Genomic DNA, 53996 nt, shown 5'->3' with positions numbered 1-53996 from the left:
CCTGATCGCGGTGCTGACCAAACGCGCGGTGAAGGCCGCCGCCTGAGCCGCCTCACGCCCGTGTGACATGACCCCCGGTCCGACAAGGGCCGGGGGTCTTTGCATCTTCAAGTCCCGGGGTTCATGCCTATATGCGGGAGGACGACGCTACAGAAAGGCCCGCTATGATCCCCGCATCCGTTCTCGATCTCTCCACGGTACCCGAAGGCGGCACCGTGCGCGACGCGCTGAACAACACGCTCGATCTGGCGCGCCATGTGGAGCGTCTGGGCTATCACCGCTTCTGGCTGGCCGAGCACCACAACATGGTGGGCATCGCCTCGGCCGCGACCTCGGTGGTGATCGGTCAGGTGGCCGCCGCCACCAGCAAGATCCGCGTCGGCGCCGGCGGCGTCATGCTGCCCAACCACTCGCCGCTCGTCATCGCCGAGCAGTTCGGCACGCTGGCGACGCTGTTCCCGGATCGCATCGATCTCGGGCTCGGGCGGGCGCCGGGCTCGGACCAGATCACCGCCATGGCGCTGCGCCGCAACCACGCCTCGTCGGACCGCTTCCCCGAGGACGTGGTCGAGCTCATCGGCCTGTTCCAGGAAGCCCGCGAAGGCCAGCCGGTGCGCGCGGTGCCGGGCGAGGGCACGCATGTGCCGGTGTGGATCCTCGGCTCGTCGCTCTATGGCGCGCAGCTCGCGGCGCATCTTGGGCTGCCCTATGCCTTCGCCTCGCATTTCGCCCCCGACGCGCTGGAGCAGGCGGTGGAGATCTATCGCGACCGCTTTCAGCCCGGCATCACCGACGAACCGCGCTTCATGCTGGCGGCGAATGTCTGGGCGGCCGAGACCGAGACCGAGGCCTTGCGGCTCAAGACCTCGCAGCAGCAGGCCTTCATCAACCTGCGCATCGGTCACCCCGGCAAGCTGCCCCGCCCGGTGGACGACATTCACGAGGTGGCCGACGCGCGCCATGTCGCGATGGTCGAACAGGCGCTGAGCGTGAGCGCGACCGGCGACCCGGCGCAGGTGTCGGCGGGTCTGTCGCGGCTGATCGAGCGCTACCGCCCGGACGAGCTGATCCTGTCGAGCGCGATGCACGACCCCAAGGCACGGCAGAAGAGCTACGCCATCGCGATGGATGCGCTTCGGGGGCTGGACGCGCGCGCAGCGTAAAACTGCGCGCCTGTTCAGTCTCTGGAAAGGTCTTTCGATGTATCCGCTTCTTCAGGAACCGCCTGAAGGAGCGTTTGCATGTGGTTTTTCCGCAAGTCGAAGACAGACAGCCAGCACGAAGTGACCGGCGATGAGGCGATCTTGCAGATCGTCGAACGCACGCAGGCGGTGATCCATTTCGCGCCCGACGGCACCATCCTGCGCGCCAACGAGAATTTCCTTTCGGCACTCGGGTACACCGAGGAAAGCGAGGTCGTCGGCCAGCATCACAGCATCTTCGTGCAGAAACGCTACCGCGAGACCGAGGCCTACCAGACGTTCTGGGAGGATCTTCGCGCCGGCAAGTTTTTCTCGGATGAATTTCCGCGCATCACCAAAGATGACAAGGTGATCTGGATCTCCGCCACCTATGCGCCGGTCTACGACGAGGCCGGGCAGGTCGTGCGCATCACCAAGATCGCGACCGAGATCACCGGCCAGCGTCAGGCGATCCGCGCCCTCGCCGAGGGGCTCGAGGCGCTGAGCGCCGGCGATCTGTCGCATCGCGTGAGGCTCTCGGCACAGGATCGTCTTAGTGAGCTGGCCGATGCCTTCAACGCCGCTTCCGATCATATCGCCGGCTTGATCCGCCAGGTGCAAAGCGTCTCGGGCGAGATCGACAGCGTCGCCTCCGAGATCGGCGACAATTCCGACGAGCTGTCGCAGCGCACCGAGACTCAGGCCGCGACGCTGGAAGAGACCGCCGCCGCGGTCGAAGAACTCAACGCCAACGCCAAATCCGCCGCCGAATACGCGTCCGAGGTCGGGCGCGAAGCGGAAGAGACCAAGACCGCCGCCGAAGGCAGCAGCCGGGTGGTCGAGGATGTCACAGATGCGATGAAGCGCATCGAGACCTCGTCGGATTCGATCTCGCAGATCATCTCGGTGATCGACGACATCGCCTTTCAGACCAACCTTCTCGCGCTCAATGCCGGGGTCGAGGCGGCGCGCGCCGGCGAGGCCGGGCGCGGCTTTGCGGTGGTGGCCTCCGAGGTCCGCACGCTGGCGCAGCGCTCGGCGGAATCGGCGCAGGAGATCAAGGCGCTGATCAGCGAAAGCGGCACCCACGTGAAGGCCGGGGTCGAACTCGTGGGCCGCGCCAGCGGCGAGCTCGGCAGCATCTTCTCCGGCGTCGACCGGATCTCGGACCGTATCCGCGAGGTGGTGCACGGGCTGAAAGAGCAAACCATGACGCTGGGCGAAATCAACACCGCCATCTCGCAGCTCGATACGGTGACCCAGCAGAACGCCGCGATGGTCAACGAAACCGCCAGCGCCATCCGCAGCCTGAGCCACAACAGCCGAACCCTCTCGGACGGCGTGCGGGTGTTCCGTATCGCCGACGAAGCGCCTGAGCCGGCCCCTCAGCAAGAGCCCGAACCGCGCGTCGCCAACGCCGGATGGTAGTGCCGATTGGCGGCACGAGGGCGGGGTCTTTCGGCGCGGCGAGAGCGGCGCTCCGGGGAGGCGAACGGCAGGCTCGACAGGGCAGGCGGATGGCGCAAGAGGCGGAACCAACGGTGCAGGCGCCGGTCGCGAGTGGCGGGTCCAACAGCCTAGGGACAGGACGTGCCCGGGGCGGGGCCAACAGGCCAGAGTTGGAGCCGGAAAGTTGTGACCGACGGTGCAGGTTCGAAGCGCGCGTCGCCGACTATTGGGGCGGGGTCGGGACGTGAAAAATGGGAGGAGCAGGTCACGGGCGGCGCGCCAAGGGATGGGCCGACGGAACAGGGTCGGCGAGCGAGAGGCGGGGCCGACAAATCAAGGACTGGGCGTGAAAGAAGACGCCAACAGGGCTGGGCCGCGGTGCGAGAAGCGGAGTGCCGTTATTCTGAGAAGCACCGCTCTGTGTTAACATTTTTGGTAGGCCCGGAGGGACTTGCATAGCGCTAAAACGATGTTGATTTTGAACGATAAATCGGGATGAGCTGCGTTCTGGATTTCGCGTGGTCCACATCACCATTCCATACCGGCCAATTTCGACACGGCCATCTCTCCGAGGCGCATACGCTCCACCGTCTCCGTGTAGACCTGCGAGGTGGCGGCATTGGCATGACCGTGAACTGCCATGATTTCGTACTGGGTCGCGCCGTGAAGGGCTAGGAGGTGCCCGGCTGCCTTCCGAATTCCATGGGAAGAGCGGTCTGCCGGAAGGCCGGCCTCGATGACCCACTTCTTCATTCGGTTCCGCAGTGCCTCAGGGCTGGCGAAAGGCTTTCCGTGAGCGGTCAGCAGGTAGGACGGGCCGACGACCTTTTGGGCCTTGATGGCTCGCTCGAGAGGTTTGAGAACCGGAAGGCGCACAAACCGAGACCCCTTCTTAGTCGGCTGCCAAGCGAGCCACATCGCGCCGCCATGTCGCTCTTCTTGGTCCCTCCCGATCCATACCGCATCGCCGATCCTGCACGCTGTGAACATGAACAGCGTGAGGGCGAGGTGCGCGGCTGAGCCGGGCTCGTGCTTCTCGCGAAACCGCTCGAGATCGTTGATCGTCCAGGCTGTCGCTCCGCCCTGGCTTCTATAGACTGGCTTTGCCACCGCGCGGGCCGGGTTGAGAGAGCAATACCTCCTCGCCGGAGACATCCCGAAATCGTATGCGGCGGTCAGGAGCTTCCAGACATTGCGGGCTTTTCCTGGCGTCTTGGCCATGCGGTCCTTGAATGCCTCGAGCTCGGCCGCCGGAATGGTCAGGGGTAGGCTGCGATATTCTCGGCCTCGAGAGTTTCTCTGCTCGCTTTCTTGACCGAGGATGAAGGCGGCGAGGTTCCTGCGTTCCTTCAGTGTCAGTGGCGAGGCCTGTCCTGCTGCCACCTGCTTTTCGAGGTGGTCTAGGTAGGCCTGCATCAGCCATCCCATAGTTCCGCGCTCGGGGGACAGGTCCTCGGGTGACGCCAGCTTCACGCCAGCGCGCGCCGATCGGTAGTGCGCGTGGAAATCAGGGTTCTCCGGGCCAAACGGGAGAGTGATCTTCCGGTTTACATCGCCCTCGACTCGGACACGCCACGCGACGATCTTGCCGTTCTTCCGCCTTGGGATCAGGCCCGGATACTTCAGTTTCAAGTCACCAGCCGCCATTGTCAGGTTCAACCTCCCCCTCTGTAACGAGGCCGTCGGCATAGCTGTCAAGGTCGAAGCGATCATAGACGCGCTTTCCGTCCAAGATCTTGCGTGGGATCGGAAGGCAGCGGAGCTTTGACGGGCTGACGCCGATGTAGTGCGCGGCCTGCGTTACTGGCATCAGGCGCGGTGCGAAGTCGAGAGTGGTCGGCATGTGCTATCCAACGGCGGTCTGGTGTACATCGCAACGCCCCATCACTGGGGCGCTGACATGGGCATCAGAGGTCAGGCGCGCGCTACTCCATCCCGAGGGCGGCTTTGTACATCTCGAGCACCGCCTCTTCCTCGGCGATGTCGTCCTTGTCGCGCTTGCGTAGCGCGATCACCTTGCGCAGCACCTTGATGTCGTAGCCGCGGCCTTTGGCCTCGGCCATGACCTCCTTCTGCTGGTCTGCGATCTCTTTCTTCTCGGCCTCGAGGCGCTCAAAGCGCTTGACGAAGCTTCTAAGCTCGCCGGCAGCCACGCCGTAGACGTTGCTCCGGACCTCCTTGTCGGCCTCGGTCTCCTTCATCGGAGGTTTGTCCGACGTGAGAAGGCGCGCGTCTTCTGCGATCCGGAGCGCGGCGGGGATCTCCGTCGCGACAACGTCCCGCTGGCCGACATGATCGGCGGCCGTGACGATTCCCAGGCTTTCAAGGGCCTCCATGATCCGGGCGGCGCGGTTGTAGCCGATCACAAGGTTTCGTTGCAGGAGGCTGGTCGAGGCCTTCTTGGTCTCGATCACGAGCTCGGCCGCGCGGTGGGTGTGCTCGTCAGCAGCAACAGCCAAGGCCGCTGTGAGAGCCTCCGGTGAGGGCGGCGCCTGCTCTGCGAAGGGTAGAACGTTCGTCTTCTCGGAAGTGCGTGGCATGAGGCCCTCCGTCTGATGAGTGGCCCCCTGCCGCGCGCACCGGCCAAGATATGTGCGGCAGGGGGATGCGGGCGGAATGCCCGGCATTCGGTTATCGGTGGGTCGCGATCCGGCCTGTCCAGGCGTCGAACTCGGTGGTCAGGACGCTGAAGCGGGCGCGGGCTTTCTCGTCGGTGTCGAGAGCGCGGCGGCTCTCGATCCGGCAGAAGGTGCGCAGGAACTCGGCGGCGGCGCTGGAGCTGAACTGGCCATCCTCTAAGCCCGAGCGGGCCGCGGCGAAGCGCTGGAATTGCGCATCGTTGCAAAGGATGCCGGCGCGCTGCGCAAGCGGGGTGTCAGAAGCTGTCATGCTCACCTCCGGCTCCGGCCATCTCTCCTATCAGGACGGCGGCCAGCTTGCGCGCCGAGACGATCTCGTCGGGCGCGTGCGACAGCGCGATCACGGTGCTGCAGGCCTCGAGCATCACGTCGCCCGGGATCTCGCCAAGCTGCCAGCCGGGTAGGGCCCGAAGCTGCCGGGCATACCACAGGTGGTCGCCCGGCCGCGGGACAGGCGCGGGTCCGTGAGTGATGGCGGGCTTTGTGATTCGAGAACCCTGCGGCGACGCGCGGCGTCGACGAGCCCTTTTGTCTTTAATAGGTTGATGCGGACGCTGCTCTAAAGGTCCCAGGGTTGTGGGTGTGCTAGCGCGATTTACGCCACAGCATGACGCCGAGTAAACTATTGGTGAGTTGGCAGGGGGGCGCCGACGATTTTCAAGTTGCCTGCCTTGATGCGAGCGCTCAGGCTTGTCACAAGTGCGCTGCATTCCAGCCAGCGGTGCGGATGTAGCGGGTTCGATTTTAGTTTGTTTGTTAGCGTTGCTTTTGTTTAACTGCGTTGGCTGGAATGCGCCGCCCCTCTCACCAGATTTCTCGTGTCGTGGTCGACCGTAGGAGTGCAGCGTAGCGCTTTGCCCGGCCGGCAAAGCCGGCCCTCGGCCGGGGGCGATGGCACCTCCGGTAAATTCGTCTCCGAATAGAGGAACATTTCCGCTCTCGGACTGCAGTCCGACATCAATTGGCTGTGCGGCTTGTCCCATAATGCTGAAGCCGAGCGCTTCTCTTCGAAGGAGCTGCGTTGTCTCGGCGAGGCGCTGCCGAGCGCAGGGATACTTCGCGCTCGGCAGCATGAGGGAAGTGATTCTGTGAGTGGTGATCCGTGCCCTCAAGTATATGATAGCAATCATAATTTTCTGCGCAATGTTCAATCTGGGATATAGCCTCGTCGTGATGGCGGCCCGGAGATCGATTTTTTTGGTCATTGTTCGCTCAATCATGTCTGTTTCGCCCACTTGAGGCTCCGCGTCAGAAAGGGGGAATTCTACGCGCCGCGAGATGCGCGTACGGTGGGCGATGTGGCTTGAGACAGCTGCCGGGCATACCACAGGTGGTCGCCCGGCAGAGGGACAGGGGCGGGTCCGTTAGTGATGGCGGGCGCTGTCATTCGAATAGTCCGGGGGCGCGGTGCACGACCTGGTGGATCTCGAAAATGATCCATACCCAGACGAGGATCGCCGCGAACACGATGAGTAGCGGCGGGCGCCAAACAAGAGCGTCTTCGGTATGGTGCTCGAAGGTTTCGCATTGGCGGGCGAGATGCGAACGATCCATCATGCCGCGTCTCCGCCGCGTGCGAGCTTTGCCACCGCCGCGCGGATCGCCGGCATGGCGCGGCGCAGACCGATCTCAGGCGCGCTAGGTGCCGGAGCGGGGATGTCGTCGAGGTCGTCGAAGTCGATTACCTCGACGAACGGCGCCTCGGGGATCGCGGCGTGTCCGGGGTAGTGGCTCGGCATGGCCTCGAGCCGGGCCATCTGCGCGGCGCTCAGCGGCTGACCGCGTGCTTCCTTGGCGGCGAGCCACGCATCCTGCGCGGCGGCGGGCGCCAAGTGAACGACGCCGGGCGAGCAGAGCGTGCGCGATACGGCGGTGAAAGTCCCTGTCTTGAACATGCGTCCCTCCCATCTGAGGTGTCAAAACCCGCGATCGGCCTGAGGCGTCTTCGGCGAGGATGGTTGGGACAATATGTGCCAATTGGCACTAGGTCAACGGATAAGTGCCATTTGGCACATATAATGGTCGCCCATTGCGGTACGAATGGTGAACGAGTATGCCATTAGGCATTAGTACGGGGATTTCAGGGCGTGAGTTCAGACGTGACAAGCGGGATGGCCGAGGCGTGTCAGCGGCTAGAGTGTGCGGAAAAAGAGCAGGTGCTCAGTTTTGCGGAGGCTGCGATCTGCTTTGGTGTTCGGCGATCAGGCCGCGAATCTGTGCTTCCACAAGTCGCCGCTCTTCTGGCTGAAGCAGAGAGAAGAGCGCGTTGAGTCTCGAAGTAGTTGTCGCTTCCTGTCTCGTAATGAACTCATTCAGAGTTTTGCCGAAGTAGGCGGCTATCAGCATCCCGTTTTCAACGGTGGTCGATGAGTTCTCGCGGGCCTTCAGCTTATTGATGACATCGCGGGACACGCCCGTCGCTGATGCTAGGTCGGAAATGGTCGTTTCGTAAGTGTCCATGTGCCACAAGAGGGCGCTGCGAAAATCATCAGCCATGGGCCCGCTTAGAATGCCGTTCGGCATTCCTCGCAACGTGTCATTTGGCACTTGACTAATAATGTGCCAATTGGCACTTTTGTCCGCATGGCTGAGCATCATGAAATCCTCCGTGAGCTGAAAGAGTTCGAAGCGCGTACCAGCGTCTCGGCTTCCACCGTTTGTCGTCGGGCAACCGGCAATCCGAGAATGTACGAGCGTCTCGTGCGTCGGCTTGAGCAGACGCAGGAACAGGTTGCCGCGATCCGCGCCGAAATGAACAAGCTCGAGAGCGAGCGTGGGGCTGCATGATGACGCTCGGCGCCTGATCTTAGTTCGTCTTCCATGCTCCTTGCATGGCGCAACTCCCTGTCAACCCGAAGGAAAAGGCCTTTCAGATGCAGCCCAAAGTCGCCGCGCAGATGTTCAAGAACCTCGTGACCGAGGCGGGTGGCAAGGAAGCTGCCGCTGCGGTCATCACCTCGGCGGTCGGTCATTCGATCAGCATCGGCACGCTGAGCCGGATCGAGCACGGCAACGCCGAGGTGCCGCTGCTCTGGGCGTGGGCTCTGCAGGACGCCACCAAGAACGCCTGTTTCGACAGCTACCGGGCGCAGACCCATGACGCGCCGGTCAATGCCTGCCCCTATGACCTGATCGGCGAGATTTCCAAGGAACATGGAGAGGCCGTTGAGGCGGGTCTCAAGGCGGCGCGGTCGTCCAGCGAAGAAGACTGGAGCCGCGCCGTCGTCGAGCACCGCGAAGCTGCCGAGAAGCACCTCGCTATGGCGGATCTCTGCGAGGCGCGCGCCAAGGGGGCCGTGCCGATGCGGGCGGCGTCGAAATGAGCTTCGAGACCGACCTCCTCGGCCGCCCGCCGGTGATGCGCCCGTTCGAGCGCGGCCCGCGCGAGGACCGCAAGCCGCTGGCCCGTGAGACCCGCGACGGGCTGACGATCGCGTATGTGCCGCGCGTGGGGATCAGCAGCGCTTTAGGAGTTACCGCGCCGGTCACCATGCCGTCGGCGCCGTGGGAGGTGTCGACGTGACACCCCCTCTTCAGAATTCGAATGCCCGACCTGTTCGGGCCTGCCTGGCGAGGATCCAACCTCGCCAACTGGTGCGCGGGGCTGTCCCCGAGCTGGTTGTCTCCTCCCCAGTTGCCAGCATGTCCTGCGCACCCTTTTTTATCCCGAGCGCCGCGGGGCCCCGACGCAGCTCCCTGTTGAACCCTGCCCCGGTGTCGCTTGCGGCGCCGGGGTCTTTCATGGGGGCAGCATGAGCGGGCAGGGCGCACATCGGGTGCCGATCGTCCACTCGGTCACGGCGCCATTCGGGCACCTTGATCTGCGCATGCACCAGCTTGAGTGCGGCACGCGCGGCTGGGCATTGCCGCCGCGTGGTTTCGAGTCGGCGGAGATACTGCCGGTCGTGAACGGCACGCTCGACGGGCGCGCCGCCGTGGCCTTTCTGGCCGACCTCGAGGTCGCCGCAGCACTCCTTCGGGGCTTCATCGAAGATGTCGGGGGTGCGCAATGAGAAACGATCCGGGTCCGCGCGCGCGGCTTGTGACGATCGCGACGGCTGTCGCCCTGTTTCGGGGTGGCATGGATCTGTGCCCGGACCTGTTGGTGCGCCTCGACGCCGTTCTGCGGTCGATTGGCGGCGGGCCGGATGATGATCTGCGCGAGATCGCGGGCGCCGGGCGCGCGCTCTGCGATGCGCGTCTCGAGGGGGACGTGGCGGTTTTCGACGATGCCAAGATGCGCCTGTGGCGTGAGCTGGCGCGGTACTGGGCCGGGCGCGCGATCCGGTCCAATGAAGTGGGGAAGACATGACGACGGCGACGATCACGCTCGCGCGGGACAACACCGACCTGCCGGACTACCCGCTGCCCTCCGGGACGCGCCTCGAGGCGCACTCCTACTTCAAGTTCCACTATGACCGCTGGCTGAACAGCGATTTCTACACCCGCGCAACGCAGCGCAACGAATGGGCTGTCCTTGCGATCGCGCAGGCGCTCTGGTGCAAGTCGCGATACCAGAACCCGATCGGAACTTTGCCGAACGACGACGCGCTTCTGGCGGGTCTGCTCGGCATGTCGGTCGAGACGTGGCAGGGCTGGTCTAGGCGCGACATCTCCCCGCTCTACGGTTGGCATCTGTGCCGCATCCCCGGGACCGGCGAGGTCAGGCTGATGCACGACGTCGTCGTCGAGGTCGTGCTCGACGCGATCGACGCTCGGGACAAGAGCGCGGACCGAGCCGCCGCCGAGCGCGAGCGAACGGCGCTCTCGCGCCTTCGCAAAAGCGTGGCCGATCTCGGCGACGAGCGCCTTTCCGGCAACCCGCGCTTCATCGTCCAGTTGCACCACTGGCTCTGCGACACATACCCAACAGGCAACCGCACAGTCGCGCGGATCATGGAAGGAATGGAAGCGCTCGGCGTGACTGCCTGGCGCAACTGAACTCCTGTCCGGTTCTGTCCAGTTCTGTCCGCGTGACAGTTTCGGACGGAATGCGGACAGAACCGCCGACATTCTGTCGGCTGCATGAGAGGAAAGGAGAAAGAAATGAAAAAGAAAAAGACAGGAGAAAACCGTCGCACTTCGATCCGACCGTGCAGGCTGTGGATAAGTCCGTCGCGCAGCTTTGCTGAGAAGGGGGCCGGTCATGACGGATGAGCAGACCACCAAGGCCGAGACCAAGCGTGACCGCGTGCGCCGCATCCTGATCCATCCACTGAGCGAGTGGGGCTTCCGCAAGCCGGGCAACGTGACCGAGGAGAAGCATGGCAAGTTCCTCGTCGATCTCGCCGATGGGCTCGCCTACCTCAGCGACGAGCAGCTCGAGCGGCTCCGCGAGTTCCTCAAGACCAAGGGCGAGGGCAAGGACCGCCGGGGCTGGCCGCGCATGGCGACGATCACGCCACTGGCCGAGGCCGTCGCTCCGCGCCCGCTCGAAGAGATCCCGGTGATCGCAAGCTGGTTCGGTTCGGCCCGCGGGCCGCAGGCGCTGGAAGAGGGCACGCTGGTCGCGGAGTTCCAGTTCCTGACCGCGCTCAAGCGTCCGCCGTTGCACGATGGTGACTGGCGCCGGATTCGGGAACGCGCCGCCGAGCACGAAAGCGACAAGCGGGTGCGCGAGGATCGGGTGCGCCGGGGCGTGGCTGACCAGGACGATCGGCAGTGGCTGGCTTGGTACGCCAAGCTCGAGGCGCGGGCGATGGGGCTGCTGCCTGAGCAAGGGCAGGGCGCGGCATGAGCGTGATGGGTGCGCAATTCCGAGTTCCTCGCGTGCGTCCGGGTAGGGCCGGCAAGACGCCGGTCGCGATCTGGGATCTGCTGGTCTGGGCGTTCCAGTCGGAGCGTGTGTCGCTGGACTTCGACGAGCTGGCCAGTGCTGCGGGCGAGCGGCCTGGCGTGTCGATGGAATGGGTGATGATGCAGCGGGCGAACCTCGGCTGCTCGATCGATGGCGGCGGGCGCTCTGAGCCGCATCCGGATGCGGACCTCGTGGCCTCGGCGGTTTCGAGTTTGCCCGAGGGCTGCGGCGGGCGGCGCATGGCGGTCTGGATCGCCGAGTTGGCGCGGCAAGGTCGCGTCCCGGATTGGGGGCAGGGCGTCGTCTCTCGTTGCGAGCCCGTCGCGTGGAAATGCCATTGGCGGGGCCGGTTCGCAGAGAAGTCGATCTGGGACGGGCTCGGTCGTTGGCCTTCTCATCAGCTTGGCCGTGACGATGGGTATTGCTGCCGTGTCGTCTTCACCGGCACCGCGGCTGAGCAGGCGCGGATGCGGAGAGGGTGGCTGCAGTGGTGGTCTGCACTCCTGGAGCTGCAGTCCACCTTCCTCTTGGGCTGCGATTTGACGGGCTTCGACGTGACGGATCAGATGCCCCCGTCCGCGCCTTGGCGGAAATCCTCTTGACCAAATGTAGGATCGTTGACATCTTGCCAGCGAACCGAACCGCGCCCGGAGCAGAGACCCTGCTGCCGGGCGCTTTTGTGTCCAGCGGGTAAATCCATGGGAAGATTGAGCGGGCGAGGCGTCGGTGGGCGCCTTGGGCGTCAGCCAACGCGCCTGGCGGCGCCGGTCACCGAAGCTGAGCGATCGAAGCAGCGGGCAGACCTCATGCCCGGCCGATCACTCTACAACACCGCGAGGTGGAAGCGGCTTCGGCTTGTGGTGCTCAAGCGCGACGGCTTCGTGTGTCAGCAGACGGGCGTGCGATTGACCGGCAAGGCCCCGGCGCCGAACAGCCCGGTGGTCGATCACAAGACGCCGCACCGTGGTGACCCCGACCTGTTCTTCGATCCGGAGAACCTGCAGGCGGTCAGCAAGGCGTGGCACGACAGCGAGAAGCAGAGACAGGAGAAAGCAGAATGGCTGACGTCCGGCAACTGAGCCTGACATCACGTGATGTGATGTCGAACCTATCACTGCGCATCTCGGTGGGCAGAGGTTTCGCGCTGCGCACGCGCCTGGCGATGGCGCTGATCCGGCTCGCAGGTTGGGTGCTGACCGTGCCGGTCTGCATCGACTTCGTGGAGCGTCTGGATGAGCGCGATTTCGACGGCGCGAAGGCGCTCCCCCCTGACCAGCGCCGCATCGAGTTCGCCAACGGTAAGCTGCTGGTCAGTTTCTGGGAGAAGGACGGCTTCAGGGTCTGGGCCCAAGCTGTGATCCGGGCGCCATCGGACGCGCTTGGGTTGCTCCAAACGAATGTAGGTGGCGACACCGAGTTCCTCAGAGCTGAGGTGGAGCGGGTACGTCGAGACCGGGAGTTGCAGTCCTCACTCAAGCTCAAGCAAGGCAATAGCGGCTGACTGGTAGGCTTCCTTCCTGTCTTCGAGCTCGGCGGGTGTTTCGACGGCGGCATCGGTTAGAATCGCAGCCATCTCGGCCACGTCTTCCTTTGACAGGATGCCCTTCGACATCAGCGCTTTGACAAGAAGAATGTGGGCGTTGAACGTCGCCTGCGCGTGGGTTTGTGCCGCAAGACGCGATGAGTCGGTGATCAGAGCGTGAAGCTCGCGCGTGTATTCGGATGTCATTCAAAGATTTCCTCACTGATTCCAACAGCGTGAGGATGGGCGGCGGCACCGCGTCGTGTCCAGCCTGATCATTCGGGTGGGCCAGAGCGGTGCTGCCTCCGGGCCCGCCCCCACTGATCGGGGGGGTGAGGCAAAAGTTTAGAACCTGCGCGGCCGAAGACCCGCGCTCCCCTCACGCGGAGATTTTTTCTCATGGCTCTGGAATTTGATCTGCTCGGTGATCCGATCAACCCGAAACGCGGAGAGCCGGGGCGCAATGAGCATCTGCCGAGTGCGGAAAATGCGAACAAAGTCAGGACGTTGCTGTTGTCAGGTTTGAGCCTTGCGCGGATCGCAGAGGAGATGGGTATCTCGGCGCCGACGCTTCGGAAGCATTATTTTCAAAACGGCAAAATCAACCGGGCCAACGCGCGGGAGATGGCGCTGGCAGAGGCAAGGGCGAAGAACCTGCTTCAGCTGCAGAAGGCCGCCGATGGCGGCAACGTTTCGGCAATGAAGGAGTTGCGGCAGATCCTCGAGCGGGAGCACCAGGCGGAACTCGACGCGCGCTACCGGCGTGAGGCCGAGGCTGCCGGACGGTCCGCGCCGAAGGGCAAGAAGGAAATCACCCGCGCCGCGGCGATGCAGGCCGAGGAGGAGCTCGACACGCTCTTCGACAACGAGACCAGGCACTAAGCCATGGCGTTCGACTTCGCGTGTCCTGACTGGGAGGAGAAGCTTCGGCGCGGTGAGGCGCCGATCGCGGCGCTGCCGGTGAACAAGGCCCGGGCGACCCGTGCGGTGAACTTCTTCAACGGGCTGCAGCTTCCGGACGTGCCGGGCCAGCCGCGGCTGGCCGAGGCCGCGGGTGACTGGTTCCGCGACATCGTGCGCGCTTCCTTCGGCTCTGAGGATCCGGAGACCGGCCTGCCGCTGGTCAACGAGGTCTTCGCGCTGGTGCCGAAGAAGAACTCAAAGACGACATACTCGGCGGCGCTGGGGCTCACCGCGCTGCTGCTCTGGGAACGACCCAACGCGCAGATGCTGATCCTCGGGCCAACGCAAAACGTGGCGCAGCGGTGCTTCGACCAGGCGCACGGGATGATCAAAGCGAACCCCAAGCTCGCCGCGATCTTCCACGTGCAGGAGCACCTGAAGACGATCACGCGGATCAAGACCGGCGCGACGCTGGCGGTGAAGACCTTCGACATGGGCGTGGTCACGGGCGAAATCCCGGCGCTCACGATTATCGACGAGCTGCACATCATCGCCGCACGATCCTACGCCGACCGAGTGATCGCTCAGATCACGGGCGGCATGGTGACGAACCCGCACGCGCTGCTGGTCTACATCACGACCCAGTCGGACGTGCCGCCGATGGGCGTGTTCAAGACCAAGCTCGAGTTCGCCCGCGGCATCCGTGATGGCCAGATCACCGAGGGTGTCCGGATGCTGCCCGTGCTTTACGAGTTCCCCGAGCGCATCCAGCTCGCCAAGGATAAGCCCTGGCGCGACCCAGCGCTCTGGCCGATGGTAACGCCGAACCTCGGGCTCTCGGTGAACCTGCCGATCCTTAAGGACCAATACGCCGCGCGGCGGCAGGAGGGCATCGAGGCCGAGATCATCTGGGCCTCGCAGCACCTCAACATCCAGATCGGGATGGGCCTGCATAATGACCGGTGGATCGGGGCCGACCACTGGGAGGAGGCGGTGCTGCCTGGTCTCACGCTTGCCGAGCTGATCCGGCGCTCTGAGGTCTGCGTGGCCGGGATCGACGGCGGCGGCATGGATGACCTTCTGGGGCTGACCGTGCTCGGCCGCGAGCGGCACACGCGGCGCTGGCTCAGCTGGTCAAAGGCTTGGGTGCATCCGGTGGCGCTCGAGCGGCGCAAGAAGATCGCACCGATCCTGCGCGATTTCGAGAAGGCCGGCGAGATGGTGATCTGCGAGACGCCAACGCAGGACGTCGAGGAACTGGTGGCGCTGGTGGGCGACCTGCACCGCGCCGGGGTGCTGCCGCAGAAGGCCGCTGTCGGGCTCGACCCGGAAGGGGTGGCGGCGATCGTCGACGCGCTCGAGCTCGACGGCATTCCGACTGAGATGCTCGTGCCGGTTAGCCAGGGCTACCGCCTTAACGGGGCGATCAAGGGCACAGAGCGCAAGCTCTACGACGGCTCAATGAAGCACGCAGAGCAGGCGCTGATGACCTGGTGCGTGGGGAACGCGAAGACCGAGATGAAGGGCAACGCCGTGGTGGTCACCAAGGCGGTCAGCGGCTCGGGCAAGATCGACCCGCTGATGGCACTCTTCAATGCTGTCTGGCTTATGAGCCTGAACCCGACCGCGCCAGCGCGGATGGATGACTATTTCGCCGCATTGGAGGCCTCGACTTGAAACTGACGCAATGGATCAAGTCGGCGCTCGTGCGCCCGGTGTCGCTGACCGAGGCCGAGAGCTGGCGCCCCTCAGCGCAGGTCGCCGACAGCGGCGAGGTGGTCAGCGACAGCACCGTGCTTGGCCTCTCTGCGGTCTGGGCCTGCACGAACCTGCTGGCGGGCACGATCGGCTCGCTGCCGATGATGACCTACAGCGCGGGTAGCGAAGGGCGGGAGGTGGCGCGCGATCACGCGCTCTTCCGGCTGCTGCACGACAGCCCGAACTTCGACCAGACGGCGCTCGATTTCTGGGAGTTCATCGCCGCCTCGCTCGAGCTCTGGGGCAACGCCTACGCGGCGAAGGAGGTGAACGACCAAGGCAAGATACTGTCCCTCGTGCCGATCCGCCCGGACTTGGTGACGGTACGCCGCCTGGCGAACGGGGCGCTGCAGTACCGCTGGACCGAGCAGGGGCAGCAGTATGAGCGTACGGATGACGGTGTGCTGCACATCCGAGGCTTCGGCGGAAACCCCCTTGGCGGCATGTCGACGCTGCACTTCGGGCGGCAGGCCTTCGGGCTCTCGCGCGCGGTTGACCGGGCGGCATCGACCACCTTCAAGAATGGCATGCGGCCCTCGGGCGCTCTCTCGTTCAAGGACTGGCTCAGCACCGAGAAGCGCGAGCTTGCCGAGACCAAGCTCGTCGATAAGTTCGTCGGTGCGCAGAACGCTGGCCGCCCGATGGTCCTCGAGGGCGACACCCAATGGGTGCCCTTTACCATCAACCCCGAGGACGCGCAGATGCTGGAAAGTCGGCGCTTCTCGGTCGAGGAGATCTGCCGCTTCTTCGGCGTGCCGCCGCACATGGTCGGACACACCGAGAAGAGCAGCAGCTGGGGCACCGGTCTCGAGCAGCAGACGCTCGCCTTTCAGAAGTTCACCCTGCGCCGCCGCCTCAAGAGGATCGAGCAGGCGGTGAACAAGCAACTGCTCACGGCAGCGGAGCGGGCGCGGGGCATGTACGTCGAATTCAATATTGAGGGGCTGCTGCGCGGGGACAGCGCGAGCCGCTCGAAGTTCTACCAGTCGGGCCTCAGCAACGGCTGGCTGACGATCAACGAGGTGCGCCAGCGCGAGAACCTCGGCCCGGTGGCGGGCGGGGATGTGCCGCGGCTGCAGATGCAGAACGTGCCGATCACCGAAGCAGGTTCGAACATGGAGACAGGCGATGGACCCGATCAATAAGGTTGCCAACCCGATCCTCGAGATCAAGGCGCTGAAGGAGACCGGAGAGTTCGAGGGGTACGGCTCGACCTTCGGCGGTGAGCCGGACAGCTATGGCGATGTCGTCGCCGAGGGGGCCTTCCTTGAAAGCCTGGCCGACCACCGCGCGAAGGGCACGATGCCGAAGATGTTCTGGCAGCACGACGCCAGCCGCCCGATCGGCAAGTGGCTCGAGGCCGAAGAGGACGACCACGGTCTGCTGATGGTCGGCAAACTGAACATGGGCGTGCAGCAGGCCAAAGAGGCCTATGCGCTTCTCAAGGAAGGCGACATCGACGGCCTCTCGATCGGCTACCGGATCCGCGAGTATTCGGTCGATACCGACACCCATGTCTGGACGCTGGAGAAGCTCGATCTGCTCGAGGTGTCGGTGGTCTCGATCGGCGCCAACGAGAACGCCACCATCGCCAGCGTCAAGGCCGCGAAAGCGGTTCACGAGATCACGGAAAAGCTCAAGGCCGGGGACCGGCTCACTGAGCGGGAGTTCGAGCAGCTGCTCAAGGGGTCCTTGGGGCTCTCGAACTCGCAGGCGGAGCGTGCCGCGCGCGTCCACCTGAAAGGGCAGGGGGAACCTGCCGACGCGGATGATGGGCTCGCATTTCTGCGCGCCATGACGGCCTGAAGGCCAACCCCTAAAAATCGGAGGTTCCCATGTCGGGAGATAAGAAAACGGCGGAGCAGCTTGCCGCCGAGATGAAGGCTACGCACGAGAAGTCGATCAACGAGGTCAAGGCCATCGCCGAGGAAGCGCTTGGCAAGGCCAAGTCCGGCGAAGAGCTGAGCTCCAAGATCAAGGAAACCGCCGACGAGGCGCTTCTGAAGATGAACGAGATCACCGGCCAGATGACCGAGCTCGAGCAGAAGATGGCGCGCCGCGGCGATGGTGACCAGGAAGAGCGCAAGTCGCTCGGCCAGCGCTTCGTCGAGGATGAGCGGGTCAAGGCCTGGCTCGAGAGCGGTCCGAGCAGCGGCAAGGCCGATCTGCGGGTCAAGGCAGACCTCACGACGCTCACCACCGATGCCGATGGCTCCGTCGGCGACGGCGCCGCGCCGACCCGCCTTCCGGGCGTGCAGGAGCAGGCGCAGCGCCGCATGACGGTGCGCGACCTGCTCTCGCAGGGCCGTATGGATGGCAACACCATCGAGTACGTGCAGGAGACCGGTTTTAACAACAACGCAGCGCCGGTGGCCGAGGGCGCGACCAAGCCGCAGTCGGACATCAAGCTCGACCTGAAGAGCTCGTCCGCGAAGGTGATCGCGCACTGGATGAAGGCCAGCCGGCAGGCGCTCGACGATGTGTCCTTCCTGCGCTCGATGATCGACCAGCGCCTGATCTACGGCCTGTCCTACGCCGAGGAGAACCAGCTCCTGAACGGAGACGGCAGTGGGCAGAACCTGTCTGGCCTGGTGGTCAACGCGACCGCATACTCGGCGGCGTTCACGCCGGCCGGCGCGACCGCCATCGACACCATGCGTCTCGCAATGCTGCAGGCGGCGCTGGCCGAGTATCCGGCGACCGGCCACGTGATGAACCCGATCGACTGGGCGCGCATCGAGCTGACCAAGGACAGCGAGGGCCGCTACATCATCGGCAACCCGCAGGGCACGCTCTCGCCGACCCTCTGGGGTCTGCCGGTGGTGCCGACCCAGGCCATGGGCGTCGACAAGTTCCTGACCGGCGCCTTCAAGCTCGGCGCGCAGATTTTCGACCGCTGGGATGCCCGGGTCGAGGCCGGCTACGTCGACAAGGATTTCACCAACAACATGGTGACCCTGCTCGCCGAAGAGCGCCTCGCCCTGGCGGTCTACCGCCCCGAGGCCTTCATCTACGGCGATCTCGGCTTCGTCGCATAAGGCTTCGGCTTTCTCAGGAGGGCGGGGTTCCCCGCCCTCTCAGTAAGCCGATGGAGGATTGACCCATGAAGTTCACGGTCCTGCGCCCGCATCAGGGCGACAAATGGTATGACGAAGGTGACGAGCGCGAGGCGCGTGAGGGCGATGTTGCGCACCTCGTCGATAGTGGCGTCCTTGAGAAAGCGAAGTCTGAGGCGAAGGCAGAGCCGGCGCCGAAGAATAAGGCCGTGACGGCGCCGAAGAACAAGGCGGCGAAGTGAGCCGGATGTTGGTCAAGCGAAGCAATCCTCAAGGTCTCGTGGTCGAGCTCGACGTCCTGAAGGCGGCGTTGCGTGTCAGCGGCGACGCAGACGACGCGCGGCTGACGCATCTGGTCCGCGCCGAGATGGCGCGCTACGAGGATTTTACTGGCCGCGTGATGCAGCCCACGGATTTCAGCATTGCGCTGGATGGCTGGCTCTTCCCGGCCCGTCTGCCGGTTCTGCCGCTCCGCGAGGTCACCGCGATCACCTATCTTGACGCGGAGCATGTCGAGCAGACCTACGATGCCGCATCCTGGTATGTCACCGAGTCGGCGCCATTCTGGTCTGTCGGCCTTGATCGTGATGCTGGTCTGCCCGCGCTGTCGGACAGGCCCGCGCCGGTGCGGGTGGACTTCTCGGCGGGATACGATCTTCCGCTAGGGGGGGGCGACGAGGTCTCTTTGCTCGCGCCGCGGGCTGACGATCAGAACGCGATCATCCACATGATCGGCGTGGCCTACGATCAAGGCACGCCGATGGACGTGGGGGAGATGCGCAAGGTCTTCGGAAACCGTCGGGTGGCGGGATGGTGAGTGATCTTCGGTGGAGCGATCTCGACCGAGAGGTGCAGTTTCTGCGCCGCGATGGAGACGATGACGGTTTCACGTCGGAGACTGGATCGTTCGAGGTTCACGGTGAGCCCGTGCCGGCCAGCCGTTCGGACGTCTCGGACGGCGAGCGATGGCGCGCCGGTGAGGTGGCGTCGAGCCTCATGTCGCGTTTCCGGGTGCGCTGGTCGCCATTTATCGCGGGCATCACGCCAAAGGATCGGCTGACCAGCGAGGGGCTCACGTTCGACATCGTCGGGCTGAAAGAGGTCAAGCGGCGGCAGTGGATTGAGATCACCGGCAGCGCGAGGCTCGACCAGTGAAGGGCAATGTGACGTTGCAGGGCTTCGCCGAGCTTGAGACGCAGCTCGAGAAGATGACCAAGGCCACGGGCAAGGCCGCGCTGCGCCGGGCGGGGATCAGTGCTATGGAGCCCATGGCGCGAATTGCACGACGCCTCGCGCCAGAAGATACCGGCGATCTGATCGAGAGCGTCGAGGTCTCCGCCAAGGCCAAGGGGGCGGCGGCGGACATCGGCAAGGCCGAATTCGCGCAGGTCATGAAGAGCGGGGGCACGCGGCTCGAGGCGGCCAGTGCGCTTCGGTCTGCGAGGCGCGCTGCGAAGAAGGGCGGCGCGGCGCCACATGTCGAGCTCTTCATGGGCCCTGAGAAAGCGCAGACGAAGGCGGACGGCATCAAGGTGTGGGTCCAGGAGTTCGGCTCGGTCAATGTAGAGCCGACCCCCTACATGCGGCCAGCCTGGGATCAGGACCACAAGGCCATGCTTCAGCGTCTGCAAAAAGAGCTCTGGTTCGAGATCTCGAGCGCGCTGCAGCGCTCGCAAGCGCGGGCCGCACGCGCGGCAGGGTGGGAATGATGGAAAAACAGCTTCGAGCGCTTTTGCGCGGCTTTCCTGCCGTTGCCGATATCGCCGGGACACGGGTGAACTGGGGGGCGCATCCGCAAGGTCAGCCGCTTCCTGCCGTGATCTTACGCGTCATCTCCGATGTCGAAGGTCACACCACCAACGGGCGCAACGGCGTCTCAGCGGCGCGCGTCCAGATCGACTGCCAAGCGGAGAGCTACGGCGCCGCGAAGCTCCTTGCCCGCGCTGTGCGCAATAGCCTGACCGGCTATCGCGGCGGGCTCTTCCAGGCCGTTCTTTTCGCGAATGCGCGGAATGGACGTGAGGGCGGCACAGACGAAGCGGACCGGCCCTTCCGCGTTTCACTGGACTTTTTCGTCCATCACACCACCACCTGAAGGAGAGAAAGATGAGCGATCAGTTCATCGCCTATGGTGCCACGGTCGAGCGCTCGCTCGACGGCACCACCTGGGAAGCAATTCCCGAGGCCAAGGGGATCGCGGTTCCGACCGTCGAGACCGACTACCAGGAAGCCACCTCGCTCGACAGCCCCAACGGGTTCAAGGAATACGTCAAGGGTCTGAAGGACGCGGGCGTGATTTCCATCCCGTGCGGTTATACGCCCGCCGGCTACGAGCAGCAGCTTGCGGACCAGGCGGCATCCGACTCGATTTACTATCGGACCACGCTGCCGGCCGCCCCGAGCCAGTCCTCGGGCGATGTCTTCGAGTTCCGGGGATTCCCGACGCCGCAGCTCGAGGCGAACGACGTCGGCGCGATCGTCGGGATGAGCATCTCGATCCGCACCACCGGAGACGTGGCCTGGACGCGCGGCACCGCCGCGGCTTGATCCCAGCCTCTGAAATGACCTGACGAAAGGCGGCTGCCGACCCGGCGCCGCCTTTCGTGTTTCTGGCCCAATGCCTGGCCGAACTTTGAGGAATACCACATGACCAACTCGAAACGCGGCGCGATCAGCTTCACGGCTCTCGGTGCGACCCATCATCTGCACCTCAACACCAACGCTCTGGTGCGCTACCAGGACCTCTACGGTGAGACGTTGGTGCAGGGCGTGCAGAAGCTGAATGACACCCCGGGCGATGTCCGCAGCGTCCTGCGCATCTTCTATGTCGGCGTCGACCACGATGAGACCCTGACCCAGAAGGACGTCGGCGAAATGATCGACGATCTTGGCATCGGCAAGGCCTCCGAGCTGATCGGCAAGGCTGTTCAGGCGGCGTTCCCGGCGGCGGAAAGCGATGGCGCCGCCACGGAAGTGGACGAGGGTGCGACCTCGGGAAACGGACGCAAGGCGACCAAGGCGGCAAAGACGAGCTGACGCTTCTGCTCGAACACTGGCTCGCGGCGGGTCAGGACTACGAGCGCTTCTGGCGCCTGACGCCGGCGGAGATCGGCTGGATCCTCAAAGGTTGCGCCAAGGCGCGCCGGATGAGGTTCGAGGAGCAGCGCCAGCTCAGTCATGAGCTGGCCGCTCTGGTCTCCTACTCGTTTCACGATCCGAAGAAGCTTCCAAAATACGAGCCGGTTACCGGGTCAAAGAGCGGCGAGAAGGCCGGCGAACCGCCTGTCTCGCAGGAGCTGCAGCACGCACAGGTGCGCGGCTATTTCATCGGGCTCGCAATGCGCAGCGGCGCAAAAGTGCGCCCCTAAGGCGTGCCTCACCGGCACGCCTCAATTCAATCCGACAACGCGGGAGCCAGTCGATGTCGCAATCGGTCATCGGATCGCTGAGGGTAAACCTCGGCCTCGACAGCGCACAATTCGAGCAGGGCGCGCGCCGCGCGATGTCGACCTCGGACGGGATGCAGAATCGCTTCGCCTCCTTGGCGCGTGGCGTGGCTGCGGCGACCGCGGGCATCGCCGCAGCGGCCGGGGGGATCACCGCGCTTGCGACGTCCTCGGCAAACGCGGCGAGAGAGGTGCAGACGTTCTCGCGGCTCTCGAACGCCAATTCTCAAGTTTTCCAGAAATGGGCGTTTGGCGCCCGTTCCGTGGGTATCGAGCAGGATAAGCTCTCGGACATCCTGAAGGATGTGAACGACCGGGTCGGCGACTTCATCCAGACCGGCGGCGGGCCGATGGCGGACTTCTTCGAGAAGGTTGCGCCGAAGGTCGGGGTGACTGCCGAGCAGTTCCAGAAGCTCTCGGGGCCCGACGCTTTGCAACTGTATGTGAGCAGCCTCGAGAAGGCCGGCGCAAGCCAGCAGGAGATGACCTTCTACCTTGAGGCTATGGCCTCGGATGCGACTGCTCTGCTGCCGCTTCTGTCCAACAACGGCGAAGAAATGGCGCGGCTCGGCACGCGGGCGGAAGAGCTTGGCGCGGTGATGAGCGAAGAGGCCATTGCCGCCCTGAATGAGGCGCGGATCGCGCTCGGGGAATCGGCTGCGGCATGGACGGGCCTTGGCCAGACGATCGGCGCAGCCGCCGCGCCTGCGCTCGAGGCTGCGGCGCGCGCGAGCGCCAACCTCGCGGTTGCACTTCAGCCGGTCGTCCAGGTGCTGGGAGAAGCCAGCCAATACTTCGGTCAAGTTGCGACGGTCGCCGGGACTGCCGCCGTGATTTTCGGTGCGCGCCTCGCGATCTCGGTTGGCACCACCTACGTGAGCGCTGCGGTGGCCGCCGTGCGTCAGTCTGTAGCGCTCGAGATGGCGCTCGGAGCGACGTCGCGCGGCGCGGCGCTTGCCAGTGTCGGCATCAAGGGGCTGACGACGGCGCTGCGGGCGTTGAAGGGGGTGGCGATAAGCACCGTTATTGGCGCTATGGTCGTCGGCCTCGGGGAGGCGATCTACTGGTTCGGACGCCTTGTCTCTGCTGTGGGAGGTTTTGGCAAAGCTCTCGGTATGCTTGGCGATGTGGCGGCTGGGGTTTGGCAGGGGATCGTCGCCTCTGCCGCGGCAATCCCGTCGCGTCTCGACGGTGTCTGGCTTTCGATGAAGTCGAGCTTCTTGATCCGTCTCTCGGAGATGGCAACTGCGTTCCACGACTTCATTTGGCGCGTCGGGAACGCGCTCCAACAAACGGAAGGCTTCGAGGGCGTCGGTGACAGCCTGCTGGGTGTCGCCACTGCAGCAAGCGAGGCATCGGGTAAGCTCTACACGGCGGGTGCGGCGGCTGGCGATGCTGCCGAGGGCGCTTTCAGCGATGCGGCGGGTACAATCTCGGAGGCGTTTGGCCCGGCTCGTGCAGCGGTTGCGGCGCTCTCGGACGCCGTGTCCACCACTACCGACGAAACGGCGGCTGGCGCAGCGGCAGCGGGCGACTATGTCGCGCAGGTTTCTGGTATTGGCGGCTCCGGCGGTGATGGCAGTGGCGGCGCTGCCGGTAAGGCGGCCAAGGCTGTCGAGAAGTTGCGCGATCAGGTTAAGCAACTCGAACTCGATGCCGATCCGGTGAAGAAGTACAACGCCGAGCTGGCCGAACTCGACACGCTACTTAATCACGGGCTGTCGCAGGGCGCCTATGACAAGGCGGTCGGGAAGTTGAACGATGAGCTGGCGAGCAGTCTGCCGCTGGTCGATGACCTGACCGGCGCATTCTCGGATTTCCTCTTCAGCGGTCTCAAGGACTTCGAGAGCTTCGCGCAGAGCATCTGGTCGAGCTTCAAGCGTCTGCTCACCGATATGATCGCCACCGCCGCGCGCAACAAGATCATGCTGTCCCTCGGCCTCGGCGGCAGCGGAGGTTTGCTCGGCACAGCCGCGAACGCTGCCGGTATCGGCGGCGCGGGCGTTGGTGGTGGCGGAAGTCTGGGCCTGCTCGGTTCGGTCGGCTCGATCCTCGGCTCGGTGGGTCAGGGGTTCAGCCTCGCGGTCGGCAGCTTCATGAGCGGCGGCATCAGCGGCCTTGTCGGGACCATCGGTGCGCAAGTCGGCGCGGCCGCCACCGGGAGCCTGACCGCCATCGCCGGCGCCGTGGGAGCGATTGCCGCGCCGTTGGCGGCGGTGGTCGGCCTCGTGTCGTTCTTCTCGAAGAAGACGAAGGAGCTGGACCGCGGCATCCGTGTGACGATCAAGGACATGGACGCTCTGGTCGAGACCTTCTCGAAGACCGAGACGTCGCGCTTCTGGGGGATGAAGAAGAACAAGAGCACCGATTACGACGCGGCCTCCGCCGAGATCGCAGACCCGATCACTGCAGCAGTGCTGGATGTGGGGGAGAGCGTGCGCTCTGTGGCCGAGAGCCTGAACCTCGCGACTGACGCTCTCGACAGCTTTGATTACCAGTTCAAGCTGTCGACGAAGGGACTCTCCGAAGAAGACATCGCCAAGCTCATCGAGGAGCAGATGCTGAACCTCGCCAACGCGGCGGCGGGTGCGATCATCGGCACGTGGTCGGAACAGGTCGTGGTGCTGACCGACTGGGGCCGCAAGGTTGAAGCCTTGGGCAAGAAGAAAACCCCGTTCGATCTGCTCATGCCGCGGACGACGACCGAGACGATCGAGCACGTGAACGAGGAGTTCGCCAAGCTGCAGCTCGAAGGGGAAGGGGCGTTTGAAACCCTGCAGCGACTGAGCCAGCACCTCTATACGGTAAACGGTGTGTTCGACACGCTCGGCCAGGCGGTCTTCCACATTGGGCTGCAGGGCGCCGACACCGCGTCGAAGCTCGTGCAGGTCTTCGGTGACCTTGAAACCTTCACCGAAGCGACGTCGGCCTATTTCGCCGCGTTCTACGGGCAGGCCGAGCAGCTTGCGATCCTCACGCGGCAGACGACTGAAGCGCTGTCCGATCTGGGCTATGCTATGCCCGAGACCCGCGAGCAGTTCCGCTCCATGGTCGAGGGGCTCGATCTGACCACTGAGAAGGGCCGTGAGACCTACGCGGCACTCATCTCCATGTCGGGTGCGCTCGACAAGATCCTGCCGGCCGTCAACGACTTTGCCGCGATGCTCTCGGGTCTCGTCGGCAGCACCTCGTCGGCGATCTCGGGGATGATCTCTGAAGCGTCGAGCATGGCATCCTCGGCGGCCCAGGCGGCTGGCGACTGGCTGCGGGCCGCGGACACGCTTCGCGACTTCCTTCGGGACCTGACCTCGGCCAGCAGTAGCGCGCTTTCGCCGGCGCAGCAGCTCGCGGCCCTCACCAAGGAATTGAGTGCGACGTTTTCGGCGGCGCGCGGCGGCGACATCGATGCGGCGCGGGATTTCAGTGGCGTGGCGAATGGCTATCTGGATGCGGCCCGGGCGCAGGCTTCCTCCGCGCTCGAGTATCGCCGGATCGAAGCCAACGTGCGGGCGCAGGCAAACCTGTTGGCGGGGGTCTCCGAGCTTGAGGGGGCCGCGCAGTCGGCCATCGAGCACCTGGCTCAGCAGCAGGTCGACGTGCTCAACGAGCTCAACGACTACCTGCAGTCGACCGACAACCTGGCGCCTGAGGATCTTGCGGGGTTCGAGAACCGGATCGGCAGTCTGCAGGCCGCCATCGAGCAGGCTGAGATGTTCTCCTACGACTACCTGAAGGAACGCCTGCAGGTGACCGTGGATCTTCTGCCTGAGGCCAACATACCCTCCGATGTGAAGGCGCTCATCGCGGCGGCGGCCAACGGCATCGAGAGCAGCATCGAGTTTGCGGTTCGGGCTCCCGACCTGACCCCGGATCTACGCTGGCTCGCAGTCACGCAAGCATCGGAGCACCTGAAAACGGTCGATTTCGCGCTGGGGGACGATCTCGACATCCGCAGCAAGCGGCTCGCGCTCGACACCATCCAAGCGATGACCCGAACGATCAATCTGGTGATGGGCTCGCAACTCGACCACGACGAGATCGCCGTGGCCTTGGCCGGCAACAGCGAACTGGCGCGGGTGGTCAATGTCGCGCTCGCGTCGGGCGAGGACCAGGATGCCATCAAGCTCGCTCTCGCCAATACCGGCAGCTACTCCGTGGCGGTGCGGGCCTCGCTGTCCGCTTCGAAGGAGATCCGGAAAATCGTCTTCGACGGCGCCGGTGGTTACTCTGCGATGATCGAAGCGGCGTTCTCGGCCGAGCTGACCGCCGATCAGCGCCGGGTGCTGCTGCAACGGCAGGGCAACTACGCGGTGACGATCTCAGCCACGCTGGCGTCCCGGATGCCGGACAATCGCCGTAGGCTGCTGCTCAACGCCTCTACCAGCGCGGCGCGTGCAGTGACCGTGGCGATGGCTTTCGCGGGTTCGGTCACCACGGCGCAGCGCAAGTTGCTGCTGACCCAGAGCGCCAACATCCAGCGCAAGATCTCTGCCATGGTGAACCCAGAGGGGATCACCGCCTTCGATCAGCTCTTTCTCGACCAGCTCGCCAACGGCGGCGATCGCTCTCTGGGGATCACCGGCTGGCTCGAAACCCGCGGGATCCACGGTCTCGGCAAGACCTTCATCGGACAGCTGGCCAGCGGAGATGGCGAGACATGGCGCACGGTCAAGGGCGGCGTCGAATTCGGCTCCCTCAGTGGCTTCGCCTCGAACTACCTCAAGCAGATCGCGGCGGGCCGTGGCGCGGTCGCGCGCAACGTCCGAGCAGAGGTACTGACGGGTGCGATCAGAGGGCTCGGTGCAGACTATCTGGGCCAGCTTCTGGCTGGGGCAGGCGGCGTGGCGCGCACCATCGTGGCGAAGATGAACGGCAGCGGTATCGGGCAGGCGGGCTGGAACTTCGTCAACCTTCTTTCGTCCGGTTCCAGCGCGATCAACCGGGTTCTGAACGGGCACGTCAACCTGTCGGGCCTGACCGCGGCACAGCGCTCTATGCTCGAGGCTATACAAGGCGGCAGCGTCGGGACGCTTCGGCTCGGCGGCTCGTTCGTGTTCGACCCGTCGAGTGCGTTTTCGAGCTGGTACGTCAACGCCACACGCGACCAGATGGCATCGCCAATGGCGGCCGTCCGGAACTCACTCGATAGTCTGCGCATGGCTATCAATCAGCACCGCGCAGAGCTGGTTGCTCAGGCCGAGGCGGCAGAGCGGGCGGCCCGGATCACGTCGCTGCAAAACAGCCTTTCGACGGCGGTCCAGTCCAATAGCGCCTTGCCCTCGCAAGGGCGAGCGATCATCGACCAGATCGAAGCGCTTGAGCGGCAGACGGGCGTCAGCCTGCGCAAAGGCAGCGGCGACGCCATCCTGCGCGTCGGATCGAACGGACGCATCGAGTATGACGCGAGCCATTACAGCTATCGCAAAGGCGACGATCTCGCGGGCTTCCGTTCGACCTTCTACGGGGCGGATGGGCTGCAGGCGCAGATCGGAAAATACAACGCTTCGGTCAAAAGCAGCTCCAGCACGCTCAATAGCCTGCGCAAGCAGATCCGGGATCTTGGCGGGGTGCCAGCTTTTGCGGCCGGCGGCCTGCACGCTGGGGGTTTGCGCCTCGTCGGCGAGAACGGCCCGGAACTGGAAGTGACGGGCCCGGCTCGATACTACAGCGCGCCCCAGACGCGGGGGATGCTCAGTCGAAGCGAAGAGTTGGCGGAGCTGCGGCTTCTCCGGAAGGAGCTGGCCGACCTTCGCGACACGACGACCCAGCTCGGCCTGCGCTCGGGCCGTGATCTCTCCAAGATGCGAAAGCTCGCGGAGAAGGCCGATATCATTGGCACTCCCCCTGAAAGGAGCGAAGCATGAAAGTGATAGCGCCGATTGCGATCACTGAAGCGATTCTCGCCGACAGCAATGTGGGCGAGGACGACAACCCAGCGTGGAATGCCGGCACGACCTACGCGGCGGGTGCACGTGTCAATGTTCTGTCCGCGCACAAGGTTTACGAGAGCGCGCAAGGATCGAACCAGGGCCATGATCCGAGCACGGACGATGGAACGTGGTGGATCGAGGTCGGCGCCACGAACCGCTGGAAGGCTTTCGACCAGCGGCTCGGCGACCAGGTGCAGAACGCTGGCACTATCACCTACAGCTTGACCGCGCCGAGCCTCGTGACCGGTATCGCGTTCTTCAACATGGCCGCGGCGCAAGTCCGGGTTCAGGTGACGGACGCAGCATCAAATGAGACCTTCGACGTCACACAGTCGCTCGTGGATGCCACCGAGATCGTCGACTGGTTCACGTTCTTCACCACGGACATCGACGGCTTTGTTACCGAGGCGCTGTTCACGGGCCTGGCAGCATACCCTGGCTACACGATCGACATTACCATCGGCTCCGGGGTGGGCCTAGCGCGCGCAGGTCAGATTGTGCTCGGGAAGGTGGTGCAGCTCGGGGCCACGCTCGAAGGGACGACCATCGGGTTGACGAGCTTCTCGACCAAGCAGGTCGACGAGTTTGGCAGCTGGACCATCGTGCCCCGCGCGAAATCTGATCCGGTCAACTTCGACTTCGCCATGCCCGCTTCCGGGGCGGGCCGGGTCAAGCGGGTGCTGAACAGTCTCCGCGACACGCCCGCCGTCTACTACGCCGACGAAAGCCTGATCGGCGACCTCGGCGCCATGACCTACGGCCTTTTTCAAGACTACGAGATCCCGCTCCGCAAGGCGGGGGTCTCAATCGTGCAGCTCGAAATCGAGGGTCTCACATGACGATCGAACTCACCCCGGCGCCGGCGCTTCCAAGCCTCAATGATCCGGCCACATTCAATCCCCGCACGCTGGCCCTGTTCTCGTGGCTCGTGAACACGTTCATCAGCGAACTGGAGGGGATTACGCCAGCTGACTTGCTGACCGAACTCACGAACGGAACTGCGGCGGCGCCGTCCCTCGCCTGGCTTTCCGACCCGGATACCGGGTTCTTTCGGCCAGGAGAGAACCAGATCGGGATCGTAACGGGCGGTGTTCGTCGAATGCTGCTTTCGGCCTCTGCGCTGACAATTAGCGTGCCTCTTTGGAGCGAGGCAAGTCAGGTCATTGCCGCCAAAGAAGCGTTCGATCCGTCAGGCGCCGCCTCGGGCGAAGCGTTGGGCACAGTAAAGGTGAACGCCTTCGCTGGTGGCACTGCTTTCAGCGGTCTCCCCGGTGGGCACATTGCTTTTGGGCGCCCGGATGGGTCAGGACGGCGAAAGGCAGCTATCGGTTCGGTCCAGCACGACAACGAACCGAACCGGGTCGGCCTTCTCTTCTACTGCTACCCCGGCACGACGACCTCGACAGATCAGGTCTACCCGCGCATGTACCTCAACCCTTGGGGGTCCTTGCTCGTTGGGAGCGAGATCTTCACCAATTCCCTGCCGGGTGACACCGAAAACCCCGGCGGCCACCGCGTAGTTCACCACGGGAACCTGCTGGGCGCGGTATCATGGGACGGCGGCGCGCCGACCGGTGCTGTGATCGAGCGCGGCAGCAACGCCAACGGCCACTACACGAAATACGCCGACGGCACGATGGAATGCTGGCACGTGATCGACGCTGGCGACACCCGCGCAAACGGCGCCGGAACTTATGCCGACCCCTACAGAAGCGGCGCGCTCAACTGGACATTTCCGGCCTCATTTTCGGCGCCTCCAAGCGTTCAGGGGGCTTGTCAGACTGACGCTAGTGGCACGCTTCGCGGTCATGCCGCAGTGACTCGCTATGTAACCGCCAACTACTCGAACGACATGCAGGTATTCCGCCTCTCGTCGAGCAATGCGCCCAGTTCTGGATACCCGACATATCTGCACCTCCATGCCGTCGGGCGCTGGAAGTAAAGGAGTAACCTCATGGATATCCCCCTCTCTCCCATGCGCCGTGACGAGCGGCTCACTCTCTCGAAAGCCGGTGACGCGCTGACCCTCAACGATGAGGTGTTCGACTTCACCGACCTGCCGAACGGCGCGACCCTGCCGCGCTCTGCGATCAATTCTTACTGGTTCGCTGGGGACGTGACCCGTGACGAGGCAGGCGAGTTGACCGTGCCGGTGATCCTGCCGCACGGCTACAACGCGCCCGAGGAAACCCGCTTTCCGGCGACGCTTGAAAACGTGTCGGATGGGCCGGTGGTTCTCCCGATCTACGAGACCCCGGAACCCGAGCCGGAACCCGAGCCCGAGCCGGAAGAAGCGCCCACCGAGGAGTCTATCTGATGCCCAACATCGATTTTTCCCAGATGATCACCGTCGAGGACAAGGCGGCGCAGGAACAGGGCCGCCGCCGGGACGCCCTGCACGCGCACCGCGACCAGCTCATCGCTGCCGGCACCACCGTGACCGTCACCGGCATTGGCGACGTGCCGGTGCGCGGGCTGCCCTTCGACCAGACCGTGATGCTCTCGCTTCTTCAGCGCGGGGCTGCACGAGTTGCGGCAAACGACACCAGCGCCGACATCCTCTTCCGCGACGACGCCAATACCGAGCACATGCTCACCGGCGCGCAGGCGGTGGAGCTGGCCGAGGTCGGCATGGCGTGGGTGCAGGCGGTCATGGCCGCGAGCTGGGCGCTCAAGGATGCCGGCAACATCCCGGCGGATTACGATGACCCGGTTCACTGGCCTTCCTGACCAGTTCTTCCGGAACGAGGTTTCCCTACGTTGGGAGATCGGTCGAGAGGGCTCGGGCGCATTGGTCGTGGTGCCGGCCGGCTTCGTCTTCGATGTCTCGATCCCAGCCGGCGTGCGGTGGATCTTCGACCCCTGTGACCCGACCTACCTCAAGGCCTCCTGCGTGCACGACTGGCTGCTGGTCGATGGCTGGGACCGCATCACTGCGGGCGCGGTGTTCCACGAGATCCTGCGAACGCAGGACATCAGCCTGATACGGCGCCTCGTCATGTGGCTCGCCGTCAGCCTCTGGCGCTACCGCTAGAACGACACCACCCGCCGCCGGCGGGATTTTTTATGACCGGAGGCAACGTGCTCGGCAAACCACTTGAATTCTGGGTCGCGCTTGCCGCCGGGGCCTTGATCGTCATCGAGAGAAACAGGGCGCGTCCGTTCGTCGGGCGCGTCTTCATCGCCGCGATCAGCGCGGGCATCGGCTACAGCCAGACGCCCGAGGTCGCGGACTGGACCGGCCGGAGCGAGACGCTTGTCGTCATGGTGCTGACCGCGTTCGGATACATGCTCCTCGACATCGTTGCCGCGGTGCTGGCCGATCGGGAGTTCGTAAAATCCATCATCAGGGAGCGTCTGGGGAAATGACCCATACACGCGCAACGCTGCGGCAGTACCGCGGACTAGTCGGGGCTTTTCTGTTGTTCGGGCTGGCTTATCTCTTCGCGCCGTTGGCGGAGACCCGGTTTTGGCCGGTGACAACGCCGTTCGAGCGGACGGTCCTGACATCGGTCCAAGATGGTGGCGCGAGCGAATTAGCGGGTGGCGCGGTCAAGCTGCGCGGCGATTGTGAGTATCGTGGGATCGAGGTCTTCCTCGGCGCTCGAGGCAAAGGGGTTCGGATCCCGGGCGCGCACTTCAAGGACCGGCCACAGGAGCGTGGCGAGGGGCGGCAGGAATGGGGACGCCTCTACGTCCCGATCCCCGATTTCATGATCGACCAGACCTTCGCCGATGTTCTGCATTCCTGCTACCGCGGCGAGCGATACCTGACCCGAACCCATTTCTGGTGAGGCTAAGCGCGAGCGCCGCGTCCGCCTGGGGGAGGCGGCATGACCTGGGGAAAGAAGGCCTACCGCAGCACTCGCTCGCGGACATGAGCAGATCGACAAGTTGAAGACAACCCTAATGCCCGGCCATCGCGCCGGGCTTTTCTATTTGGAGATAAAGATGCGGACCATCACAGAGATCATTGTTCACGCGACGGCGACACGGGCCGGCTGGATGGATGGCCGCCCGACCGCGGACAAGGTGGCGGAGGTCAAACGCTGGCACGTCGAGGATAACGGCTGGTCTGATATCGGCTATCACTTCCTGATCGATCGCGACGGCACGGTGGCGACCGGGCGTCCGATCGAGCGCACCGGGGCGCATGTCAAAGGCCGCAACACCGGGACCATCGGCGTGTCGCTGTTCGGCGGCCACGGCAGCGCGGAGACGGACGCCTTCTCGGATCACTTCACCGAGGCACAGGATGCGGCGCTGCGCGAGCTGCTGGCGGATCTCGATAGCACCTATGGGCCGGGCCTCAAGATCAGCGGCCACAACGAATACGCGGCCAAGGCGTGCCCGGGCTTTAATTTGGCGAAGTGGCTCGCCGGGGCGCTGCCGCCGGTCGACGCTGATCCGGCGACCGACCCGGACTACACCGCCGCGAGCAGGCTCCGCTGGCGCCTGGCCGAGATCCGAGACACCGCCAGCCGCGCGCTGGCCGGCGAATGATCCTCCCCGTCACCGACTGGCGTCTTGCGCTGGTCCTCTCCGCGGCGCTGTGCCGCCTCTCCAACAAGGAACACCCTCATGGACATTCTGAGATCTCTTCTCGCCGATGCGGGGCTGCAGGAAGCGCTGCTCGGCCTCTTCGGCATCATCCTGACCATCATCATCAACCGCGCCGCCAGTGCCTTCACCGCCGCCACGGGGATCGCGATCGAGCGTGATGCACGCGAGGCGCTGCATTCCGCGATCAAGAGCGGCGTTGAAGCTGCGCTCGCCCGCGGGACGGACGCGGGGTTCGAGGAGGTCAAGGCGTTCGCGATCCATCACGCCCAGCATTCCATTCCGGAGAAGATCGAGCAGCTCGTGCCCGGCGATGGCGTCCTCGACAGGCTGGTGCTGCGCTACTACCGCGAGGCGATGGCCCACGCGGGCCTCCAGATCCCGGCCGATCCGACGCCATCGCGCGCCCGCAGGTAGGCCATCGAGTGTTTCGAGTCTTGCCAGATCCGCCGGCGCAGCGCCGGCGGGCGACGGGCCTGACGAGATCCGCCGGCGCGGTGCCGGCGGTGGGCGGGCCGGGCATCACCGGCCCTTTTAGAGAGGGGCAGAAGCCGCCGTTTTTGGCCGGATAGTTTTGGCGAGGGCTTCTGTCCGACACCGGTCGTTCAGACCCCGACGGCAAACACTGAATAGAGTGTTTCTGCGCTTCAAATTCGAGAACAAAGCCACTAATAAAGGCTGCGGCAGCCGATCGGTCGAGACGGCGGGCCAGCAACCCGTGAGCCGGACCGCCTGTTCGCGAGTTTACTAACACCACCCCACGCAGTTTGGAGATGACTGATGATTAAAATACTCCTTCCCATTCTTCTCGCAGGGTCCCTCGCTGCGTGTCAAATGGGCGAGACGATGGAACCAACCGGGAATCTCGAGAACGATATGCTGCCCAGTGCGGAGGTTACAGCGTTTCAAAGGGTGGACCAGCGCTTGGACTATAGAGACAGCCGGATCGGCTACGATGAGTCGAACTGCGCGGTCTACGAGGCGATTGATCCGAATGGCCGCCCGTACTCTGAGCCTCTCTTAACCACTGGTGGCACCCCGATTTGCGTTGACTGATATCGTGGGATCATCCCGGTCGTGCGAGCGACCTGTTATCGAAGAATCGCTCTAGGACACGACATCTAAGCGGTTGGGCCGGACCGCTCGCGACGTCTCGCGCGAAACAGAGGGTATGTGCGCAGAGGGTAGATTCGTCCCGCGCAGCGGCTACTGACCAGGTTGTAGGTGAAGTTCCAGTACAGAACGCTCGGCGGTGGGTGTCCAGATTCCGCTCAGAAACTGAGATGACGTCCGCGCGGGATCCTCTCCCGCCCCGCGCCATTAACCTGGAAAACTGCAGACGACGTTGCTAAACTTAGGTGGTCAGGCTTTGAGGTCTGAGAGCACCCTCCGAACCCGGACCGGCCCGGCAGTGACACAATAGATTTTGTCCAGCGGGGGTTCGAAACCTCGGTTTGGGTGGGGCTTCCTGACTCTATGGAATCTCTCGATTGTACATGAAATTTGCCGGCCGACCTGACAGCTTATAGAGCAAATTCTCGACCACTATCCCAGTGGATAGGGACCAGCACTATTGGTAAATTATTTGACGATTCCGTCGCCAATACGCGCATCAAGGCAGGGTTCCGTGCCGGCCTCCCGGCGTTTCATGGACTGGGTCCGTTCGACCGTTCGCTACCGTCTGTGGACCTTCGGGCGGAGCGCAGAGAATGACCGCTTCGAGCCCGTTGCGGACGTTCGCCTAGACCCTCATCAAATCCTATCGTACCGAAAATTAGCCGTTAAGATGCTTGGTAGAGCTGTATCAAGCGACTGGTACTTTCATGATGACCAATCAGATCTACCATCTGCTGCCCGTTTTCGCGGCCTACTTGATCGCGATAGCAAGCCCTGGACCGAGCACATTGGCGATCATGGGGGTTGCCATGCACCAAGGACGCCCACGTGCAGTTGCTTTGGCCCTTGGCGTGGTAACGGGCAGCCTCTTCTGGGCCGTTCTTGCAGCGAGTGGCATCTCCACCGCGCTCACCGCTTACGCCGAAGCAATTTTCGCCATCAAGGTCGCTGGCGGCCTGTATCTGCTCTATCTAGCATGGAAATCTGCGCGTTCAGCGTTGGCGCGTGGGTCTGGTCAGACGGCTATGATCCCCTTGGCAGGAAAATGGGCGCTCTATTGCAAGGGCATGGTGCTTCATCTCTCAAATCCGAAGGCCGTGTTGGGATGGATAGCAATTATGTCCTTAGGGCTGCGTCCTGACGCGCCGTCCTACACGATCCCAATCATGATGGCGGGCTGCGCTGTGTTGGGTATGATCGTCAATGTTGGCTATGCCCTGATCTTCTCGACCAGCGTCATGGGGCGCGCTTACCAAAAAGCGCGCCGTGTGATCGAGGGGATGTTCGCAGCGATCTTCGGGTATGCGGGCATCCGACTGCTACTCTCAAGGCCGTAGGTTCACCGCCACTCGGAATGTCTGCAACGTCCGCACTCCGGACCTTGAAGCGATACGAGGCCGACGTCTGCGCACGGCCCTTCGTGCCGGGGTTACTGGATCGGTTCAATCTCGCGCACATCAGCCTCGTGCGTGAGCAAGATGGTGTCGCTGTCGGGATACGCGAAGCGGACGCTGTTGCCGCCCGCATGCTCTACCCAATGCGCGGGCTTGCCGTTGACCTCGATCTCTCGCCCGAAGCCGGCCGGCATCTTCACTTCGGTGATCGCGGGGCGCATCTGCAAGAACCGCTTGAAGGTGATCGCGGCGTTTGCTGGCTGCATAGCCCGGAAGGCGCGCGCCCGCGCTTGGCTCTTGTTCTTCGCGTAGAAGAAGGCCGCGCCATAGCCAGCGACCAGAACCTCGTGCCGCTTCAAGATGAATGCCATATCGGCCTCCGGCGTTTTCTGGACTGGAACCGTTCGACCGCTCGGAGAGCTTTAGCGACATGCGTTCCATGTGCTGCTTGATGCCATGTGCCGAAAGAATGGCGGTTTGCCCATCGATCACGCTGTATTACGCAAAGTCTGGCAGGACATCTGCCACCCCGTCGAACACAGGTGCAAAACGACTTAGCAGCGTGCGCATGGCGCGCCCAATCTCTTCACTGTCCTGCGCATCCTTGATCTCGACGATATTGCCCTTGAGGAATTTCGAATAGCGCTTGTTTGGAGCTGTCGCCGTCCGCTGGAAGCCCGTTTTCGGTAGCTTCGCCGCCGTGATCTTGTCGATCAGTGCGGTTCTGGCTTTCCGATCCTTAATCGGTCCGACCTCGGAGTAGAGGCGCAGTGTCCCGCCCCCATCTTCATTCGTGAAGAGCTGCATCCAGCAGGCAAGCGGATGGCCAGACCAATAGTTCTCGCAACCCTCCAGGTGTATATTTTCCTTCCCTATCGCGTCGGACCAGGCTTTCGGGAAGAAGCAGACGGTGTCCGTGCTGTTCCAGTAGAAAAGCACCTCGAACCCTTCGACCTCGGTCACCGAGCCTCGCTCCGACTGCTCTCCAAACACCGCTTCGACGGCGAACGTGAAATCGGTTTCTTCGCCGTGCTCCCAGATGAAATCAAGCGCCTTGCGATGCGTGCGATAGAGATCGCGCGCCAACTTCTCCATCTCGGTCCGTTCCTTGCTCATGCCCGAGGCCTCCTGAATGATGTCGATGTAGTGGCGCACGAAAGTTGCAACGTCGGCATCCACGGTTTGCGCTTCGCGGGCCAGGATCGCAGGCAGTATCTCGCAGAGCGCCTGATATTGGATTGGCGCAAATGAGGGGTCGGCCGGATCTTCGTCGTGCAGTGTGAGGAAGATCCCGCGCACGTGCGGTATCTCGTCATGCCCCTCGTAGATCTCGCGCGCGCGCCCTGCGTATTTCGCCAGCTGCCCCTCGTGCTGCCGAGCGTGAAACTTGTTCTCGACTATGACGGCGCAACTCAGCCGGGGCAAAAGGATGAAGATGTCGATGTCTTGCCACTCGCGCCGCACTACCGCATCGCGCAGATCCGCCTGGGCGATCTGCAGCGCGCTTGGCTGGCCGTCTTCTCTGCGACCTTGGAAAGCGGCGCATAGGAAGGCCCGAAGTATCTTGTCACCAAAACCGTGGCTTTCCTGCGGATTTAGCAACCAGGCAAGAATCGCTGAATGGCGGATCTCCTGGTGCTGCATTCCCATCACCCGGATCGGGTTGAACCGGTTAAGATACGCCTCGAGCTGATGGAGATCGTCATTGTTGACGAACAGCGCCTCGAAGGCGCTTTCGCCCATCGGCTCTTCTCGCTCGGTGTTGGTCTGCAACGCTTCCTCCGTACAGGCTTTTTTCTGAAACTGCTCTGCCGCATGAAACCCGACCGGCCACGGATCGTCGACCCAGTTCCGCAGCTCTTGGAGAAATAAATCTGGTTGCGCGCCGCAATGCCCGGATCACCGAACCGGTGATCTTGGGATCAGTTGGACTTGGGGTTGCAGCGCGGGCACGGTTGTCCGCGCCGGTTCTCGGTTATGGTCCAGCGATCCTCGATCCAGCCGGTGTCGTGATCGCAGGCGCGACACTGAAAACGGATCATCCCGTCGCCAGCATCGACGACGCGCATGCGGACAAGAAATCTGTCGCGCGGGATCTCGCTCTTATCGAACAGCATCGGTGCCTCCGGACCTACTTAATTATCAAATACAGTAAGAGAGCGCATTGATCGAAGTAAGACGTTTGCTTATCAAATACAGAAAGCAGACAGAAAGCGGCGGCGAATGAGCGACGGTAAGGAAGCAGGGCACTTCAATGGGAAGTGGGCCATCATCACGGTGAACGAGCGCCTGCCGTCTCGGGGCGAACAGATCGCCCGCGCCCGCGCGTGGGGCGTTACGGAATCGATGCTCGGGATGCGCGACGTTTCCGCGCTGATCGTGGATGACGTGACCGGCAAGCGCACCACCAACTGGCCGGGGCTGCTGAAAGAGCGGGCTGCGTTCCTCGACACGATGGGAGCGCTTCTACCCGCTGGAGATCAAGTTTTCTTCGCCACGCCGCTCTGCATCGGCTTTTCACCGGCTCACGCGCGGCAAGTGATTGAGCGGCTTTGGTCTTGCGGTATGCTGGTCTACGTCCACACGGTGCGCGGCAACGGATCGGCGCTCTATGCCGAGGGTGACGATATCACCGACCTGCTCGACATGGTGGCTGCCGAGCAGAACGCCGCGAACGTCCGCAAGTCACGGAACAAGATCTGAGGGGTGAAGATGGCTGAATATCAGAAGGGTGACGCCTCGAAGTGGCCAGACAGCAAGCTGCACATGCGTCTCGCGCAGGCTGCTGTTGTTCCTAAGATCGTGACTGACAGTCCGACCGAATTCGGTGAGATCCATGCAGTTCTGCAACGACGCCAGCGCAACGCGCAGTGGCGGTTGGCAATAGGCGTGGCGCTGCTCTCTGCAGTCATCGGCATCGCGAGCGCAGGCTTCCAAGAGCTGATGGGGTGGAATGATCGGGACGGTAGTTCGGGCGAGGTGGCTCAGGAAAGTGGATCCAACTGAGGAGCGAGGGCAGGGCGAAGAAGACGATCAAAGCGCGCAGTGGGGAGTATACTGCGTCATGTCTTGGGGTGAAAAGCGGCTTCTCGGTCGCGTGTTCGGATGGATGGGCGCTATCTCGTTCTTCTTGCCTTGTAGCGTGGCCGACTTGATGACACAGCTTGATCCAGCGTCTCGACAAGTCTGTTCAGATTGTTTGTGAACGTGCGGACATGTAGGTTCCTGGTTTCCCAGTAAACCTCGTCCACGCACTCAACGAGGTCATCTGTGTTAATGGATAGCCAGTCCCAGCAATCCTCAAACTCACTATCTCTGAGATGGTTTAGGTCTCTGTTTAGATCCTGCACATAACGGGCCGTTCTCTCAAACATGAATGAAAAGTCAGTTTCGACAGTGTTTGATTCCCATCGAAATATTTCAATCTGCAAATCTTTGAGGCGGTCGATGTGCTTTGAAATCGGATTCTTTACTGTCTCGAAGAACTGATCCCGCTTGTCACGGGCGGATGAACGTCTTTCAGAGAGGAGCCATTGCGCAAAAGAGAAAACAAAAGCAAGAAGGGCAGAGATCGCGGATACAATCGCTGCCCAGTCTAAGCCAGGAGTTTGACACTCGCCGCAGATATTAGTGTCTCTCTACTTCGGATCGAAGTGTCAAACGTTGAATTCCGATTTCGAAGTCATCCTGAAGAAAGGGCTTGAGCCTTGAGAAGTCCAGTCGCGCGCTAAGCGCGGCAGGGCCTATCCTCTTCATCGTCTCACCCAAAAAGCCCTGAACAAACGACGGCGAGATCGTCTCCAAGTGCTGCGGAGCGACGATCGTCAGCGGCTCGCTTCCGGAAACCTCCAGCTCATCCAGCTTGTAGAACTCACTCGCCGCGACGCCACGGATATGGCCTGCGAGTACCTTCGAGTTCGCCTTGGTCAGCGAACCTAGATCAATCTCTACCATCATGTGTTCTCTCTAAGTAGTCAGGATCGAACTCAAAGCACATAGTCACAAGCGTGCCGGCGAGCTCAGTCTCAAGTTCCACAATGGACTCGCTACGCGGCGGCATGACACTACTATGCTCATCATTCAACCAGATATTGAAAGGCTTGCCTACACTGGCTGTGACTGCACTGTCACACTCGTCCCTACTCAAATGGAGGCAGGTGTGGCCAGAAACAACCGCCAGTCTAGCGAAAACGTCCGGGTTCTCATGGCCTGCTAGGTCGGCAAACACGCCAATAATGTCGCTAAAACCGGTGCCTCCACGCTGTTCCTCGTGTGCCTTCCGGTCCCTGCTAACAAAATCTTGTAGTGCATAGACCGTTCGCAAGTGCTGATCGGCATGCTTCATGGTAGGGTACGTTGATTGATGTTTCGTTACGTACTCTTCCATTTTTGTTCTGGTGGCAGCGTCACAGTTACGTACTGTCTCGGAAATGGGCGAACCAACACTAAGGAAGGCGATCTGGCACTGGAAGCGCCGCTCTGATTCGGTGTCCGTCACGGACATGAAGCCGGTCATCATCCAGTCGCCATCGTTCTCGTAGTCTGGGCGCGCGTGCCGCTCGGCGTTGTCCAGAGTTTCTGCGACCAATCTGAGCACGTTTCTCCGGCCATCACGGTTCAGGTTCTGTTGTGCGCATTCAGTCAGCCAAGTGTTGATCGCGTCGCAGAGATCCGTGGCGACTTCTTCGGCATCCTGCGGATCGAGGAACTGGGTGGACGAGGTACTAGTTCCTGCTGGCCGACGAGCGCGAAGAGGGAACGCCCAGACTTCCGATGAAATCCGATCCGGATCAGGCGTTGGTAAGCTCATTCGCAGAGCATTCGTCATCTCTAGTGCAGTTATAACCTCGATCAATTCATCGGAAATGGCACCCCCAGTGAAGATTGCTGCCATTTGTTGCCGCATGACAGCCAGTATCAACCAAGCGCCTATGTCGCAGCATACGAGATCTCGAAAGTGAATTTGCGACGAGTACACGCTTGCTTCATGCTCCGCAATCTCTCGCAGCGTCTCGATTGTGCCGTTAGGATTGGTTAGGAAGGAGAAGTCCTTCACTTCCACCTGGGACTTTCGCTTGTACTTAATGCGCTGGAACATCGGAACCCAGTTCGAGCTTCTCTCTGCGACAAAGCTGTCGAGAAGTATCGAAGGCTTTCTTTGCGCAATCAGAGCGCGCTTGAGAGATTGAGTGTCGTACTCAGTATCTCTACCACGTTTTGCTTGAACTATAAGGCGCCGTGATAGGCGTTTTGCAAGACTTCTAGACGCGCGAGATGCCGACCTTTGGCGTGCCGAGGCATTTCTGGAGATCGGTCGAATAATTCTACGTCTCAGCAAGAATGCCATGACCCTAGCATTTTGGACATCTTCACGCTTATTAGGAGGAAAACTTACGTCAAGCTGATCCAGGCTTAGTAGGTCATCTACTTCATCGATGTGCCAATTGGCCATTGTTTGCGCCCCACATTGCTCGGAGTGGAACGCTATTCAAGTTTCATAAAAGGTCCATCCGTAGCGTCTCTAGCGCGAATCTGATGTGATCTGCAACTGCTGGCTGTGCGCTCTGGTCGCCTTTCAGATTCCTTCAAGCTGTACTGGAGCATCGGGCGGGGGGTATGTGGTTAATGATAGCCTTTTTGCCCCACCCCGAAGCTCTGGCGCATCGGCCAGCCGGTCCGCGAGGATGCGGCGGGGAACAGGCTGGTAACCTGGTGGTGCGCCGGCCCGGTCGCATTCGCGGCCGAGCATAAATAGGAGCGAGGCGTGGCGCCGTGGCTGATCCAATTCCCGAATGAATGGTGGCTATGGTCGATGCTGGCCGCGCGCCACCGGCCAATTCTAACCCTGATCCGCGGTGCGCCGTGGGAGGATGTCCAGTAAAGGAGCGCTGGCATGTTCGTTTGGGTCTGGTTGATAATCGGTGCGGGGATGATTGCTTGGGAGGTTGGCAAACGGACAGGTGGACCTGTCGTGGTGCTCGGGTTAGTCCTTGCGCTGTTTGTCCTCCCTGGGTTGGCCTTCTTTTTCGGGCTAGTCTGAGATAGCAGATCTGTGCCGCCGCAGGAGCGCGATATGACGTTTTTTCAACTACTTCGCGATGCTGGCATTGATCCGCATGGCGACGACCACAAGTCCACGCCGTTTGTGACCGAGGTCGCGACGAGGACCGCCGAGATCATCCGAGACACGCGCAACGGCGATCTCTGGCACCTCGACATGACCGATGATGCTCCGGACGGCGATGGCTTGCACGATGCGCCTGCTCGCAAGGCTTCGGAGGAGGAAGTCGAGGAGCTGCACCGCCAGCGCAGCCGGGAAGGCGCCCCAAGTATGCGCGGGTTCGCTGATTTCGAGCGCGAGAAGCGTAAGATCTGACAGGGGAGCGAGGCGATGCTGCCGACGATTGCGAAGCACTACGGTTCGACCGGAGAAGCGTGGCCGCCAGGCTCCTACTGGATCATCGAGTGCGTCTGTCCAGGCGGCGCGCGGCTATTCTGGATGGATGACTACGATCAGCTTGGCCGCACCGGGTGGAGCTACGTCGCCGCTTTCGGTGCGGGCTTTGGCTCGCGAGAGGAGGCCGAGGCCGCATTTCAACAGAGGGGCCGGCTCATGGTCGAGGGTGGCGAGATCGTCTCCTGCGAGCTTGAGTGGGCGGAGTTCAAATAGGAGAGTAACGAAGTGCTGTATACGTGGGAAATTATTGCCGTGGCGGTCTTGGCCGGCTTCGGTGTTCGAGTGGGTTGGGGCGCGGCTGATGCCGCTGGAGCCGCATTTCTATCGCTGTTTCGATATTTCTGCCGCGCGCGGGCGAGGTAGGAGAGAACGATGCCTGAGATCAAGATTGTCGAACGGCCTCTGGAAAGTTCTGCTGAGCGTTGGTCATGCACGATTTCAGATGAATCCGGTACAGAGCACGTCGGAAGAGGCAAGCTCCAGAGTGAGGCTCTCCTGATCGCTTCTGCATCGTGGTATGCTGACCAAAGTTCTACGCGGTGAATATGCCGGTTGCATACGTTCGGTGACGCCGCGAGGGCGCAAACCATGCTTCACGACTTCGACGCCCTGCGCAGCGCGATCCGGCCCGCACGATAGCGTGGTGACCGAGACGGCGTGGGGGCGATGTGCAGATCAACTGAGCCCGGTCACCAGGCGCGAGTTTGAGGAGCAAGGCGATGACCGAACCATTTTTTATAGCCCAGACTTTCGATCCATATGTGGTCGGTGACGAGGCGGCTTCGTGGGCTTGGTTTGATTTGCGCGCCAAAGAGGCGGACGCCGAGGGTGGCACGTTCTCGCGGTTCACGGTCAGCGATGCTGGCGACGGCCTTTTGTTCGAGTGCTGGAAGGAACGCCCCGTAGATCAGGGGGAGCCGCGTTGGAAGATCCAAGAAGCCAAATAGGAGGGCTAGGCGATGGCGCCAAGAGGAGCAGCTCCCCTCCGCTGTTCAAATTGCGGTTGGAGGACGAGAAGGCGTCTGGAACGCGGCAGTAAGCCGTGCACGAAATGTGGAGGGCGTCTGGTCCTGGATGTTCCGGAAGAAGATCAAGGGGCGATTATCGGGATAGTGGTCATTGCACTGATCTTCATGGCGGCGGCCGCGTTCTTCATCGAAAGTGTTAAATAGGAGGGGAGGGGAAATGCCGATCTTAGAAAATCACGCTAAGCGGGTCTCTGGGCTGGCAAGAATGGCAGCGATTGAATGTGAGGGGGATGCCGTCGCGGCCTTTGCTAGCTTAATCGACGCGGCGACGGCCTTGGCACTGTCAGCCGGCATCGAGCCCGCCACGGCACCAGAGCGGCTCTGGCAAAATTTCCGTCTTGTGAAGCAGTCAAGTTAGAAGCGCCATGCGCCGCGGACACTACGCGCTGCTAACCTGCGCCTGCGGGCGCGACAGCACCATCATGATGGCCGTCCTGCCGCGCGAGGATCGGGACGCGACCGGGTGGGTGATGACCGACGCAGCGCTGGCCCGGCTCCGGTGCTCGAGGTGCGGGCGGGTAGGGCGACCGGAGGAGGTTCGGTTCGGCTGGTCGGCTGGATTCGGAGGGTCCAGTTCGCTTGTAAGTAGTTGATTTCATATGGACCAGTGAGCAGGTATCGTGGTCCACATCGTCCTTGAATTTACTGCATTTTTTGCAATTTTTGGTAGGCCCGGAGGGACTCGAACCCCCAACCAAGGCGTTATGAGCGCCCTGCTCTAACCAATTGAGCTACAGGCCCACCGTGACGCTCTCCGTAGCATTCCCGCCACCGGGGTCAAGCATTTCGCGCCCGGCTGGCAGGGCCGGTGGGCTCGGCGCGGTCGAACGATACCAGCCGCCTGGCCATGGCTCACTGCCGCCCATTCCTCACGGTTGCTCATGCCTCGCGGCTGACCATGTCTCACGCTGGGCAGCGCCGTGGACCTGCTCGGGGGCGTGTAACCGCGCCCGGGGGCGTGATCAGCGACGTTATGGGCGATATCGCCGACCGACTGCTCCGCCCCCCGCATCGTCCCGCGCCGCCCGCTGCGTGGCGGCGCCAAGCCCCAGAGACCCAAGCTCGGCGTCGGCTCAGAGCGTGAACTCCGCCGCGACCGCGCCGGTGAGCTCGGGCAGGCGGTGCGCCTCGAGGGCGAAGACGTGGCGCGGGGTTCCGGCGGCGGCCCAGATGGTGGTGAACTCCAGCAGCCGCGGGTCGATCCACGCCCGGATCGGATTGAGATGCCCCACCGGCGAGACACCGCCAATGGCAAAGCCGGTCTGGCTCCGGATCAGCGTCGCATCCGCCTTGCCCAGAGGCTCGCCCGCCAGCGCCGAGGCCTTCTCGGCGCAGACCTTGTTGCCGCCGGCGGTCAGGAACAGCACCGCCTCGCCACTGGTTTCGGCGCGGAAGATGATCGACTTGGCGATCTGGTCGATCTCGCAGCCGACGCTGTCGGCGGCCTCCTGCGCGGTACGGGCCTGTCCGACCTCGCGGATCTCCGGGGTCAGCCCCGCGTCTTCCAGTGCTGCGCGGACGCGCTTGAGGCTCTTGCTCATGGGGGTCTCCTGTTCTTGACGGGCCGGTTAGAGCGCGTCGCGCGCCGGGCTGCAAGCGCAGGGCATTGCGCAATCCCGCCGCGCTCCGCCATATAGGCGGCATGACCTTTGCTTCCCGCATCACCCGCCTGCCGCGCCCCTTCGAGCCAGAACTTGGCGCCGAGGCGCTTGCCGCCACGCCCTGGGCCGAGGGCGATATCGCCACGCTGATCGAGGGCGCCGGCAGCACCAGCCCCTATCTTCAGGGCCTCATCCGCAAGGAAGCCGGCTGGCTGCAAGCCGCGCTCGACGATCCCGACGCGGCGCTGCCGGCGCTTCTGGAAGAGCTCGACGCCGGGGTGCCCGATGAGGTCGACGGGGCGCTGCGGCAGGCCAAGCGCCGCGTGGCGCTTCTGGCGGGGCTGTCGGACCTTGCAGGCGTCTGGACGCTTGAGGAGGTGACCGGCGCGCTGACGCGCTTTGCCGATGTCGCGGTGCAGAAGGCGCTGCAGGCGGCGATCGCGCGCGAGATCCGGCGCGGCAAGCTGCCCGGCGCGAGCGAGGACGACATCCCGACTGCCGGCGGCATGGTGGTTCTGGCGATGGGCAAGATGGGCGCGTTCGAGCTCAACTACAGCTCCGATATCGACCTGATCTGCCTGTTCGACGAGACCCGTTTCGAGCGCGACGATTTCCACGAGGCCCGCAGCGCCTTCGTCCGCGCCACGCGGCGCATGTCTGGCAGCCTCGGCGATCTGACCGGCGAGGGCTACGTCTTTCGCACCGACCTGCGGCTGCGCCCCGACCCGGCGGTGACGCCGGTCTGCATCTCGATGGAGGCGGCCGAGCGCTACTACGAAAGCCTTGGCCGGGCCTGGGAGCGCGCCGCCTATATCAAGGCGCGGCCCTGCGCCGGGGACGTCGCGGCGGGCGAGCGCTTTCTCGAGACGCTGCGCCCCTTCGTGTGGCGCCGGCATCTGGATTTCGCCGCCATCCAAGACGCGCATGACATGCGGCTGCGCTACCGCGACAAGCACGGGCACGGGGCGATCACCCTGCCGGGGCACGACATGAAGCTGGGCCGCGGCGGGATCCGCGAGATCGAGTTCTTCACCCAGACCCGCCAGATCATCGCCGGCGGGCGCGATCCGGAGCTGCGGGTGCGTGGCACGGTCGACGGGCTTCGGGTGCTGACCGAGACCGGCTGGGTGCCGCAGAGCGTCACCGAGAAACTTACCGAGCATTACCGCGCCCATCGCGAGATCGAGCATCGGGTGCAGATGCTGCGCGACGCCCAGACCCACCAGCTGCCCAGCTCGGAGGCCGAGTTCGAGCGGCTGGCGGCGCTTTGCGGCCGCGACCGCGCCGAGCTCGAGCAGGACCTGAAGCGCCGGCTCGAGGAGGTGCACGAGCTCACCGAGGGGTTCTTCGCACCCGACGCGCCCTGCGAGGCGGACGTGCCCGACGAGATCGAGCGCAGCGAACTGGTGGCGCGCTGGCCGAACTACCCGGCCTTGCGCTCGGGCCGGGCGGTCGAGATCTTCAAGCGGCTCAAGCCCGAGATCCTCGGACGGCTGGCCAAGGCCGCAAAGCCGCAGGAGGCGCTTTCGGCCTTCGACGGCTTCCTCGCAGGGCTTCCGGCGGGGGTGCAGCTGTTCTCGCTGTTCGAGGCCAATCCGCAGCTCATCGACCTGCTGATCGACATCGTCTCGACCTCGCCGGATCTGGCGCGGCACCTGTCGCGCAATTCCAGCGTCTTCGATGCGGTGATCGGCGGCGATTTCTTCAGCCCGTGGCCCGGGGCTGCCGCGCTCACCGCCGAGCTGAAGGACGTGCTTGCGCGCGAGGACGATTACGAGACCCGGCTCGACATGGCGCGGCGCTGGCAGAAGGAATGGCACTTCCGCGCCGGGGTGCACCTGCTGCGCGGCCTCAGCGAGCCGGAGGAGGCGGGCGAGCATTACGCCGACCTTGCCGAAGCGTCGCTGGCCGCCGTCCTGCCGGTGGTGCAGGCCGAGTTCGCCCGCAAGCATGGCCCCGCGCCGGGGCGCGGCACGGTGGTGGTGGGCATGGGCTCGCTCGGGGCGCGGCGGCTGCACGCGCTCTCGGATCTCGACCTGATCTCGATTTACGATCCCGACGGGGTCGAGGCCTCGGACGGACGGCGCCCGCTGCCCACGCGGCAATACTACTCGCGGCTGACACAGGCCGCGATCACCGCGATGACCGCGCCGATGGCGGAGGGCAAGCTCTACGAGATCGACATGCGTCTGCGGCCCTCGGGAAATCAGGGGCCGGTGGCGACCTCGCTGGAGTCGTTCCGCAGCTACCAGAGTGACCAGGCGTGGGTCTGGGAGCATCTCGCGCTGACCCGGGCCCGGGTCGTCGCCGGCCCCGCCGCGCTGGCCGAGGATGTCGAGGCGTTGCGCGCCAAGCTGCTCGCCGGCCCGCCGCCGCGCGACAAGGTGCTGGCAGAGCTTGCGTCGATGCGGGCGCGCATCGCGGCGGCGAAGGGGCAGGGCGCGGTCTGGGATCCCAAGATCGGGCGCGGCCGGATGCAGGACATCGAGCTGACCGCGCAGGCCGGGGCGCTGCTCTCGGGGCAGGCGCCGCGGCGCACCACGCGCGGGCTTGCCATGGCGGCGCGCGAGGGCTGGCTCAGCAAGGCGGATGCCGACCACCTCGCCGCCACCTACCGGCTGTGCTGGAGCCTGCAGATCGGCGCCCGCCTGATTGCCGAGGGCGCGCTCGACCCGACCGAGCTTGGCGCCGGGGGCTGCGCCTTCCTGACCCGTCTGACCGGGACGGACGGCCCCGACGCGCTGCGCGAGAAGCTCACCGAGATGACCGCGCGCGCCGCCGATATCATCGACGCCGCCCTGCCGGCGCCCGAGACTTGACGCAGCGCGATATGAAGCGACGGACCGCCGAGGTTTCCGTGAGCCCGCGGCGTTGACGGCCTAACGAGTGCGGACTGCCGGTCGGTCTTGGTCGGGCGCGGCCCTTGGCTGCGACGGCAAAGGCGCGCCCGCTGAGTGACGTGCGGTTCAAGTGCCACGCCCGGGCGCGCCACGCGATGACCGCGGTGCCGCGTCAGGGCCAGGAGCGCCGCGCGGGCGGGGAGGCCCCTCTCTCCGGCGTGACCGAGCGGCACACCCGACCGGGTCCGCGACCAAGGAAGCCCTTGCCCCGCGCCTCGCGATGCGCTTCGCTGGCCGGACCCGACGGAGAGGACCCCGGCGCCCGCGCGATGCCGGTGAGAGCAGAGGCGAGATGCCCGAATACGTGCCCATTGCGCTGCCGGAGAACCCGCGGCTCGCGCAGAACATCATCCATTTCGCCCGCGCGCTCCGGCGGGCCGGGCTGCCGGTGGGGCCGGGCCGGGTGATCGACGCGATCCGCGCCGTGGCGGCGGCGGGCTTCACCGACCGGATGGACTTCTACTGGACGCTGCACGCCTGCTTCGTGAACCGCCCCGAGCATCGCGTTGTCTTCGCCCAAGTCTTCCGGCTGTACTGGCGCGATCCGCGCTACCTCGAGCACATGATGTCGATGATGCTGCCGGCGGTGCGCGGCGTTCAGGAGGAGAAGGTTGCTCAATCCGCCGAGAAGCGTGCCGCGCAGGCGCTGCTGGGCGACCAGATGCCCGAAATCCCGCAGCCCGAAGGCGAGGAGGAGGCGACGAGGATCGAGGTCGACAGCTCCTTCACCCTGTCGGCCGAGGAAAAGCTCAAGACGCTGGATTTCGAGCAGATGTCGACCGAGGAGATCGCCGAGGCCAAGCGCATGATCGCGCGGCTCACGCTGCCGGTGAAACCGATCCCCTCCCGCCGGGGCATCGCGGCGCATGCCGGGCGGCGCATCGACTGGCGCCGCACCCTGCGCGGCTCCATGCGGCAGGGGGGAGAGCTGCGTGAGCTGTCCTATCTCAAGCCGCGTCCGCGCTGGCCCAACCTCGTTGTGCTCTGCGACATCTCGGGCTCGATGTCGCAATATTCCCGCATGGTGCTGCATTTCCTGCACGCGGTGGCCAACGAAAAGGGCGCCGGCTGGGCCAGGGTCCACGCCTTCACCTTCGGCACGCGGCTGACCAACATCACCCGCCATCTCGCGACGCGCGACGTGGATGCGGCGCTGAAATCCGCCGGGGCCGAGGCGCAGGACTGGCAGGGCGGTACCCGCATCGGCCAGTGCCTGCATGCCTTCAACCGCGACTGGTCGCGCCGGGTCATGGGGCAGGGCGCGGTGGTGTTGCTGATCACCGACGGGCTCGACCGCGACGATGCCGGCGCGCTGGCCCACGAGATGGAGCGGCTGCATCTTTCGGCGCGTCGGCTGATCTGGCTGAACCCGCTGCTGCGCTGGGACGGTTTCGCACCAAAGGCCGCCGGCATTCGCGCCATGCTACCCCATGTCGACAGCTTCCGCGCCGGGCATTCGATCCGCTCGCTCGAGGAGTTGGCCGCGGCGCTCTCGCGCCTCGACGATGCCGGCGAGAAGGCGCGCCTGATGGCGGCGCTCTGACCGGCGACTGCCCGGATCGGCGGCGTTCTGCCTGCGCATTGAACAAAACCCGTGCTTCCGCGTTGTGACTTTCAAACCGCCCCCCTTCACGGCGGTCCGGAGGAAAGGACGCACAATGACTAAACCGCTTCTGAGAACCACCACGGCTCTGGTGATGATGGCCAGCCTGACACTGCCGGCTGTCGCGCAAGGGATCGACGGCATGACGCCGAAGGAGATCCTGAAAGGCGCCCGAGACGGGTCGCTCGACGTGGGGTTCGAGACGGACAACCTCAACCGCCAAGAGGTGGTGGCCGAACTGAAGCGGCTGCAGGCGCTGTGCGAGACCGGTGAGACCGCCGAGGGCGTAAACTGCGAGCGCGTGGCCCAGCTGCCCGACGCCGAAACGCTCTTGAATGGCAACGGACAGGGCGCCGCGACCGAAGAGGCCCAGGCGACCGATGCTCAGGAGCAGGACTCGCAGGAACTGAGCGCGCAGGGCAATGCCACGGCAGAGGTCGAGGTTCCGGATGCGACGGCAGACGCGCCTGCCGCCGAGGCGGACACATCCGCGGCGGAGGAGGCGGAGGCACCCATTGAGGCAGACGCGTCGGACGCGCCTGCCGAGGCACCGGCGACCGAAGCGCAGTCTGGCGAGGCCCAGGGCGCTGCCAACGCAGCTTCGGGTTCCGCGGCTGCCAACGCCGAGACCGAGAGCACCGAAGAACTGACCGACGCACCTGAAGAGGCCGAAGCGCAGGATGCACCTGCCGCTGCAGCAGGTGCCGACGCTCAGGGCGCACCCGCCAGCGCAGAAGGCGCAGGCGCGCAGGATGCACCTGCCGCTGCAGCGGGAGCCGACGCGCAGGCCGGCGACACCGAGCAGGCCGGCGACACCGAAGGGGCTGACGAGCTGCGCGAGGCACTCGAAGAGGCTGAAACTCAGCCCGCACCTGATGAAGCGCCGACCGCCGAGGCCGAGGGCGCAGAGAGCGACGCGCCATCCACCGACGCGCAGTCTGCCGAAACCGAAGGGGCCGACGAACTGCGCGACGCTCTGGAGCAGGCCGGGTCCCAGAACGCGCCTGAAGGAGCGGCGCCCGAGGCCGACGCCGAGAGCGCGGCAGAGGCCGATACGCAGACAGAGACGCAGACCGAGGCCAATGCCGAGGAGTCGAGCCTTGAGGCAGAGCCCGAGGAGGTCTCGGACCAGGAGCAGGCCGATGCCGCCGCGCGCGTGTCACAGCAGCTCGGGGCCGCAGCCGCGGCGCTCGGCCTCGAAGAGGCGGGCGAGCCCGAAGTGGTCGAGGAAGAGGTGTCGGACGAGGACGTGCGCAGCTCGGACGAGGACTTCAGCACCCGCATCGGCGAATCCAACGCGCAGGACCGAGAGCGGGATCGCGCCGACGACGATGACGACGACAACCGCGACGAGATGATCCGCAAGCTCGGCACCGCCGCGGTGGCCGGTCTCGGCGCCGTTGCCCTGAGCAAGATCCTCTCGAACGACGCCAAGGTGGTGGAGAACAGCGGCGACCGCATCGTGGTGGAAGAGAACGGCCAGTACCGCGTGCTGCGCAATGACGACGTGCTCCTGCGCCGTCCCGGCTCGGACGTGACGACCTATCGCTACGACGATGGCTCCACCCGCACCGTCGTCGAGTATCAGGACGGCAACGCGGTCGAGACCGTGAAGGCGGCGGACGGCCGTGTGCTGCGCCGCATCCGCACCCTGCCGGACGGGGAGCAGATCGTGCTCTTCGACGACACGCAGGAAGAGCGGCAGGTGGTTGTCAACGAACTGCCGCAGACGCAGCAGACCCAGCGCCGGATGAACATCCGCGAGGTTGGCGAGGCCGAACTTGCGGCAGCGCTGGCGGCCGATAACGGGACCGACGTGGGCCGGACCTTCTCGCTGAACCAGATCCGCAACATCGACACCGTGCGCCATCTGGTGCCCGAGATCAGCGTCGACTCGATCAATTTCGAGACCGGCTCCGCAGCGATCCGCCCGCAGGAAGCGCAGGCGCTCGCGGCGCTCGGCAACGCGATGAAGAAGGTGATCGCCGACAACCCCGCCGAGGTGTTCCTGATCGAGGGCCACACCGACGCAACCGGCGGCTGGGGCTACAACCTCGCGCTCTCGGATCGTCGTGCGGAATCCGTGGCACTCGCGCTGACCGAGTATTTCGACGTGCCGCCGGAGAACATGGTGCTGCAGGGCTATGGCGAGAGCGATCTCGCCGTCGAGACGCAGACCTCCGAACGCGCCAACCGCCGCGCGGCGGTGCGGCGCATCACGTCGCTGCTTCAGGGCAGCTGAACCTCCGGGCCTGATATGACGACCTGAGACACGGACCGCGGCGCGCTGAAAGGCGCGCCGCGTTGCCTTTGGTGGGGCGGGTCAGTCGGAGGCGTCGCCTTCGCGTGCCGTGAACACCTCTTTCGCGACGGCCAGCGCGTTGAGCGCTGCGGGAAAGCCCGCATAGACCGCCATCTGCATCATCACCTCGACGATCTCTTCGCGCGTCACGCCGACATTCAGCGCGCCATGCACATGCACGCCCAACTGCTTCGGCGCGGTGCCCATGGCCGAGAGCGCCGCCACGGTGGCGAGTTCGCGATCGCGCAGGGAGAGCCCGTCGCGCGCGTAGATGTCGCCGAAGGGGAACTCGAACAGCAGCTCGGCAAAGTCGGGCGCGATGTCCTGCAATCCCGCGATCACCGCCTCGCCGGCGGCGCCGTCGATCTCATTCAGCAGCCTGCGGCCGCGCGCGGCCCGGGTCTCTTGTGTCTGATCTGGCATGGTCTGGTCCTCTCTTTGCTGACATCATCGCCTCGTAGGTGGCGATCTTGGTGTCGAGAACGGACAGGCAGTCCTGCAGCTCTGCCACGCGGGCGGCGACCTCGGCGCGATGCGCCCGCAGCATCTCCGCGCGCTCGGGGGCGGTGGCATCGCCCTCGGCCCGTGCCCGCGCATAGGCCAGCATCTCCGAGATCGACATGCCGGTCGTCCTGAGCCTGTGCAGGAATTCCGCCCAGCGCAGCTCTGCCGCGCCATAGATCCGGTGCCCGGCGCTGTCGCGCAGCGGCGGGTCGATGAGACCGATTTTCTCGTAATAGCGCAGCGTGTCCACCGGGAAACCGGTGGCCCGCGCGAACTCGGCGATCCGCATGACCCGGGCTCCTCTCCGTTCGACGCCTCCCTTGCTAGGGGCTGGAGTGTACTCCAGGTCAAGCGGAAAGTATTGTGAGAAGGACGATGTGCGTAAGGGCGGGCAGGGCGGTGGCCGTGATTTTCTCGCGCTTCGCCTCGGACCGAATGGGCTTCGCCCGTAGACGCCGCAGCCGGTCTCCCGGAGAGATTGCCAGGCCCAGAGGGCCCGAGCCGGCTAGGGCTCCGCCCGTAAACGCTTCAAACGCTCCCCCGGAGCGTTTGCCGGGCCCCAGAAGGGCCCGGACCGGCGTTTACACCATCATCTCCTTGGTGGCCGAGAGGGTGATGTCGGGATAGTCGCGCACCACGCGATCGATGTCCCATTGCAGCCGGGTCATGTAGACCACGTCGCCGTCATTGTCGTGGGCGATGTGCTGCTTGTTGGCATTGACAAATTTCTCCACCGCCGCCTTGTCGCCATGCACCCAGCGCGCCGAGGTGAACTGCGAGGCCTCGAAGCGCACCGGCAGGCCGTATTCCTGCTCGATCCGCGCGCCCAGCACCTCGAACTGCAGCGCCCCCACGACGCCGACGATGTAGCCCGAGCCGATATTCGGCTTGAAGACCTTGGCCGCGCCTTCCTCGGCGAACTGGAACAGTGCCTTCTCGAGGTGCTTGGCCTTCATCGGATCGCCCGCGCGCACGCCCTGCAGAAGCTCCGGCGCGAAGGAGGGGATGCCCGTCACCTTCAGCGCCTCGCCCTCGGTCAGCGTGTCGCCGATGCGCAGCTGGCCGTGGTTGGGGATGCCGATGATGTCGCCGGCCCAGGCCTCTTCGGCAAGCTCGCGGTCGGAGGCGAGGAACAGCACCGGCGCGGTGATGCTCATCGGCTTCTTGGTGCGCACATGGGTGAGCTTCATGCCGCGGTTGAAATGGCCCGAGCTGAGCCGGACAAAGGCCACCCGGTCGCGGTGCTTGGGGTCCATGTTGGCCTGCACTTTGAAGACGAAGCCCGAGACCTTCGTCTCCTCCGGCGAGATCTGCCGCGGCTCGGCGCTGGTGGGCTGCGGCTCGGGCGCGAGGTTGCCGATGCCGTCCATCAGCTCCTTCACGCCGAACGAGTTGATCGCCGAGCCGAACCAGATCGGCGTCATGTGCCCTTCGAGCACCGCCTGCGGGTCGAGCTCGGGCAGCAGCTCGCGGGCCATCTCGATCTCTTCCTTGAGCTGCTCGAGCAGCTCGCCGGGCACATGCTCGGCCAGCTTGGGATCGTCGAGCCCGTCGATCTTGATCGACTCCGCCACCTTGTTGCGGTCGGCCCGGTCCATCAGCTCGAGCCGGTTGCGCAGCATGTCGTAGCAGCCCACGAACTCGCGACCCATGCCGATCGGCCACGAGGCCGGCGTCACGTCGATGGCGAGGTTTTCCTGGATCTCGTCGATTATCTCGAAGACGTCGCGCGCCTCGCGGTCCATCTTGTTGCAGAAGGTCAGGATCGGCAGGTCGCGCAGGCGGCAGACCTCGAACAGCTTCTGGGTCTGGCTTTCCACGCCCTTGGCGCCGTCGATCACCATGATCGCCGCGTCCACCGCCGTGAGCGTGCGGTAGGTGTCTTCCGAGAAGTCCGAGTGGCCCGGCGTGTCGACGAGGTTGTAGCGGAAGTTGCCGTAATCGAAGGACATCGCCGAGGCCGAGACCGAGATCCCGCGCTCCTGCTCCATCTTCATAAAGTCCGACCGCGTGCGCCGCGCTTCGCCCTTGGCGCGCACCTGTCCGGCCATCTGGATGGCGCCGCCATAGAGCAGGAATTTTTCCGTCAGCGTCGTCTTGCCGGCATCCGGGTGCGAGATGATCGCAAAGGTGCGGCGGCGGGCGATTTCCGCGGGAAGCTCGGGGCGGTTTTGGGGCGTGTCCAACATGAGCGGGCATATAACGCCGGCCATGCGCCAAGGGAAGAGCGGCCTGCGCGGAACTCGGACCGCGCCTCGCGGGTTTCGGCTTCAGCACAGGAGGACCTCTCATGCCCGACCCGAGCCTGAAGAACGAGAAACTGTACGAGGATCTGCGCGACAAGGGCATGTCCAAGGAAAAGGCCGCCCGCATCTCGAACGCGCAGGCCAACGACAAGATGCACCCCTCCGAAAAGGGCGGAAAGGCGCCACCCTACGAGGACTGGACGAAGGACGATCTCTACGAGCGTGCGCAGGAGATCGGCATCGATGGCCGCTCCGACATGACCAAGGACGAGCTCATCGAGGCGCTACGCAACCACTGAGCGCCCCCCCCAGTGGCCGCCGCTGCCGCGACCGGGAACAAGGACACAGAGGCGACATCCGGCCTGCCTCCGGCGGGAGTATTTTTGACGAAGAGAAGCCAGGGGCGCAGCGCTTCTGGCTTCTTTGGTTCAAAAATACCTCGGGGGTGAATTGGCGCACAGCGCCAAGAGGGGGCAGAGCCCCCTCTCTTCTCTTTGAAAGTTGCACCTCCGGTCCGACAGCGGCAGCGCCCCCTTCCGGTTCGGATATTCCAGACGCAACAGGCCTTGCGGGCCCTCGAAGCTGCCGCGCTGGCGCTGAATTC

General features: G+C 64.1%; 63 protein-coding genes, 1 tRNA gene and 1 pseudogene (1 of these 65 running past the window's edge). 45 read left to right on the top strand and 20 right to left on the bottom strand.

The annotated features are described in order from the left end of the window. From LCM15_RS13725 to LCM15_RS13715, 3 genes are all read left to right on the top strand, one after another. Window positions 1-46 carry the 3' portion of an FAD binding domain-containing protein gene (locus LCM15_RS13725; RefSeq protein ID WP_224857338.1) on the top strand. The gene continues 743 nt to the left of window position 1, outside the view, so the window shows 46 of its 789 coding nt (coding positions 744-789); its start codon lies beyond the left edge, outside the window; its stop codon occupies window positions 44-46. A 118-nt stretch (window positions 47-164) separates the two neighbouring features. Beyond that, the gene (locus LCM15_RS13720; RefSeq protein WP_224857336.1) at window positions 165-1163 is read left to right on the top strand and encodes an LLM class flavin-dependent oxidoreductase; all 999 of its coding nucleotides are present in this window, start codon (window positions 165-167) and stop codon (window positions 1161-1163) included. 78 nt (window positions 1164-1241) lie between these two features. Further along, window positions 1242-2609, top strand: a complete 1368-nt coding sequence (locus LCM15_RS13715; protein WP_224857335.1) for a methyl-accepting chemotaxis protein — start codon at window positions 1242-1244, stop codon at window positions 2607-2609. A gap of 549 nt (window positions 2610-3158) precedes the next feature. On the opposite strand, the gene xerC is transcribed toward LCM15_RS13715, so the two are convergent. The 9 genes and pseudogenes from xerC to LCM15_RS13675 all read right to left on the bottom strand — a co-directional run bounded on the left by xerC (window position 3159) and on the right by LCM15_RS13675 (window position 7867). Next, window positions 3159-4262, bottom strand: a complete 1104-nt coding sequence (gene xerC, locus LCM15_RS13710; protein ID WP_224857332.1) for a tyrosine recombinase XerC — start codon at window positions 4260-4262, stop codon at window positions 3159-3161. 1 nt (window position 4263) lies between these two features. Continuing rightward, a complete protein-coding gene (locus LCM15_RS13705; protein ID WP_224857330.1) occupies window positions 4264-4473 on the bottom strand; it encodes a DNA-binding protein in 210 nt (69 codons plus the stop codon). 82 nt (window positions 4474-4555) lie between these two features. Further along, a complete protein-coding gene (locus LCM15_RS13700; RefSeq protein ID WP_224857671.1) occupies window positions 4556-4831 on the bottom strand; it encodes a DUF2312 domain-containing protein in 276 nt (91 codons plus the stop codon). Window positions 4832-4909: 78 nt separating this feature from the next. Further along, window positions 4910-5170 (bottom strand): annotated as a pseudogene (locus LCM15_RS13695) (DNA translocase FtsK); the annotation flags it as partial. 91 nt (window positions 5171-5261) lie between these two features. Next, window positions 5262-5519, bottom strand: a complete 258-nt coding sequence (locus tag LCM15_RS13690; protein ID WP_224857328.1) for a hypothetical protein — start codon at window positions 5517-5519, stop codon at window positions 5262-5264. Further along, window positions 5506-5634, bottom strand: coding sequence for a hypothetical protein (locus LCM15_RS22780; RefSeq protein ID WP_263619657.1), 129 nt, complete (start codon window positions 5632-5634; stop codon window positions 5506-5508). The genes LCM15_RS13690 and LCM15_RS22780 overlap by 14 nt, the downstream gene beginning before the upstream one ends. A gap of 1018 nt (window positions 5635-6652) precedes the next feature. Then, complete coding sequence (locus LCM15_RS13685; protein ID WP_224857327.1) at window positions 6653-6826, bottom strand: hypothetical protein; 174 nt, start codon at window positions 6824-6826, stop codon at window positions 6653-6655. Then, complete coding sequence (locus LCM15_RS13680) at window positions 6823-7164, bottom strand: hypothetical protein (protein WP_224857325.1); 342 nt, start codon at window positions 7162-7164, stop codon at window positions 6823-6825. The genes LCM15_RS13685 and LCM15_RS13680 overlap by 4 nt, the downstream gene beginning before the upstream one ends. Window positions 7165-7429: 265 nt before the next feature. Then, window positions 7430-7867 carry a helix-turn-helix domain-containing protein gene (locus LCM15_RS13675; protein WP_224857323.1) on the bottom strand — a complete coding sequence of 146 codons (438 nt, stop codon included), beginning with the start codon at window positions 7865-7867 and terminating at the stop codon, window positions 7430-7432. A 275-nt stretch (window positions 7868-8142) separates the two neighbouring features. Here LCM15_RS13675 and LCM15_RS13670 point away from each other — a divergent pair, with 275 nt between their 5' ends. From LCM15_RS13670 to LCM15_RS13630, 9 genes are all read left to right on the top strand, one after another. Then, a complete protein-coding gene (locus LCM15_RS13670) occupies window positions 8143-8592 on the top strand; it encodes a hypothetical protein (protein WP_224857321.1) in 450 nt (149 codons plus the stop codon). After that, a complete protein-coding gene (locus LCM15_RS13665; RefSeq protein ID WP_224857319.1) occupies window positions 8589-8792 on the top strand; it encodes a hypothetical protein in 204 nt (67 codons plus the stop codon). The genes LCM15_RS13670 and LCM15_RS13665 overlap by 4 nt, the downstream gene beginning before the upstream one ends. 229 nt (window positions 8793-9021) lie before the next feature. After that, window positions 9022-9282 carry a hypothetical protein gene (locus LCM15_RS13660; protein WP_224857317.1) on the top strand — a complete coding sequence of 87 codons (261 nt, stop codon included), beginning with the start codon at window positions 9022-9024 and terminating at the stop codon, window positions 9280-9282. Window positions 9283-9311: 29 nt separating this feature from the next. Next, entirely contained in the window at window positions 9312-9581 is a 270-nt protein-coding gene (locus LCM15_RS13655; protein WP_224857315.1) for a hypothetical protein, read from the top strand. Further along, the gene (locus tag LCM15_RS13650) at window positions 9578-10210 is read left to right on the top strand and encodes a hypothetical protein (RefSeq protein WP_224857313.1); all 633 of its coding nucleotides are present in this window, start codon (window positions 9578-9580) and stop codon (window positions 10208-10210) included. The genes LCM15_RS13655 and LCM15_RS13650 overlap by 4 nt, the downstream gene beginning before the upstream one ends. Before the next feature lie 205 nt (window positions 10211-10415). Then, window positions 10416-11006, top strand: a complete 591-nt coding sequence (locus tag LCM15_RS13645) for a hypothetical protein (RefSeq protein ID WP_224857311.1) — start codon at window positions 10416-10418, stop codon at window positions 11004-11006. Beyond that, window positions 11003-11668, top strand: coding sequence for a hypothetical protein (locus LCM15_RS13640; RefSeq protein ID WP_224857309.1), 666 nt, complete (start codon window positions 11003-11005; stop codon window positions 11666-11668). The genes LCM15_RS13645 and LCM15_RS13640 overlap by 4 nt, the downstream gene beginning before the upstream one ends. Before the next feature lie 204 nt (window positions 11669-11872). Beyond that, the gene (locus LCM15_RS13635) at window positions 11873-12145 is read left to right on the top strand and encodes an HNH endonuclease (RefSeq protein ID WP_224857307.1); all 273 of its coding nucleotides are present in this window, start codon (window positions 11873-11875) and stop codon (window positions 12143-12145) included. After that, on the top strand, window positions 12124-12567 hold the full coding sequence (locus LCM15_RS13630) for a hypothetical protein (RefSeq protein ID WP_224857306.1): 444 nt from the start codon (window positions 12124-12126) through the stop codon (window positions 12565-12567). Before LCM15_RS13635 ends, LCM15_RS13630 begins: the two co-directional genes overlap by 22 nt. On the opposite strand, the gene LCM15_RS13625 is transcribed toward LCM15_RS13630, so the two are convergent. Further along, on the bottom strand, window positions 12535-12795 hold the full coding sequence (locus LCM15_RS13625) for a hypothetical protein (RefSeq protein ID WP_224857304.1): 261 nt from the start codon (window positions 12793-12795) through the stop codon (window positions 12535-12537). The two genes, LCM15_RS13630 and LCM15_RS13625, sit on opposite strands and share 33 nt — an antisense overlap. A gap of 192 nt (window positions 12796-12987) precedes the next feature. On the opposite strand from LCM15_RS13625, the gene LCM15_RS13620 reads away from it, so the two are divergent. From LCM15_RS13620 to LCM15_RS13505, 24 genes are all read left to right on the top strand, one after another. After that, on the top strand, window positions 12988-13470 hold the full coding sequence (locus LCM15_RS13620; RefSeq protein WP_224857302.1) for a hypothetical protein: 483 nt from the start codon (window positions 12988-12990) through the stop codon (window positions 13468-13470). A 3-nt stretch (window positions 13471-13473) separates the two neighbouring features. Then, window positions 13474-15168 carry a terminase large subunit gene (locus LCM15_RS13615; RefSeq protein ID WP_224857299.1) on the top strand — a complete coding sequence of 565 codons (1695 nt, stop codon included), beginning with the start codon at window positions 13474-13476 and terminating at the stop codon, window positions 15166-15168. Continuing rightward, window positions 15165-16394: a phage portal protein gene (locus LCM15_RS13610; protein WP_224857297.1), complete on the top strand. Its 1230-nt coding sequence runs from the start codon at window positions 15165-15167 to the stop codon at window positions 16392-16394. Before LCM15_RS13615 ends, LCM15_RS13610 begins: the two co-directional genes overlap by 4 nt. After that, the gene (locus LCM15_RS13605; protein ID WP_224857295.1) at window positions 16378-17055 is read left to right on the top strand and encodes an HK97 family phage prohead protease; all 678 of its coding nucleotides are present in this window, start codon (window positions 16378-16380) and stop codon (window positions 17053-17055) included. Before LCM15_RS13610 ends, LCM15_RS13605 begins: the two co-directional genes overlap by 17 nt. A 29-nt stretch (window positions 17056-17084) precedes the next feature. Beyond that, window positions 17085-18287: a phage major capsid protein gene (locus LCM15_RS13600; protein ID WP_224857293.1), complete on the top strand. Its 1203-nt coding sequence runs from the start codon at window positions 17085-17087 to the stop codon at window positions 18285-18287. 65 nt (window positions 18288-18352) lie between these two features. Then, the gene (locus LCM15_RS13595; protein WP_224857291.1) at window positions 18353-18547 is read left to right on the top strand and encodes a hypothetical protein; all 195 of its coding nucleotides are present in this window, start codon (window positions 18353-18355) and stop codon (window positions 18545-18547) included. A 5-nt stretch (window positions 18548-18552) separates the two neighbouring features. Next, on the top strand, window positions 18553-19122 hold the full coding sequence (locus LCM15_RS13590) for a hypothetical protein (RefSeq protein WP_224857290.1): 570 nt from the start codon (window positions 18553-18555) through the stop codon (window positions 19120-19122). After that, a complete protein-coding gene (locus LCM15_RS13585) occupies window positions 19116-19460 on the top strand; it encodes a head-tail adaptor protein (protein WP_224857289.1) in 345 nt (114 codons plus the stop codon). The genes LCM15_RS13590 and LCM15_RS13585 overlap by 7 nt, the downstream gene beginning before the upstream one ends. After that, window positions 19457-20014, top strand: a complete 558-nt coding sequence (locus LCM15_RS13580; protein WP_224857288.1) for an HK97 gp10 family phage protein — start codon at window positions 19457-19459, stop codon at window positions 20012-20014. The genes LCM15_RS13585 and LCM15_RS13580 overlap by 4 nt, the downstream gene beginning before the upstream one ends. After that, on the top strand, window positions 20014-20400 hold the full coding sequence (locus LCM15_RS13575) for a DUF3168 domain-containing protein (protein WP_224857287.1): 387 nt from the start codon (window positions 20014-20016) through the stop codon (window positions 20398-20400). Before LCM15_RS13580 ends, LCM15_RS13575 begins: the two co-directional genes overlap by 1 nt. An 11-nt stretch (window positions 20401-20411) precedes the next feature. After that, on the top strand, window positions 20412-20852 hold the full coding sequence (locus LCM15_RS13570) for a phage tail tube protein (protein ID WP_224857286.1): 441 nt from the start codon (window positions 20412-20414) through the stop codon (window positions 20850-20852). Window positions 20853-20951: 99 nt separating this feature from the next. Next, the gene (locus LCM15_RS13565) at window positions 20952-21341 is read left to right on the top strand and encodes a hypothetical protein (protein ID WP_224857285.1); all 390 of its coding nucleotides are present in this window, start codon (window positions 20952-20954) and stop codon (window positions 21339-21341) included. A gap of 110 nt (window positions 21342-21451) precedes the next feature. Next, entirely contained in the window at window positions 21452-21673 is a 222-nt protein-coding gene (locus LCM15_RS13560) for a hypothetical protein (protein WP_224857283.1), read from the top strand. A gap of 53 nt (window positions 21674-21726) precedes the next feature. Beyond that, window positions 21727-27615: a hypothetical protein gene (locus LCM15_RS13555; protein ID WP_224857281.1), complete on the top strand. Its 5889-nt coding sequence runs from the start codon at window positions 21727-21729 to the stop codon at window positions 27613-27615. Beyond that, a complete protein-coding gene (locus tag LCM15_RS13550; RefSeq protein ID WP_224857279.1) occupies window positions 27612-28520 on the top strand; it encodes a hypothetical protein in 909 nt (302 codons plus the stop codon). The genes LCM15_RS13555 and LCM15_RS13550 overlap by 4 nt, the downstream gene beginning before the upstream one ends. Then, the gene (locus tag LCM15_RS13545; protein WP_224857277.1) at window positions 28517-29623 is read left to right on the top strand and encodes a hypothetical protein; all 1107 of its coding nucleotides are present in this window, start codon (window positions 28517-28519) and stop codon (window positions 29621-29623) included. The genes LCM15_RS13550 and LCM15_RS13545 overlap by 4 nt, the downstream gene beginning before the upstream one ends. A 12-nt stretch (window positions 29624-29635) precedes the next feature. Continuing rightward, on the top strand, window positions 29636-29998 hold the full coding sequence (locus tag LCM15_RS13540; protein WP_224857275.1) for a hypothetical protein: 363 nt from the start codon (window positions 29636-29638) through the stop codon (window positions 29996-29998). Further along, window positions 29998-30411 (top strand): hypothetical protein, encoded by a 414-nt coding sequence (locus LCM15_RS13535; RefSeq protein ID WP_224857273.1) that lies wholly within the window; start codon window positions 29998-30000, stop codon window positions 30409-30411. The genes LCM15_RS13540 and LCM15_RS13535 overlap by 1 nt, the downstream gene beginning before the upstream one ends. Further along, complete coding sequence (locus LCM15_RS13530) at window positions 30386-30715, top strand: DUF1353 domain-containing protein (protein ID WP_224857271.1); 330 nt, start codon at window positions 30386-30388, stop codon at window positions 30713-30715. Before LCM15_RS13535 ends, LCM15_RS13530 begins: the two co-directional genes overlap by 26 nt. 32 nt (window positions 30716-30747) lie before the next feature. Further along, window positions 30748-31050: a hypothetical protein gene (locus LCM15_RS13525; RefSeq protein WP_224857269.1), complete on the top strand. Its 303-nt coding sequence runs from the start codon at window positions 30748-30750 to the stop codon at window positions 31048-31050. Continuing rightward, complete coding sequence (locus LCM15_RS13520) at window positions 31047-31475, top strand: hypothetical protein (protein ID WP_224857267.1); 429 nt, start codon at window positions 31047-31049, stop codon at window positions 31473-31475. The genes LCM15_RS13525 and LCM15_RS13520 overlap by 4 nt, the downstream gene beginning before the upstream one ends. A gap of 115 nt (window positions 31476-31590) precedes the next feature. Continuing rightward, on the top strand, window positions 31591-32184 hold the full coding sequence (locus LCM15_RS13515; RefSeq protein ID WP_224857265.1) for an N-acetylmuramoyl-L-alanine amidase: 594 nt from the start codon (window positions 31591-31593) through the stop codon (window positions 32182-32184). 78 nt (window positions 32185-32262) lie between these two features. Then, a complete protein-coding gene (locus LCM15_RS13510) occupies window positions 32263-32658 on the top strand; it encodes a hypothetical protein (RefSeq protein ID WP_224857263.1) in 396 nt (131 codons plus the stop codon). A gap of 1409 nt (window positions 32659-34067) precedes the next feature. Further along, window positions 34068-34694, top strand: a complete 627-nt coding sequence (locus tag LCM15_RS13505) for a LysE family translocator (RefSeq protein ID WP_224857261.1) — start codon at window positions 34068-34070, stop codon at window positions 34692-34694. A gap of 92 nt (window positions 34695-34786) precedes the next feature. On the opposite strand, the gene LCM15_RS13500 is transcribed toward LCM15_RS13505, so the two are convergent. From LCM15_RS13500 to LCM15_RS13490, 3 genes are all read right to left on the bottom strand, one after another. Further along, window positions 34787-35122: a hypothetical protein gene (locus tag LCM15_RS13500; protein ID WP_224857259.1), complete on the bottom strand. Its 336-nt coding sequence runs from the start codon at window positions 35120-35122 to the stop codon at window positions 34787-34789. Between the two features lie 127 nt (window positions 35123-35249). Next, window positions 35250-36524 (bottom strand): PD-(D/E)XK nuclease family protein, encoded by a 1275-nt coding sequence (locus LCM15_RS13495; RefSeq protein WP_224857258.1) that lies wholly within the window; start codon window positions 36522-36524, stop codon window positions 35250-35252. A gap of 149 nt (window positions 36525-36673) precedes the next feature. Next, complete coding sequence (locus LCM15_RS13490) at window positions 36674-36868, bottom strand: hypothetical protein (protein WP_224857257.1); 195 nt, start codon at window positions 36866-36868, stop codon at window positions 36674-36676. A gap of 106 nt (window positions 36869-36974) precedes the next feature. Between LCM15_RS13490 and LCM15_RS13485 the strand changes: the two genes are divergently transcribed. Both LCM15_RS13485 and LCM15_RS13480 read left to right on the top strand, forming a co-directional pair. Beyond that, window positions 36975-37454 (top strand): hypothetical protein, encoded by a 480-nt coding sequence (locus tag LCM15_RS13485; protein ID WP_224857256.1) that lies wholly within the window; start codon window positions 36975-36977, stop codon window positions 37452-37454. 9 nt (window positions 37455-37463) lie between these two features. Next, window positions 37464-37757, top strand: coding sequence for a hypothetical protein (locus LCM15_RS13480; RefSeq protein WP_224857255.1), 294 nt, complete (start codon window positions 37464-37466; stop codon window positions 37755-37757). Between the two features lie 621 nt (window positions 37758-38378). On the opposite strand, the gene LCM15_RS13475 is transcribed toward LCM15_RS13480, so the two are convergent. Together LCM15_RS13475 and LCM15_RS13470 are read right to left on the bottom strand one after the other, a co-directional pair. After that, entirely contained in the window at window positions 38379-38708 is a 330-nt protein-coding gene (locus LCM15_RS13475) for a hypothetical protein (RefSeq protein WP_224857253.1), read from the bottom strand. Further along, complete coding sequence (locus LCM15_RS13470; protein WP_224857251.1) at window positions 38692-39849, bottom strand: hypothetical protein; 1158 nt, start codon at window positions 39847-39849, stop codon at window positions 38692-38694. The genes LCM15_RS13475 and LCM15_RS13470 overlap by 17 nt, the downstream gene beginning before the upstream one ends. A gap of 975 nt (window positions 39850-40824) precedes the next feature. Between LCM15_RS13470 and LCM15_RS13465 the strand changes: the two genes are divergently transcribed. From LCM15_RS13465 to LCM15_RS13455, 3 genes are all read left to right on the top strand, one after another. Further along, window positions 40825-41127, top strand: a complete 303-nt coding sequence (locus tag LCM15_RS13465; RefSeq protein ID WP_224857249.1) for a hypothetical protein — start codon at window positions 40825-40827, stop codon at window positions 41125-41127. Between the two features lie 15 nt (window positions 41128-41142). Next, window positions 41143-41421, top strand: a complete 279-nt coding sequence (locus LCM15_RS13460; protein ID WP_224857248.1) for a hypothetical protein — start codon at window positions 41143-41145, stop codon at window positions 41419-41421. 506 nt (window positions 41422-41927) lie between these two features. Continuing rightward, the gene (locus LCM15_RS13455) at window positions 41928-42155 is read left to right on the top strand and encodes a hypothetical protein (protein WP_224857247.1); all 228 of its coding nucleotides are present in this window, start codon (window positions 41928-41930) and stop codon (window positions 42153-42155) included. A 745-nt stretch (window positions 42156-42900) separates the two neighbouring features. Here the strand turns inward: LCM15_RS13455 and LCM15_RS13450 are convergent. Both LCM15_RS13450 and LCM15_RS13445 read right to left on the bottom strand, forming a co-directional pair. Next, window positions 42901-42977: transfer RNA gene (locus LCM15_RS13450), tRNA-Ile, on the bottom strand. Between the two features lie 332 nt (window positions 42978-43309). Next, window positions 43310-43777, bottom strand: a complete 468-nt coding sequence (locus LCM15_RS13445) for a YbaK/EbsC family protein (protein ID WP_224857246.1) — start codon at window positions 43775-43777, stop codon at window positions 43310-43312. A gap of 101 nt (window positions 43778-43878) precedes the next feature. Between LCM15_RS13445 and LCM15_RS13440 the strand changes: the two genes are divergently transcribed. The 3 genes from LCM15_RS13440 to LCM15_RS13430 all read left to right on the top strand — a co-directional run bounded on the left by LCM15_RS13440 (window position 43879) and on the right by LCM15_RS13430 (window position 50582). Further along, window positions 43879-46656, top strand: a complete 2778-nt coding sequence (locus LCM15_RS13440) for a glutamine-synthetase adenylyltransferase (protein ID WP_224857245.1) — start codon at window positions 43879-43881, stop codon at window positions 46654-46656. A 373-nt stretch (window positions 46657-47029) separates the two neighbouring features. Then, complete coding sequence (locus tag LCM15_RS13435; protein WP_224857244.1) at window positions 47030-48280, top strand: vWA domain-containing protein; 1251 nt, start codon at window positions 47030-47032, stop codon at window positions 48278-48280. 115 nt (window positions 48281-48395) lie between these two features. Then, window positions 48396-50582 (top strand): OmpA family protein, encoded by a 2187-nt coding sequence (locus tag LCM15_RS13430; protein ID WP_224857243.1) that lies wholly within the window; start codon window positions 48396-48398, stop codon window positions 50580-50582. A gap of 81 nt (window positions 50583-50663) precedes the next feature. Here the strand turns inward: LCM15_RS13430 and LCM15_RS13425 are convergent, their stop codons facing one another. From LCM15_RS13425 to LCM15_RS13415, 3 genes are all read right to left on the bottom strand, one after another. Further along, entirely contained in the window at window positions 50664-51065 is a 402-nt protein-coding gene (locus LCM15_RS13425; protein WP_224857242.1) for a carboxymuconolactone decarboxylase family protein, read from the bottom strand. Next, window positions 51010-51435 carry a MerR family transcriptional regulator gene (locus LCM15_RS13420; RefSeq protein WP_224857240.1) on the bottom strand — a complete coding sequence of 142 codons (426 nt, stop codon included), beginning with the start codon at window positions 51433-51435 and terminating at the stop codon, window positions 51010-51012. The genes LCM15_RS13425 and LCM15_RS13420 overlap by 56 nt, the downstream gene beginning before the upstream one ends. Before the next feature lie 292 nt (window positions 51436-51727). Continuing rightward, a complete protein-coding gene (locus LCM15_RS13415; RefSeq protein ID WP_224857238.1) occupies window positions 51728-53335 on the bottom strand; it encodes a peptide chain release factor 3 in 1608 nt (535 codons plus the stop codon). 101 nt (window positions 53336-53436) lie between these two features. Here LCM15_RS13415 and LCM15_RS13410 point away from each other — a divergent pair, with 101 nt between their 5' ends. Continuing rightward, on the top strand, window positions 53437-53691 hold the full coding sequence (locus tag LCM15_RS13410) for a Rho termination factor N-terminal domain-containing protein (protein ID WP_224857236.1): 255 nt from the start codon (window positions 53437-53439) through the stop codon (window positions 53689-53691). Window positions 53692-53996 lie beyond the last annotated feature (305 nt).

It is taken from the genome of Salipiger bermudensis, from assembly GCF_020171625.1.
GTDB classification, from domain to species: domain Bacteria; phylum Pseudomonadota; class Alphaproteobacteria; order Rhodobacterales; family Rhodobacteraceae; genus Salipiger; species Salipiger bermudensis_B.
The sequence above is the reverse complement of the archived record's forward strand: the minus strand, read 5'-3'. Positions and strand labels throughout refer to the sequence as shown.

Excerpts from the sequence above, each read along its gene's own strand:
- LCM15_RS13680 (WP_224857325.1), bottom strand. The coding sequence starts at position 7,164 with ATGTTCAAGACAGGGACTTTCACCGCCGTATCGCGCACGCTCTGCTCG.
- LCM15_RS13640 (WP_224857309.1), top strand. The coding sequence starts at position 11,003 with ATGAGCGTGATGGGTGCGCAATTCCGAGTTCCTCGCGTGCGTCCGGGT.
- LCM15_RS13485 (WP_224857256.1), top strand. The coding sequence starts at position 36,975 with ATGAGCGACGGTAAGGAAGCAGGGCACTTCAATGGGAAGTGGGCCATC.
- LCM15_RS13545 (WP_224857277.1), top strand. The coding sequence starts at position 28,517 with ATGACGATCGAACTCACCCCGGCGCCGGCGCTTCCAAGCCTCAATGAT.
- LCM15_RS13685 (WP_224857327.1), bottom strand. The coding sequence starts at position 6,826 with ATGATGGATCGTTCGCATCTCGCCCGCCAATGCGAAACCTTCGAGCAC.
- LCM15_RS13430 (WP_224857243.1), top strand. The coding sequence starts at position 48,396 with ATGACTAAACCGCTTCTGAGAACCACCACGGCTCTGGTGATGATGGCC.
- LCM15_RS13525 (WP_224857269.1), top strand. The coding sequence starts at position 30,748 with ATGACCGGAGGCAACGTGCTCGGCAAACCACTTGAATTCTGGGTCGCG.
- LCM15_RS13570 (WP_224857286.1), top strand. The coding sequence starts at position 20,412 with ATGAGCGATCAGTTCATCGCCTATGGTGCCACGGTCGAGCGCTCGCTC.
- LCM15_RS13550 (WP_224857279.1), top strand. The coding sequence starts at position 27,612 with ATGAAAGTGATAGCGCCGATTGCGATCACTGAAGCGATTCTCGCCGAC.
- LCM15_RS13565 (WP_224857285.1), top strand. The coding sequence starts at position 20,952 with ATGACCAACTCGAAACGCGGCGCGATCAGCTTCACGGCTCTCGGTGCG.
- LCM15_RS13605 (WP_224857295.1), top strand. The coding sequence starts at position 16,378 with ATGGACCCGATCAATAAGGTTGCCAACCCGATCCTCGAGATCAAGGCG.
- LCM15_RS13650 (WP_224857313.1), top strand. The coding sequence starts at position 9,578 with ATGACGACGGCGACGATCACGCTCGCGCGGGACAACACCGACCTGCCG.
- LCM15_RS13615 (WP_224857299.1), top strand. The coding sequence starts at position 13,474 with ATGGCGTTCGACTTCGCGTGTCCTGACTGGGAGGAGAAGCTTCGGCGC.
- LCM15_RS13595 (WP_224857291.1), top strand. The coding sequence starts at position 18,353 with ATGAAGTTCACGGTCCTGCGCCCGCATCAGGGCGACAAATGGTATGAC.
- LCM15_RS13555 (WP_224857281.1), top strand. The coding sequence starts at position 21,727 with ATGTCGCAATCGGTCATCGGATCGCTGAGGGTAAACCTCGGCCTCGAC.
- LCM15_RS13475 (WP_224857253.1), bottom strand. The coding sequence starts at position 38,708 with ATGATGGTAGAGATTGATCTAGGTTCGCTGACCAAGGCGAACTCGAAG.
- LCM15_RS13535 (WP_224857273.1), top strand. The coding sequence starts at position 29,998 with ATGCCCAACATCGATTTTTCCCAGATGATCACCGTCGAGGACAAGGCG.
- LCM15_RS13625 (WP_224857304.1), bottom strand. The coding sequence starts at position 12,795 with ATGACATCCGAATACACGCGCGAGCTTCACGCTCTGATCACCGACTCA.
- LCM15_RS13530 (WP_224857271.1), top strand. The coding sequence starts at position 30,386 with ATGACCCGGTTCACTGGCCTTCCTGACCAGTTCTTCCGGAACGAGGTT.
- LCM15_RS13540 (WP_224857275.1), top strand. The coding sequence starts at position 29,636 with ATGGATATCCCCCTCTCTCCCATGCGCCGTGACGAGCGGCTCACTCTC.
- LCM15_RS13480 (WP_224857255.1), top strand. The coding sequence starts at position 37,464 with ATGGCTGAATATCAGAAGGGTGACGCCTCGAAGTGGCCAGACAGCAAG.
- LCM15_RS13720 (WP_224857336.1), top strand. The coding sequence starts at position 165 with ATGATCCCCGCATCCGTTCTCGATCTCTCCACGGTACCCGAAGGCGGC.
- LCM15_RS13520 (WP_224857267.1), top strand. The coding sequence starts at position 31,047 with ATGACCCATACACGCGCAACGCTGCGGCAGTACCGCGGACTAGTCGGG.
- LCM15_RS13510 (WP_224857263.1), top strand. The coding sequence starts at position 32,263 with ATGGACATTCTGAGATCTCTTCTCGCCGATGCGGGGCTGCAGGAAGCG.
- LCM15_RS22780 (WP_263619657.1), bottom strand. The coding sequence starts at position 5,634 with ATGCTCGAGGCCTGCAGCACCGTGATCGCGCTGTCGCACGCGCCCGAC.
- LCM15_RS13600 (WP_224857293.1), top strand. The coding sequence starts at position 17,085 with ATGTCGGGAGATAAGAAAACGGCGGAGCAGCTTGCCGCCGAGATGAAG.
- LCM15_RS13440 (WP_224857245.1), top strand. The coding sequence starts at position 43,879 with ATGACCTTTGCTTCCCGCATCACCCGCCTGCCGCGCCCCTTCGAGCCA.
- LCM15_RS13465 (WP_224857249.1), top strand. The coding sequence starts at position 40,825 with ATGACGTTTTTTCAACTACTTCGCGATGCTGGCATTGATCCGCATGGC.
- LCM15_RS13635 (WP_224857307.1), top strand. The coding sequence starts at position 11,873 with ATGCCCGGCCGATCACTCTACAACACCGCGAGGTGGAAGCGGCTTCGG.
- LCM15_RS13560 (WP_224857283.1), top strand. The coding sequence starts at position 21,452 with ATGAGGTTCGAGGAGCAGCGCCAGCTCAGTCATGAGCTGGCCGCTCTG.
- LCM15_RS13630 (WP_224857306.1), top strand. The coding sequence starts at position 12,124 with ATGGCTGACGTCCGGCAACTGAGCCTGACATCACGTGATGTGATGTCG.
- LCM15_RS13670 (WP_224857321.1), top strand. The coding sequence starts at position 8,143 with ATGCAGCCCAAAGTCGCCGCGCAGATGTTCAAGAACCTCGTGACCGAG.
- LCM15_RS13470 (WP_224857251.1), bottom strand. The coding sequence starts at position 39,849 with ATGTTCCAGCGCATTAAGTACAAGCGAAAGTCCCAGGTGGAAGTGAAG.
- LCM15_RS13445 (WP_224857246.1), bottom strand. The coding sequence starts at position 43,777 with ATGAGCAAGAGCCTCAAGCGCGTCCGCGCAGCACTGGAAGACGCGGGG.
- LCM15_RS13410 (WP_224857236.1), top strand. The coding sequence starts at position 53,437 with ATGCCCGACCCGAGCCTGAAGAACGAGAAACTGTACGAGGATCTGCGC.
- LCM15_RS13415 (WP_224857238.1), bottom strand. The coding sequence starts at position 53,335 with ATGTTGGACACGCCCCAAAACCGCCCCGAGCTTCCCGCGGAAATCGCC.
- LCM15_RS13715 (WP_224857335.1), top strand. The coding sequence starts at position 1,242 with ATGTGGTTTTTCCGCAAGTCGAAGACAGACAGCCAGCACGAAGTGACC.
- LCM15_RS13505 (WP_224857261.1), top strand. The coding sequence starts at position 34,068 with ATGACCAATCAGATCTACCATCTGCTGCCCGTTTTCGCGGCCTACTTG.
- LCM15_RS13575 (WP_224857287.1), top strand. The coding sequence starts at position 20,014 with ATGGAAAAACAGCTTCGAGCGCTTTTGCGCGGCTTTCCTGCCGTTGCC.
- LCM15_RS13585 (WP_224857289.1), top strand. The coding sequence starts at position 19,116 with ATGGTGAGTGATCTTCGGTGGAGCGATCTCGACCGAGAGGTGCAGTTT.
- LCM15_RS13645 (WP_224857311.1), top strand. The coding sequence starts at position 10,416 with ATGACGGATGAGCAGACCACCAAGGCCGAGACCAAGCGTGACCGCGTG.
- LCM15_RS13460 (WP_224857248.1), top strand. The coding sequence starts at position 41,143 with ATGCTGCCGACGATTGCGAAGCACTACGGTTCGACCGGAGAAGCGTGG.
- LCM15_RS13675 (WP_224857323.1), bottom strand. The coding sequence starts at position 7,867 with ATGATGCTCAGCCATGCGGACAAAAGTGCCAATTGGCACATTATTAGT.
- LCM15_RS13690 (WP_224857328.1), bottom strand. The coding sequence starts at position 5,519 with ATGACAGCTTCTGACACCCCGCTTGCGCAGCGCGCCGGCATCCTTTGC.
- LCM15_RS13700 (WP_224857671.1), bottom strand. The coding sequence starts at position 4,831 with ATGAAGGAGACCGAGGCCGACAAGGAGGTCCGGAGCAACGTCTACGGC.
- LCM15_RS13420 (WP_224857240.1), bottom strand. The coding sequence starts at position 51,435 with ATGCGGATCGCCGAGTTCGCGCGGGCCACCGGTTTCCCGGTGGACACG.
- LCM15_RS13590 (WP_224857290.1), top strand. The coding sequence starts at position 18,553 with ATGTTGGTCAAGCGAAGCAATCCTCAAGGTCTCGTGGTCGAGCTCGAC.
- LCM15_RS13500 (WP_224857259.1), bottom strand. The coding sequence starts at position 35,122 with ATGGCATTCATCTTGAAGCGGCACGAGGTTCTGGTCGCTGGCTATGGC.
- LCM15_RS13660 (WP_224857317.1), top strand. The coding sequence starts at position 9,022 with ATGAGCGGGCAGGGCGCACATCGGGTGCCGATCGTCCACTCGGTCACG.
- LCM15_RS13435 (WP_224857244.1), top strand. The coding sequence starts at position 47,030 with ATGCCCGAATACGTGCCCATTGCGCTGCCGGAGAACCCGCGGCTCGCG.
- LCM15_RS13490 (WP_224857257.1), bottom strand. The coding sequence starts at position 36,868 with ATGCTGTTCGATAAGAGCGAGATCCCGCGCGACAGATTTCTTGTCCGC.
- LCM15_RS13705 (WP_224857330.1), bottom strand. The coding sequence starts at position 4,473 with ATGCCGACCACTCTCGACTTCGCACCGCGCCTGATGCCAGTAACGCAG.
- LCM15_RS13455 (WP_224857247.1), top strand. The coding sequence starts at position 41,928 with ATGACCGAACCATTTTTTATAGCCCAGACTTTCGATCCATATGTGGTC.
- LCM15_RS13620 (WP_224857302.1), top strand. The coding sequence starts at position 12,988 with ATGGCTCTGGAATTTGATCTGCTCGGTGATCCGATCAACCCGAAACGC.
- LCM15_RS13665 (WP_224857319.1), top strand. The coding sequence starts at position 8,589 with ATGAGCTTCGAGACCGACCTCCTCGGCCGCCCGCCGGTGATGCGCCCG.
- LCM15_RS13515 (WP_224857265.1), top strand. The coding sequence starts at position 31,591 with ATGCCCGGCCATCGCGCCGGGCTTTTCTATTTGGAGATAAAGATGCGG.
- LCM15_RS13425 (WP_224857242.1), bottom strand. The coding sequence starts at position 51,065 with ATGCCAGATCAGACACAAGAGACCCGGGCCGCGCGCGGCCGCAGGCTG.